Consider the following 54,330-nt stretch of genomic DNA (forward strand, 5'->3'; position numbering starts at 1 on the left):
CAATCATGTCATTTTGCGATTTTTCCGGAATTCCGATCAATTCTAAAAAAGAATCGTCTGGTTCCTTAATGGTTTTGATTACCTCATATGATTCCAGCTTTACCGAAATGGCCTCTTGCGTTTCTGGATCTCGATATTTTTTTATTTCGGATATAGAGTATGGATGGATTACTTTATCGTATTTTAACTTATCCAACCATCGAAAAAGGTGGCCAATACTATAATTGGAAACACGCTTGTTTTCTCTATGGATGATTATATTTGTGTCAAGCAAAGCTCTCATAATTTTGGGCCCCTTTCTATATAAGATAAGCAACTCGTAATATCAGTTTCATCAAAAAGCATATGATGAACATATAGATTACAATTTATGCTTGTAGCAATCTCATGTGCTTTTTCATGTTCTGCTTTTTGTAAAAGTAAAATTTGACTTTCAGAATACTCTTTTTTATCTCGCACCGATAAATTCTTTATAATTTGTGAAGACGAGGCTTCCAGCAAAAGTATGGTTTCTATTTCCAGATCATAGAACACACTACTCGGCAAAGTATCAACATTACCATTTATGTCAAATATGCAAAAATGTCCGGCAAGAATAATACTAGGGGTCGATTTCAGAAGTTGCTTGACTTGTGAGGCCAAAATATTCTGATTGGCATCTTTGTCTCTAACCACTTTATTTGCTCCATAAGTTTCACCGTTGACCGCACTAATGAGATCACCGGCAGAAAAATCAGGAATTTTTAATGCAGTTGACAATTCATTACATAATGTGCTTTTCCCTACACCATAAGTCCCGGCAACAAATATCGTCCCCATATGTATAACCCCCGTTTAACGATCCTTTATTGTATATATTTTACATCAAAATCAAGTTGGAGTCTATCGTGTTTTTGGCAAATATCTTGTGTTCGGGCCATGTTGGCCCGAAGTCGGGGCGGTCTGGACGGGCCGCCCTTTTTTCATAGAAGGGAGGGATGATTTCTGGCTACCACAACTTTGTTGCAGCGCCATGCGGGCGAAGGCGAAACGATTGCCGAGGCCATCCGGGATTGTCTGGACTATGGTAAAAACCCGGAAAAAACAGAAAGCGGAAAGTATATCTCCGCTTATGAGTGCGACCCTGCCACCGTGGCGGACGAGTTTCTTTTGGCGAAAGCCAGCTATGCCGCCATGACAGGCCGGGAACAGAAAAAGGCCAATGATGTGCTGTGCTATCAGATACGACAATCCTTCTATCCGGGGGAGATCACCCCGAAGGAGGCGAACCGTATCGGCTATGAGCTGGCTATGCGATGGACAAAGGGGCGGCACGCTTTTATCGTTACCACGCACACAGACCGCCAGCACATCCATTGTCACATCTATTACAACTCCACCACCCTTGACTGTACCCGGAAATTCCGAAACTTCTGGGGCTCCAGCTTCGCCCTCCGGCGGCTCTCCGACAGACTGTGCCTTGAAAACGGGCTGTCTATTGTAGAAAACCCGAAGACCCGGAGCAAGGGAAAATACCGGAACTATGGAGAGTGGCAGAAAGAACGGAAAGGCCCGCTTTCCTATCAGGACCGGCTGCGCCTTTCCATTGATACTGCGCTGGCAGAGCGCCCCGCCGATCTGGACGAATTTCTCGGCCTGATGAAACGGGCTGGATATGAAGTCAAGAAGGTTCGGGGCGGTGGTATCAGCTTCCGGCTGACCGGACAGGGGCAGGAACGCTTTACCCGTCTGCGGGCCTCTACGCTGGGGGACGGCTACGATCTGAAAAATGTTCTTGCTGCCATTGAGGGCAAAGAAAAACGCCCCGGACGCCCGGAGCGAAAAATCAGTCTGGCGGTGGATATTCAAGCAAAGCTGGCTGCCGGTAAGGGGCCGGGCTACGAGCGGTGGGCGAAGGTGTTCAACATCAAGCAAATGGCCGCCGCCCTCGCCTATATACAGGACAATGGCCTGACTGATTATGAGCAGTTGGCGCAGAAAGCCACCGAGGCAACCGACCATTTCCATGTACTTTTCGAGCAGATCAAGCATACGGAACAGGCCATGAAAACCAATGCCGGGCTAAAGGCCGCAACGGTTCAGTATGCCAAAACGCGCCCGGTCTTTGAGCAGTACAAGGCTGCAAAGTACAGCCGGAAATTCCTTGCGGAACATGAAGCGGATATTGAGCTGTACCGGGCGGCGCAAGCGGAAATGCGCCGTTTGCTGGGCGGGGCGAAGCTCCCGAAAATGGATGCGTTGAAGGAGGAAGGCCGTAAGCTCACGGCAAAGAAAAAGCGCCTTTATGGAGAGTATCAGAAAGCGCGCCGGGATATGCAGGAGATCGTCACCATCAAGGCAAATATTGATACTCTGCTGGGCTACACCGAGCCGGGCAGAAAGCAGGAAAAGGAGCGTTGAGGTTATGAAAACAAGGAGCAAAGCGACGCAAATACTTCGGGCCATGTTGGCCCGAAGATACGGGTTTGGGGCGAGCCCCAACAAGCAGCGTCCGGGCCTTTGTGGCCACGGAGGCATTGCTTGCCACTTAGCGGCAGCCCTCAAAATGGCATGAAAAAACGGAGGCTCTTACTCCTGAACCTCCGTTTCTCTGGCTTTCTTGAGCCCTTCGGCTGTGGCCTCCATAACAACAAGCTCTTTCTCATTCATCGAGCTTAAAAGCACATCAATATGCTTTCTGCAACTGTTCTCTCCACGCTGACCTTCTGTATAGAAAAACTGATCTACGGAAATGTCGAACAGAGTGACGAGTTTGAAAAACAGGTTGAAGCTGGGGTGCTGGCCTTTGTTCTCAATGTTCATAATGGTGCGGTCAGTCTTGCCGACCAGCTCCGCCACATAGGCTTGCGTCCAGCCCTTTTCCTCTCTGGCTTGTTTCAGAGCCAGCCCGAGCCCGTGAAAGTCAAACCTTCTTTCATCTTGGTTCATTCTCATATCACCCTATATCATTGTACATTTCGGGTCGGATTATGAGAATGTAATGAAATTTTATATAAAGGTCTATTTTATTTCGCTTTCTGCTTTCTAAGTTACTCCGGTAAGCTATTCTTGACTTTATTGTGTTTGTAGTGTATAGTGTGTATGTAGGAACATCACATTAAAACACGGGAGGAAAATACTTTGTGAAGATATTGATTTCTAATACTTCGGAAAATCCTCTATACCAGCAAATCAAAGACCAAATTAAAGATGCTATCTTAAAAGAGGAATTAGTCGAGGGTGATCCACTTCCATCTATTCGAGCCTTCGCAAACGATTTGTCTGTTAGCGTCTTAACCATACGGCGGGTTTATGAGGAACTGGAAAAAGAAGGTTTTGTCACAAGTCAAGTAGGAAAGGGTACTTTTGTATCAACCAGCAATATTGAACTATTGCGAGATTCTAAACGCCGCCTTGTGGAACAGAAAATGCAAGATATGATACAGACGGCGAAAACAATGGGAATTACCAAAGATGAATTAAATGCTATGATGGATATTCTGTACGAGGAGGATTGAAATGGACGATATTTTGAAAGTCACTGGCCTAAATAAATCGTATGACAATTTCAGTTTGAAGGATGTTTCCTTTACCCTGCCGGAAGGATGTATCACGGGATTTATTGGCGTTAACGGCGCAGGCAAAACAACTACTCTACGATCTATATTAGGGCTTACCAGTCGTATTTCTGGTCATATCAATTTTTTTGGTATGGACATTGAAAAAGATGCTCGTAAAATCAAAGATCGTATTGGCGTTGTCTTGGATGATGGCTGCTTTTATGACGAATTATCATTAGCTGAAATGAAAGATGTAATTGCCTCGGCATACTCTGCATGGAGTGAACGGGATTTCAAGGAATATTTGGAGCGGTTTGAACTCAGTCCAAAGCAGAAAATCAATACACTTTCTAAAGGCATGAAAATGAAATATGCTCTTGCACTGGCGCTTTCACATAATGCCGAATTGCTGATTATGGACGAGCCGACCAGTGGCCTTGATCCGCTTATCCGCGGACAACTTTTAACCATACTGACAGACTACATGAGCAATGGCGGCAAAGGTGTTTTTTTCTCAACGCATATTACATCCGATCTGGATAAGATTGCCGATATGCTTATTCTGATTGACAATGGACGCATTGTGTTTCAAGAGGAAAAAGATACCTTGCTGGATAGTTACCGTATCGTTAAAGGTGATATGCGTAAGATGGACGGAAATATCCGCAAGCTCTTCTTACGAATTTCTGAAACAGCTTATGGGTTTACTGGAATTACCCAAAGGGTGTCTGAGGTTCAGCAGTATATTCCAGACATTATTATTGAGCGTCCGACAATCGAGGATATTATGCTCGGCAATATTGAAGGAGGAAAAGAATAATGTTATTTCATTTGATAAAAAAAGATTTTTTGATTGTTAAGAAGTATGTTCTGATTGTGTTGGTAGCTTCTATTCTTATTCCGCCGGTCATGCGCTGGCGGACACCAGAGTTTGCTGGAACTTTTGGTTTTATCCTTTCCGTGATTTTTTCGGTTTTTATGCTGCTTCAATATGTATCTCTGAAAGAGTATCAATTTCCTAAAGCTACGACATTACTATGTGCCACGCCGTTCTCAAGGAGCATGATGGTATTATCAAAATACATTTTCTGTATTGCAATATATGTTGCGTGCTGCATCATTTTTGGAATTGAAACACTTCTTATCCCGGGGCTGGGTACATCTGGCATAGCATTGTTTATCCTTATGTTCTTTGTAACATCTGTTTTCATTGGGATTTACTTGCCAATTCAATATAAGCTGGGGTACGAGAAAACAAAATTTGCATTTGCCGTTATTATTGTTGCTTCACCGTTCATTCTCCCTATGCTTATGCGAATGGATACCGCCAACTTGGATTTTCTTGCTTCAATCCCCGCTTATTTTGTTTATAGCGGCGTTTTAGTGGGTGGCTTTATAATTTTGGTGCTGTCGTCTATGTTGTCTATAAAAATCTACAACGAAACTGATTTAGCATAAAGAAAGGTGGGACTATGAGAGATACTATTTTTCTCTATATCATTGCTATTTTGGCATTTGGCTTTGGTTTTATAAATTTCATTCAGTATTTGCTGAAAAGGAACCAAACAGCGCAGGTAGTTGGAACAATTATTTCAATTAAAACACTAAACCCTCAGAACTCAAAATTCCGCAATTCAAAATGGGCAACATTTTCATACAAAGTAAAAGGAAAAACCTATCAATCTCAAAACAGAATACAAGTACCTATGGCATCACAAGTTGGAACTACAATTTCTGTTCGTTATGACATCAATCATCCAGAAAAATTGTACAGCTTTTCTGTGTCAAGGATAGTTGTGTCATTTTTAATTGCTGTTGTCTGTGCTACATTGGCAATGTCTAATTTTATGTAAGGAGGAGGGAGTAACTATGCCACATTTTCCGGGCTGGTTTGTAGCAATATGTATTTTGCTTCCTGTCGCAAATGCAATATACAGAGCATGGAAGAACAATAAGAAAAAGTAGATAAGATGGTGATACATTGCATGAAATTCAATGGGTACTATGCCCTATGTGCCATAATAAAACACGGCTAAAGATCCGCGGGGATACGGTGCTAATAAATTTCCCCCTGTATTGCCCCAAATGTAAGCAAGAAACACTTATTACTGCACATCACATGAATATAACAGTTATCAAAGAGCCAGACGCACAGACGCAGAGCCGATAACAGACAAAGTAGCCTTGTCTGTTGTCGGCTTTCTTTATTTCATATATTGATATATCAAAAAGCCTGCCCCGCCCAACGGGGAAAGAAAAAAACGCTGCGGGGCAGGCTGATATTGTGCGCTCATTCTACATATCCCAGCGGCGACTTTGAACACTCAAGGCCGCCGCTCTTATTTTATCTAAAGGAGTGTGTAAGATTGGCGGCCCTGGGAGGGAGCCGCCATGTCTATTTTATTCTTTTGCGGGTCAGTTGACCTAATCCAGCTAAAAAAAGTATAGCTCCGTCTCCGGGTTATTCCGGCTATGTATGCGAAATTTGTTGGAACCTTAACTGTCATATCATTTCATGCGCCCGAGTGGCTTTGTGCCGCCCGGGCGCTTTTGCGTTCTTATGGGGCAGCTTCGGGCCAACATGGCCCGAAGTCATTCCCCGGTGCCGCTCACCGCCGCCTTCGTTTCGGTCACTTGTCAACCACCAACCGAAACGGAGGTCAATATGGCTATTATCAATCTGCGGGACTATTACCCGTTTTATACATCGGATTGCTTCATGGAAGTATCGGACGAGGTTGCTGAAATGTTCAAAGAATTTGACCGCAAGGAGGCTGCTTACCGGCTGCGTACATACCGCCATAAAGCCTACTATTCCCTTGATCGGGATGATGGGCTGGAGCATGAGGCTGTCTTTGTCGCACTTTCGCCCCATGAGCTGTACGAGCGGAAAGTCACTATGCAAGAGCTTCACGCTGCTATTGCCAGCCTGCCGGATAAACAGGCAAAACGGATTTACGCCCACTTCATTCTTGGCATGACGAAACAGGATATTGCCCGGGCAGAAGGAGTCCATGAGAAAGTAGTCCGTGTGGCAATCGAGCGCGGTCTGCGGCACTTGGAAAAAATTTTGAAAAAATCTCTGTGAGGTGTACCGATTTAGGCCCAAAAATGAAATGGCTTATGAGAGGCAAAACACTTCGGGTCAAGGTGGACCGAGGTTCGGACAAGCCCTCATGCAAATCGAAAACTGAATAAAAAGGCACCCGGATACGAAGGGAAATGCGCTGTGTGACAGGCCCGCCATGACCTCTGCTTTTGGAGAATACAGTCTCTATAAAACAGGGCGAGCGATCAGGCTCATGCCATAGGTGGGGCAAGGCTGGCTCCACCGGAACAGGTGCATAACCCGGATACTTGCGTTTAGTCACAGTCCGAGCGTTGAAGCGGCCTTGCAAGCCGTGAGCCGTCGCAGGCAATGAGAACGCCTTGCCATCAGAATGGGGAGAGTTGAAATACTATGGGGCAGAAAGTCTATGCCCGTCCGATGTGCCTGTGATGTAGTAAAAACCTGTGGGGAGCCCTCCGGCAATGCTGTCTGATGATAGGCCAACCAATCCGGCGAGGCTTCCCATCTTTTTCTCAAAGGAGTTTCTTATGGAAAATGCGTTTGGGATGTTTCCCGGTTTTGAGCCGGATGAATGGAGCAACGACGCCTGCCGCGGCTATGTCATCATGGCAATGGAGGACTGCGGCTTTTCAAAGAAGGATATTCGTCGTGTTGTGGGACAGCTTTATGAAGTCTTTGATCTCAACAGTGTGGAGGACGCTAAACAGAAATTTCACTCCAGTCCGTACTGACCTCGGGCCACATCGGCCCGAAGTGGAGAAAGCTCAAAGGGCGGCACCTGCGGGTGCCGTCTTTTGACATTTCCCCACAGGACAAGAGGGAAACGCTGGCAAGTACACCCATTCTGAAAAGGAGGTTTCCAATGACACAGGCTGTCACATATCAACGAGAAACAAAGTCTGTACCCTTTCAAGGGAAAACCATTGTGCTGGAAAGCCTCACGCCGGTACTTTCCCCGAAGGAGAAGGAACAGCGCAAAAAAGAAATTGAACGCCGTCTTTACGAGGTGTTCAGTAAGTACGGGGACAGGTTTCACTAACCATTCGCAACATTGTTGTCCGGGGCTGCTGATAGTATAATATAGTTGTAAGGTTGGTAGCTCCATTCCAACAAGGAAAGGAGCCCAATATGGAATTTATCAGAGAAGATTGCATTTATGCGAGACAGTCAGTAGACCGCAAGGACAGTATCAGCATTGAAAGTCAGATTGACTTCTGCAAGTATGAATTGAAAGGTGGGAGCTGCCGGGTATTTAAGGACAAAGGCTATTCCGGCAAGAATACCGACAGGCCGGAGTTTCAAAAGCTGCTGGGCGAGATCCGCAAGGGAAAGGTTCGGCGGGTCATCGTGTACAAGCTGGACCGAATAAGCCGCTCTATTCTGGACTTTGCAAATATGATGGAGCTGTTTCAAGAGTACGATGTAGAGTTTGTATCATCCACGGAAAAGTTTGATACCTCGACCCCGATGGGACGGGCTATGCTGAATATCTGCATTGTATTCGCCCAGCTTGAACGTGAGACAATCCAGAAGCGCGTCACGGACGCCTACTATTCCCGGTGCCTGAAAGGCTTCCACATGAGCGGGCAGGCTCCATACGGCTATCAGTTGGAGCCCACCGTGGTAGAGGGTATCCGTACAAAAAAGATGGTTGCCGACCCCGTAGCCGCCGACCATGTACGGCTGATGTTTGAGATGTACGCCGAGCCGGAAACCTCTTTCGGAGACATTACCCGCTACTTTGAAGAACAGGGTATCAAGATTTACGAAAAGTCAATGGTTCGGAGTTTCCTTTCCCAGCTTTTACGGAACCCTGTTTACGCACAGGCCGACTTGGAACTGTACGAGTTTTTCAAGAGCCAGGGCGCGGCGATTGTCAATGACGCTTCCGATTTTGCCGGAACAAACGGCTGCTATCTCTATCAGGGGCGGGATGTGAAGGAGGACAAGGACAGGTGCCTAAAAGACCAGATACTTGTTATCGCTCCCCATGAAGCATTGATCCCCTCGGACACATGGCTGAAATGCCGGAAAAAGCTCATGGCAAATACCACTTTCCAGCAGGGGCGGAAACCGAAAAACACTTGGCTGGCCGGAAAGATCAAATGCGGGCATTGTGGGTATGCGCTGAAAGCCACCCATGTACCAAACAGCACAGGCTATTTCCGCTGCACCAAACGGACGGAAAACAAAGGTTGTCCGGGCTGCGGGAAAATCCGCAAAGAAGAATTTGAGCAATTTATTTTCTCGGCCATGCAGGAGAAGTTCAAAGATTTTCAGATACTCCACGGCAAAGAGGAAAAGGTCAATCCGAAGCTGACAGCCTATCAAGTAGAGCTGGCACAGGTGGAGGCAGAAATTGAAAAACTGCTGGACACGCTGACCGGAGCCAATGCGACCTTGCTTGCCTACGCCAACAAGAAAATCGAAGAACTGGACACCCGCCGTCAGACCATTTCAAAAGCCATAGCCGATTTGAGCGTCGAAACCATATCGCCCCAGCAGATAAAGAAACTGTCCTATTATCTCGACAACTGGCAGAGCATAGATTTTGACGACAAAAGAAAAGCCGCCGATGGCTTGATTTCTACAATCAAGGCCACCAGCGACCGTGTTCAGATAGAGTGGAAAATCTGACATTTCCGCTCTATCGTCCCTCATTTCTATTTTATCTCGTTTGTACCCCTTGTACACCGACGCTTATAATCGTTGCTGGACTACACCTGAAGGCAAGAGAAGAAAGTTAATAACTGCTTAAATAAAACAAAGCGCCTGGGGCGGATTTGCGATCCGCCTCAGGCTTCTTTTGGTTCAGTGCAGTCTCTCAGTGTTGGTAGACATCTCTTCTGTGCCCCACAGAGAGGGCAAGAATAATTAATTTATCATCCTCAATTTCACAAATGAGTCGATAGTCTCCGATTCGGTATCGCCACTGACCACTTCTATTCGCGGTTAAGCCCTTCCCATGCAACCGAGGGTCTGCACAATCCACTAGGTTTTTTTCAATCCAGGCTTTCAGCATTCGCTGTGTATAACGGTCTAGTTTCTTGAATTCTCGGTCAAAACGAGAGGTTGTTCGGACGGAATATTTCACAAGTCCAGCTCCTCCCACAGAGCAGAGATGGGCCTGCTTTGCATCCCTCCCTCAACGTACTCACGGTGTGCAGTATCGGCAACTGCTGTGTCATATTCCTCTTGGATTTTTTCGAAAAGAGCGGTTTTGAACGCTTCCCCCAAGGACATGGAGTGAAGTTTGGCATAGCTTTCCGCCAAGGATTTTTCTTCCGCTGTCAGTCTGATGGAAAAACTCATAGGCTCAACTCCTTTCGTAATACATTGTACTACAATTATGCGGTTCCGTCAACTTAGGAGAAGCTACCGACATACGATGGACAAAAGAGAAGAAGAATAGAACTAAGCCGATGTCGGGCATGGTGTCCGACATCGGCTTAATTCTATTCTTGTAAGGACCTTAGCGTGCTTGGCCCCGATGGTGTTTGCGTTCAGCTCGCTGGATTTGCTTTTCCCAGGTCTTTGCCGTTTGTGCTCTAAGAAAGTCACACAAAGGGCCTAACTCTTGGTGAGTATCCCAGGCTTCCAGGGCTTGATAGTATGCCTTGCGATCCTCTTCGTGAATAACAATGGGAGGGTGACCGTGCAACACGAGAAAGTAGTTCATGGCCAGCCGACCCGTTCGCCCATTTCCATCTGCAAAGGGGTGAATGTTTTCAAATTTGGCATGAAAGTAGGCAGCGGCCGTCAGGGCGTTGGCATCAGAGATGTCCTGGAGCTCATCCAGTAGCTCCGACACTTCATCAGCAACATCTTCAGGAGCAGCTCCAACTTCTTCTTTCCCTGTCACATTGTCATGGTATTTGTATTCTCCGGGCCGTTCGCCGAGCTGATAACGCCTTGGGTCATAGGTACCCTTGGTTAGCAGCTGTTGTAGTGCCTTGATAAAACCTTCGTTCAACGGCGTCCGTTGATGGAAAGACTGAAGGAAAAACTCATTGGCGTCTTTGGAATTCTTGATTTCAAAGAGGGTGCGGAGATCGCCAGTATAGGAGGAGACACCATCTCGCTCAAAGATATCCCGGGTGTCGTGATAGGTGATGTTGTCGTTTTCAATTTTACCGGAATTGTAAGCAAAGGTAATGCTGTGGCCATTTAGGGCTTCTGCAAGTTCTGCATCTGTAGAGACATTTCGCAGTTGCCATAAGTGTACAGCTTTCTCGTAGTTGTTCATAGAGTACACCTTTTTCGCATGTATTTGTCGTCATTGTACCATGAGTTTATAGGATGGGCAAGAACGCTACCTCTCGGATTTGAGAGACAGCGTTCTTTTATGCCTGTTTTATCGTTCCAGGGACGTTTTTTTTCGCTCCGGGAGCTTAATGCGGAACATCCTGCAATAGTCCCTTTGAGCCTCTAATTCGCACTCGCAGATCAGATTGACAAAAGAAGCATCACTGGGGTTCTGACGCCTTTGAGCCTGCTGGAGCGATGTGATATAGCTGTGGCGCAGAATTGGGGGAATAGACACCAGACAGTATCCCTTGTTCACCAAAATGAGATTCATGAGCAGACGGGCAGTGCGTCCATTCCCGTCCTGGAAGGGATGAATGTCAACCAGTCGCCGGTGTGCGTAGGCAGCCAGCAGTACCGGGTGCATGGTGTCTTTTCGACTGTTGAGATCATCTACCAAGCTGGCCATCTGGGTGGGGACTTCTTCGGCAGATGGAGGAACGTACTCTGTTCCTGAGATGAAGACCTGGCCGCTACGGTATCTCCCGGCGTGGTCTGGATCAATGCTACCGTAGAACAGGCCATGCAAATGAAGAATATCTGTCTCATGAAATTGCAGAGGTCCACCTCTGGCAATCTCCAGCATGTAGTCGTAGGCCCGAGCATGTCCTGTGGCTTCATAGCAGTCCCGAATGGGCTTACCTCCCGCCGTGATGCCATCCTCCAGAAGCACCTTTGTTTCAGTCAATGTTAGAGAATTTCCTTCCAGCGCATTCGAGGTGTAGGTGGTGCTGATCCGTAAGTAGGCATCCAGTTCCTTCACTTCATCTGGGGACAAAGGCCGATGCTCCCTAATTGATTTTGCGTATAGGTCAATTTTATCCAAAAGGGCTTTGTTTGTCACGGAATCACCCGCCTTTACTTTCTTTTTCATAATTGTAACATACTTTTCACGCAAATACCACGCTTGTTCAGTGGATATTTCTTGTTCGACCTCTGTGGAGTTAATAGTAACCCACACCACGAACTGTACAGGGCTCGTTTTGTCACCGGGCGTAGTGATAACGCCAGCGGTCATATTCCGCTCTGGTAATCTCACCGCGCCTGAGTTGATCGGAAACTTGCTTCCATGCAAGCAGGATCTCATTCAGCTGTTTTGCCTCTCTGTTTTTGAGTGGATTAACCTGAAGGTAGGCAGCTCCGTTATGCTCATAGATCTCCAGCCCATATCTATCTTCTAGGGAAAACAGTGTGTGCATCAGTTCAACTGGAGAGTCGATGTCTGGAACTGACAACGCAGTAGGGGCAACATCCAGTGTCTGTGCGATTTTGTCTAACAGATCCTGCCTGGGAACACGATAGTCGGTTTCGTACTGTGCGATTCTATTATCTGCGCCCTTTTCAGGAAAGCCCAAAGCGATGCCAAGTTCCTTTTGTGGCATACCACGAAAGATGCGTATTTTCTTTATTTTCTCTCCTGTTGTCATGGAATTTCCCCTTATAAAGTCGTAAAGAAAATTACTTGCTTTTTTCTTTAATTTTGCATATACTGAACGTAGGAAGGGAGTGTTGTATATGGCGCACACGGTCAATGTTAATTTTAAGCTGGACGAAGATGTGAAAAAAAGAATGGAGCGAGCCTGTGCCGAGATGGGCCTTTCCATGAGTGCAGCCTTTACGATATTTGCAAAGAAGGTTGGCAGAGAGTGCCGTATCCCATTTGAGGTTTCAGCTGATCCATTTTATTCGGAAAGCAATCTCCGGCACTTGGAGAGTGTCATGCAGGACGTCAAGGCGGGCAAGGCCCACTTTGCTGAGCATGATTTGCATGAGGTGGATTGATGAGATTGCTGTGGGAGGATCGAGCGTGGAGCGACTATCTGTATTGGCAGACACAGGACAAAAAGACTCTGAAACGGATCAATGCACTGATAAAAGATATTCAGAGGAGCCCTTATGAGGGAATCGGAAAGCCGGAGCCGCTGCGGGGCAACCTAAGTGGCTTGTGGAGTCGCCGCATTGATGAAACCAATCGCATCGTTTACTTTGAGCAGGAAGAGGTCGTGTATATTATCTCCTGCCTGGGACATTATGACGATTAGTGAGTATCAAAAATGAATAGGGGAAAAGGAGAGCTGTCCATTGAGGGCCAGCTCTCCTTATTGATTTTGCGTATAGGTCAATTTTATCCAAAAGGGCTTTGTTTGTCACGGAATCACCCGCCTTCACTTTTATTTTTATAATTGTAACATACTCTCTAGATATGGACAACGGGGTACATTCCTTGTAATCATAACCAAGAGATGGTAAAATAAATCTGCAAGCTTAGGATAGAGCCTGGAATGATGCAGGAGAGAGGAGTGTTGCGCATGCATGTATTGCTGGATGTTCCCTATCAAGAGAAGGACCTTGCGAAAAAAAGAGGGGCTAGATGGAATCCACAGCTCAAATCATGGTATGTAGATGATCTGACCAAAGTTGGAGCAGTTTCAGAATGGATTGGGAACGATAATATCGTATGCGAAAATCTGTACATTCTTACAAAAGAACATACATGCTGGAAATGTGGGAGAAATCTTGATGTTGTGTTGCTGGCAACTGACAACAGCTGTTCGGTGGATGACGGTTATCAACGCAATCAAAATCTGCAAATATTGACTTATGTAAAAAGGATGCCCCAAGGACTGGAAGAATACATGAAACAGCTGTTATACTATCCAGAATACTCCGTGCGAGCAAAAACAAGGTATTTTTTAAACCATTGTAGTGCGTGTAAAAGTAGCCAGGGCGATAATTTTTTACATGAGGTCCCAAAACAATCCTTTTACAGTAGGCTGTGTTATAGGTCTGAGCCTCCGATTAGGTATGCAAGAATCCAGAACACAAGATGTGTACGGCTACAAGCTAATTTGCCCTACTACGATGAATTTTGCTCTTCTATGGAACTTTTGATGCACCATATGCGGACAGGGAGTGAAAATAGGGCTAGCATGCGGGTGAGTCAGAAGTTGATAAACAAACTGTTTCAATGCAGTACAAAAGAGGAGGACATATACATTCCGGGATTGTAGAGCTGTTTCGTGAATGTTCCCATAAAAAGCGTAGAAGGAGTGCCGCCTACCGGGGGGGCACTCCTTTTTTGCGCTTTGACTATCCCTCAGACGTCATTGCGCTGCTGGAGTCGTCGCTGGTGATATTGGAAGCAGATGAGTCCTTGTTGGGTGCAAGTCCGGAGAGGATTTTTTTATATTCTGCCTCTAACTCATCAAGGAACTTCTCAGATGTTGGATTATCTCTGGCAGCTAAAATTGCGTAGGCAAAGTCCATTACAAGCATACGTTGTTCTGCGGATAACTTTCACGATATGAGCTACAAGCCTCAAATTGTGCTCAATGAGTTTGTCCCGGGCGTCGCTGTCTCCCTGGGCCATGCGTTTTAAGCAGTTCTGTTCCTCCTCCCGGGTCAGGGCCCGGGGGAAGGACCCGGTGTTGTTGGCCAGCCGCAGGGTGAAAAAGAGTCCGTTGAGCATTAACAAGAGCCATGCCGTCCGCATGGTCACCACCTCCATGGGGAAGTGTATGCATGGGCGGCGTGTCCCTATGGCTGGGGATGGGGAAAACTAGAAAATGTGGAGATTGGAGGCTTTGAAATGAATTGATGAATGTGGGAAGATGTGGTAGGATGGGAAATGAAATTTGCTATGCATCACTCAAAGCATCGCTCATGGAAGTAGATAAATAATGGATGAAATGAGTGATGAATCTCTTTAAGTCAAGATGAATTTTGATAGACTGTTATATCATTCTTCTTAGTGAAATTCTGGAGGTAAATTGTGATTACAAAAATATTGAATCATTTAGATGATATCGTTAAAATCATTGAGGCATTGTTTTATGTTTCGACGGGTACAGTTGCCGTATTGACGTTTTTAAGTGCGCGAAAAACAATTCTTCAACCAATGAAAACGGAGGTTTTCAAAAATCAAGTTGAAGTTTTCACATCTATCATGAAACTTTTTAATGGTAAAACAGAATCTGAAATTCGCCATGCATTTGACTTTGATGAAATGCTTAGAGCCAATATTTTTAAGCTGTTGGATGACTATTTAGAAACCTTTTATAATGTCACTTTCGACTACAATGAGCGTCCATACAATAAAAAAGCTTGCCCATGTTCTATACTTACCTCTGAGTTTGCCGAACGATATTTAGTGGCCCCTGATTTGTCTTCTGAAAATGAAAGTGTAGAAAAGGATCCACCTTCTATGTCGAAGATGGAAGTTTGGAATAATTATATTTATGGAGAAATTTGTCAAACTGTCTCTAATACAAAAATGCTTGCACAAATAGATGAGATTATGAAATCCCTGTTTCTTACAAGCGAAAGTATCCGACTTCTTTCGGAAATTAAAAAAATAGTCTTGGATAATATATTAACAATAGGAACCGTTCTTACTGATGTGGCAAGAGAGTTGCCGACGAAATGTCCAAATATCAATGATTTGAAAAAAAGAGATACTATGGTTTCAATTGCAAATGAATATAATAAAAAGTTTATTTGCATTGAACCTTATTGTGATAAACTAACTAAATATTTGAGGAGTTATTTCAAAGTTGAGTCAATAATGACGTGAACCATTCAAATTTATGCCATGAATAGTTGTTGTTGCTATTATACTCCTGTAGGAGTATAATAGCTTTAAGAAGGAGGTGACCCCCATGGTCCGAACACTCTACCACGGTTCTCCCAACATCATTGAGAAGCCCATCTATGGACATGGAAAAACCTATAATGACTACGGCTTAGGCTTTTACTGCACCGACAGCCTGGATATGGCCAAGGAGTGGGGAGCAGGGAAGGACCGGGACGGATATGCCAACAGTTATCAGCTGGACTGTGACGACTTGCGCATCCTCCATCTCAACGACCCGCAGTTCTGCATTCTGCACTGGTTGGCGGTATTGCTTCAAAACCGGGAGTTTGACGTGCCGTCCGGGCTGGCACTGGAGGCCAAAGAGTACATACTCCAACATTTTTTGGTGGAGTATCAGTCCTATGATGCCATCATTGGCTATCGGGCGGATGATAGCTACTTTTCCTTTGCCCAGGACTTCATCAACGGCACTATCTCCTACCGCCAATTGACCAATGCCATGCATCTGGGCAAGCTGGGGGAGCAGTTTGTACTGAAAAGTCCCCGTGCCTTTGAACGCTTGGAGTTTATGGGGGCGGAATTGGCCCAGAGTCAGGAGTGGTATACCAAGAAGATGTTGCGGGATAAGTCCGCCCGCCGGGAGTATTTCAGCGTGGAGCGAAACCGCCGCCAAAAAGGTGATTTGTACATCACGCAGATTATGGACGAGGAGATGATGCCAGGTGATGCACGCCTACGATAAGGTCTATCTGGACAAGGCCCGCACCGCCTTAGGGCGTATGCTGGATTTTGCGGTGTACGATCTGGGCTATGAGATCACCCGGTTTTTTGACCTGTTTCTCGGCTCTGGAGTGGCAGCTCGGTTTGAAGAGGGGGATTTCACCCTTTTGGTGGGGATGTCTGGGGTGGAACTGGCCTACCACGTGTTGGAGCAGGCAGGGCTTCCCATTCAGCGCATCCAGCCCCGATACACCATGGACCGCAGCGAGGAATATTGGACGGGCTGGGCCTTGGCCTACTATCAGTGGGAGACCTCCATGAGTTTTGCCGAAATCACCCGGTATGTACCCATTCGGGATATTCAGGCCCTGTATTCCCCCTATCATGAGATGGATATCCGGCAGTTCTGCGACAAAATGAATGAACTGTATCAGGCGGCCAAACCGGAGACCAATCTCAAATTATTCCGGCAGCGAGCGGGCCTGAGCCAGCGGGAATTGGCGGAACAGTCCGGTGTACCTCTGCGTACCATCCAGCAGTATGAGCAGCGACAGAAGAACATCAACAAGGCCCAAGCGGAATATCTGGTACTGTTGTCCCGGGTGCTGTGCTGCGGGATGGAGGATTTAATGGAGAAAATCGTGTGAAAATAGACCCTAATTGTACTCATACGGACATAGAGAAAGAGGAGACAGCCGATTGGCTGTCTCCTCTTAAACTTTGTGTGTTATTTCTCACTCGGGTGACCCTTCGTCACCTGAATGACTTCCATGCCAATATACCGCAGCTGTTCCACTACGGCGGCGGGGGCCAGTTCATCGGTGATGACGGTACCCATTTTCTCCAAGTGCAAGCTGGCATAAGTGCCAATGACGCCCACCTTGGTGTGGTCGGCCAGGATGAAGTAGCGGTCGGAGTGGCTGAGCATGGTCTCATTGATGCCCAACTCCGTGGGGATGCCGCACAGCAGCTCTCCGTTGGGGGAGATGCCCGTGCAGCCGATGAACGCCTTCCGGGCATGTACCATGAGCAGGTTGCGCATGGTGCAGTCCCCGGTGAGAATGGCGTTCTGGCCCCGCACTTCTCCGCCGGACAGGGTGATGCGCAGGTTGGAGGGGTACTTCCGAGCGCACACCAGGCCGTTGTTGGTGAACACCTGGACATTCTTGCCCCCAGGAAGTCCAGCAGCCCCAGGGCGGTGCGGCTGCCGTTGATGAAGATCTGATCGTTTTCTGCCACCAGATTGGCGGCGTACTGGCGGATGAGATCCCGGTACAGCTTCACCTGGTCGGCATCTCCGGCGGGGGAGACGGGCTGCTCCGCCACAGCGCCGCCGTAGAAACGGCTGATCAGGCCCTGGTCCTCCAGGTGCTGTAAATCCCGGCGAATGGTCATGGGGGAGACATCGAAGATTTGGGACAGCTCCTCCACCTTAATTTCTCTGCGCTCCCGCAGCAGGGAGAGAATCCGGGTGTGGCGGTCATTGACCGACTGACGATCGCGTTTCATGATACATCCTCTTTCTCGTGGTTGGCCCCCGGCAACGACAACAGGTATTCCGCCAGGTGATCCAACCTGCGTACCTCCAGCACGCCGTCCACCAGGAGGGGGGTATCTGGTCCGCTGTGGGGGCGGTACCACACCGGGCGCATCCCGGCTTGTTTGGCGCCCTCTACGTCCTTGCTGTGGTTGTCTCCCACAAAGACACAGGCGGAGGCCGGACAGCCTGCCTTCTCCCGGCAGAGCTGGAAGAAGCGGGCGCCGGGCTTTTCCTGGGTGACCTCTTCGCTGGTGACCACAAAGTCCAGCAGGGGCAACAGGTTCAGCCGCTCCAGCTTGGCGTATTGCCAGTCGGCGGTCATGTCCGTGCCCACCCCCAGGCGGAGACCCGCCTGGCGCAACTGCTCCAGACAGTCCCGTGCGCCGGGGCTGGGCACAGCGGCGTCGATGAGGGTGTTCCAGTACAGACGCTCCATGACAGGGGCGTGGAGGATGGGCTTGCCCAGCTCCTCCAACAAGATCTGATACCGGAGCAGACGGTTGTGGATGGCGGCGCAGTCGCCGCCGGTGCGGGCCTGGAGCAGCTGATTGGCCCGCTGATGCAGGGCTTCAAACGTCTCCGGGTCCACCCCCAGCGTGTGCTGGGCGTACTCCGTCAGGGCCTGAAAGGCCACGGCGTGGGCGGCGTCATAGTCGTATAGCGTGTTGTCAATGTCAAAAATGACGGCTTGAATCATAGTATCACCAGGCTATCCGAGAGGCATGCGGCTTACAGGGCATAGAATTGGAACTTCTTTTTGCACCGCTGCGCCGACGGCTGGACACCGCCACCAGAATCATCAGGGAACAGACGATGAGATAGCCAGCCGTGGCAATTTGGAACCCGTGGCGGTACAGCTGAAAGCCAAAGTAGATGGCACCCGCCACACCCAACACCCCGCAGATGATTCGTGCCACCGGGGAGAGGGAACCTTTGAGATGGTATAGCTTCTCGAAATCCGAGAGAATCTCATCGGTATAGACAAAGCAGGCTTGAAACATGGAACTCTGGCTTTGCATAGCGTGCCTCCAATGTGTGAGAGATGGTGAGAGGATGGGGCCGGATGGCCCCATCCTCTCACCCGTTAGCCTTTCAACTGCCGAACGGCGGCGGAGGCGTCCTTGGCGCCGAATACGGCGCTGCCTGCCACCAAGGCGGTGGCACCGGCCTCCGTGCACTGGGGGGCGGTGGTGCCGGGCTTGACGCCGCCGTCCACCGAGAGAATGGGGGAGACCCCTCGACGGGCGCACTCGGCCCGTAGGGCCCGGAGCTTATCCAGGGCTCTGGGGTCAAAGGGCTGTCCGCCGTGACCGGGCACGACTCCCATCACCAGCACTAACTCCAACTGGTCCAGGTAGGGGAACACCGCCTCCACGGGAGTGTCAGGGTTGAGGGCCATGCCCCGTTTGCAGCCACAGCCGTGGATGGCGGCCAGGGTGGCGGACAGGTTGTCGGTGGTCTCCACGTGGACGGTGATGTAGTCCGCCCCCGCCTCTGCAAAGCGGTGGACAAAGCGCAGAGGATGGGAGATCATCAGGTGCACATCCATTACGGCCTGGGGCAGGGCGTGGTGCAGGGTCTCCAAAACGGGCAGGCCGAAGCTGAGGTTGTCCACAAAGTGGCCGTCCATGACGTCAAAGTGGATCATATCTGCCCCGGCGTTCAGCACCCGGGCGCAGTCCTCTCCCAGGCAGGTGAAGTCTGCGGAGAGCACCGAGGGACAAACAAGTACCATGGGCCGCCTCCTTGAAATTAGCCCTGGGAAACCAGGGACTTGGTCACCTCGACAATATGGTCGGCGCACAGACCGAACTGCTGCAGCAGAGCGGCGGCGGGGCCGGAGTGGCCGAACTCGTCGTTGACGCCGATGCGGCGCACGGGGGTGGGGCACTGCTCGGCCAGCAGGCCGCACACGGCCTCGCCCAGACCGCCGATGATGGAGTGCTCCTCCACGGTGACGATCTTGCCGCAGTCCTTTGCGGCCTTCAGCACCAGCTCCTCGTCCAGGGGCTTGATGGTGGCCATGTTGATGACCCGGGCGGAAATGCCGGCCTCACTCAGAGCCTTGCCAGCCTCGATGGCCTCGGGCACCATGATGCCGGTGGCGATGATGGCCACGTCGGTGCCGTCCTGAATCACCTCGCCCTTGCCGATCTGGAAGTCATAGTCCTCGTCGTGGAACACGGGGGTGGCAGCACGGCCAAAGCGCATGTACACGGGGCCCTCCATCTCGTAGGCAGCCTTCACCATCTTGCGGGCCTCCACGTCGTCGGAGGGGCACATGACGGTCATGCCGGGGATGGTGCGCATGAGGGCGAAGTCCTCACAGCACTGGTGGGAAGCGCCGTCCTCGCCCACGGAGATACCGCCGTGGGTGGCGCCGATCTTCACGTTCAGGTGGGGATAGCCCACGGTGTTGCGCACCTGCTCGTAGGCCCGCCCGGCGGCGAACATGGCGAAGGTGGCGGCAAAGGGCACAAAGCCCATGGTGGACAGACCGGCGGCCACGTTGACCATGTTGGCCTCGGCGATGCCGCAGTCAAAGTGGCGCTCGGGGAACGCCTTCTTGAAGATAGCGGTCTTGGTGGCTCCGGCCAGGTCGGCGTCCAGCACCACCAGGTTGGCGTGGGTCTCGCCCAGCTCCTTCAGAGCGTTGCCGTAGCTGTCACGGGTTGCAACTTTCTTTACGTCTGCCATGATTACACCTCCAGGGCAGCCCGAGCGGCTGCCAGTTCTGCCATACCCTGTGCGTACTCCTCGTCGTTGGGAGCCTTGCCGTGCCAGCCGGCCTGATCCTCCATGTAGGACACACCCTTACCCTTGGTGGTCTTCATGAGGATGGCGGTGGGCTTTCCGGTGCCGTGGTTGGCGTGGAACTTGGCAAAGGCGTCCTCCAGCTCCTGGAAGTCGTGGCCGTTCACCTTCACCACGTCGCAGCCAAAGGCGGCGAACTTGGCGTCCACGGGCTCGGTGTTCATCACGTCGCAGGTGCGGCCGTCAATCTGCAGGCCGTTGATGTCCACGATGATGCACAGGTTGTCCAGCTTGTAGTGGGCGGCGAACATGGTGGCCTCCCAGATCTGGCCCTCGGCCAGCTCGCCGTCGCCCAGCAGGGAGTAGACGTTGATGTCCTTGCCCAGGAACTTGGCGCCCTTGGCCATGCCGGCGGCGGCGGACAGGCCCTGGCCCAGGGACCCGGTGGACATGTCCACGCCGGGAGTCAGGTTCATATTGGGGTGGCCCTGGAGGTGGCTGCCAATCTGGCGCAGGGTGAGCAGGTCCGACACGGGGAAGTAGCCCCGGTTGGCCAGCGCGGCGTAGAGGCCGGGGGCGGTGTGGCCCTTGGAGAGGACAAAGCGGTCCCGATCCTCCCAACGGGGGTTGGCGGGGTCGATGCGCATCTCTTTAAAATAGAGATAGGTGAACAGGTCGGCGGCGGACAGGGAGCCGCCGGGATGTCCAGCCTTGGCGGCGTGGGTGCCGGTGAGCACGCCCTCCCGCACGGAGACGGCGGTGAGCTTTAGGGATTTTTCTTCCGCAGAAGTCATGCAAACTTCCTCCTTCTTGGTGTTGGCTGGTGGTCAGCCTTAGTGTTTGCCCTGGCCGTAGTAGGCGTTGGGGCCGTGTTTGCGCATGTAGTGCTTGTCCTGAATGCGCTGGGGAGCCGGGGCAGCGCTGGGGTCCACCTGACGGGTGAACATGGCCATCTTGGCCACCTCTTCCAGCACCACGGCGTGATAGACGGCCTGAGCGGCGTCCTTGCCCCAAGTGAAGGGGCCGTGGCTGTGGCAGATCACGGCGGGGACGGCCACCGGGTCAATGCCCCGGGCCTGGAACTCCTCCACAATGAGCTTGCCAGTGTTCATCTCGTAGTCCTCGTCCAGCTCCTCCTGGGTCAGGTGACGGGCACAGGGGATGGGGCCGTAGAAGTAGTCGGCGTGGGTGGTGCCGTAGCAGGGGATGTCCCGGCCGGCCTGGGCCCAGCCTACGGCGTAGGGGCTGTGGGTGTGGACGATGCCGCCCAGCTGGGGGAAGGCGTTGTACAGCACCAGGTGGGTCTTGGTGTCGGAAGAGGGGTTCATATCACCCTCCACCTTGTTGCCTTGCAGGTCCATGACCACCAGGTCCTCCGGCTTGAGCTCGTCGTACTCCACACCGGAGGGTTTGATGACAAACAGACCCTTTTCCCGGTCGATGCCGCTGACGTTGCCCCAGGTGTAGGTCACAAGACCCCGACGAGGCAGTTCCATATTGGCCTCATATACCTTTTGCTTGAGTTCTTCCAGCATAGATAAACCCTCCATTTATGATTAAATATTCACTTTTTTCGCCTGTTCACCGCCAAAATGGGACATTTTGCACACCAAATCACCTGACAAGAGGTGGGTGGGCATCCCACGGCCTGTGAGACAGCGGATGTAGCACCACTAATTCTACCACAAATCTCACCGATGAACCAGATATTTCTCAATAATTTCAGCAATCCCGTCATGATTGTTGTCCCGGCAGGTGACGGCGTCGGCGGCCGCTTTGGCCTCGTCGGTGCCGTTGCACATGGCCACCCCGATTCCAGCGGCCCGGAGCATGGACAGGTCGTTGGCGGCGTCCCCCGCCGCCACGGTGTTTTCGATAGGAATGCCCAGCCGCTGGGCCAGCTGCACCAGGGCGTTTCCCTTGCTTAAACCCCGGGGGATGATCTCCAAATAAGCCTGGCAGGAGAAGAACGCGTCCAGCTGCTGGGGGTATTCCTCCAGCACCCACTGGCGGAACGTCTCCAGCGGGGCTATTGTTATGGCTAACCTGGATAATAAGAAACTGCTGGCTTGCTGCGCCAACGGCGCTGGCTCCTCTCTGATGATGGAGAAGGCCATCGACAAGGTCATGAAGAAGTTCAACGTCAAGCCCGCCGAGCTGCGCCACTGTCCCGTGTCCGAGGGCAAGTCCGCCGCCCGCAACTACGATGTGCTGTTCTGCGCCCGCACTTTCGAGAAGAACTTTGAGGACGCCAAGAAGGCTGGCACCGTGGTCATCCCTCTGCGCAACGTCATGTCTGCCCCCGAGATCGAGCAGGCCCTGAAGGACGCCGGTCTGCTGTAAGAGGCCGGACGGAGATCGAAAAAGGAGGAAACACGGTTATGATTCAGTTTAGCTATACCATTCGTGACGAGCTGGGCATCCACGCCCGCCCCGCCGGACAGCTGGCCAAGGTGGCCAAGAGCTTTGAGCCCACCGTCATCTCCATCACCAAGGAGGGCAAGACGGTGAAGGCCTCTCAGCTGATGAAGCTGATGGGCCTGGCCATCAAGAAGGGCCACGAGATCACCATCACGGTGGAAGGGGAGCGGGAGGAAGAGGCTGCCGCTGCCATGAAGAAGTTCCTGGAAGAGAACCTGTAACTACAAGAAAAAGCACCTGTTTGGATGGCATCCAGACAGGTGCTTTTTTGTTACTTTTCCATGGAGAACTGGTAGGCCTCCTCCACCCACCCCATCACCGTCTCGTCCAGGTCGTCCAGGCGGGTGAGGAGTACGTGGTGGGTCCAGCGGTTGGGGTAGGGCTCCACCGCCAGGGCAATGCGGGGGTGCTCCTTGTGGTAGGACAGGCCAAAGGAGAGCAGCAGATACTCCTCCGGCCACCCCTTGACCTTGCGCCAGGGCAGGGACACGGTGGCAAACACGTAACGGTTGCGCAGAGAAATCTGAGTTTTTCCCACCTTGGCGGTGACGTTGGGGTGGAGCTGGTCCAGCTGGTCCCGCAGCGCCGTGTAGAGGGGGAGCATCTGGGGCATGGAAGTGAAAAACAGCAGTTCGTCGTTGGACATCTCGAACACCTCCGGATATGGCCTCTGGGGGTTGGGGCCTGTATTTGTGATAAAATATAGTATAGCGGAGCGGAGATAAATTTTCCACCGGTTGCAGGGACATTTTTCGGCAGTTTGCAGACAATTTTCAGGGACACCGTGGGAAAGAAATATCTTTGTTGTGTGAAACCGACAAAGCAGCCAGGGGAGAATCTAGAAAAGCAGGAGGAAATCACGAATTCCTGTGAAAAGGTCATTGCCAACTGGGCAGAACAATGATAAAATAATTTTTACCGAAATAGAAAGGGGGCGGAGCCCATGGCAACGCTGAAAGAAATTGCACAGCGCACCGGCTACTCGCCCGCCACCATCTCCCGGATTTTGTCCGGTGATCCACAGCTTTCCGTCACCCCCGAGGCACGCCGGAAGGTATTGGAGGAGGCGGGGCGGCTGAACTACACCCAGACCAAGAGCAGACGGGGACGCACCCCCAAGGGCGTGCTGCGGGTTGGCATCGCAGAGATGCTCTCCCCGGTGCAGCAGTTGGACGACCCTTATTACCTGTATTTGAGCGGATTTGTGCGCCAGCGCTGCCTGGACAAGCGATATACGGCAGTGGCCCTGGAAAACCGGGGCAGTGAGTTTGTGGTACCCACAGGAGGGGAGAAGCTGGACGGCATCGTGGCCATCGGCCTGTTTGAGCCCGACCAGATCCGGTCCCTGGCGGGGCTGTGCCCCAACCTGGTATTTGTGGACTCCTCTCCCCGGGAGAGCCAGCACGACTCGGTGGTTCTCAACTACTCCCTGGGCATTTCCCTGGCCTTGGAGCACCTGGAGAAGCTGGGACACCGGAAAATTGGCTTCATCGGCCCCGAGTGGAAGTACGACGACCTGCGCCAGCGGGCCCTGGAGACCCGGCGCAAGCTGTTTGTGGAACAGATGGAGCACCGGGGTGCTCTGCGCACCGAGTGGCTGCTGGACTGTCCCATGCAGACCGACGAGGCCGCCATGGCGGTGGAACAGTTCCTGGCCCGGGGTGGAGATCGCCCCACTGCCTTCATCGCCGCCAACGAAGAGGTGGCCATCGGTGCCGTGCGGGCCATGCGGGAGCTGAATATCTCGGTGCCGGAACAGATTTCGGTGGTGTCCTTTAACAACACCCCCCGGTCTGCCCTGTTGGACCCGCCCCTGACGTCCATCTCCGCCCATGTGGAGCAGATGGCCGCCACCGCGTTGGACCTGCTGCGCACCCGGGTACCCCTGCCCGGCCGGGAGGCGGAGCGCACCCTGCCCTTGAAAGTGGTGGTGCCCCCCACGATGATTGAGCGAAAGAGCACAACGACTCCCCGGGATTTTGTGCAAGACTCCAAAGAATAATTTGATCAGAAGAAATGGTTGAATTTTTAGTAAAATAAAAGTATACTTTTATTAACAACAAGAAATGGAGAGGTGAGAGGACATGCACGATTGCAACAAGCTCCTGGAGGAGCTGAAGGCGGGCCAGCTGGACGAGTCTCTGGCCCGTGTGTACGACCTGCACGACGGCGGCAAGGCCTTGGAGCAGGGACGTGAGCGCAGCATTCATGTCACAGAAGAATTCATCAAGCTGTTTGGAAACCAGGCAGACGCAGGGCTGTACACCGGCCCCGGCCGCACCGAGATCTGCGGCAACCACACCGACCACCAGCGGGGCCGGGTTCTGGCCGCTGCTGTGGACCTGGACTTTTTGGTGTGCGCTGCCCCCAACGGCACCAATACCATCCGGTTTATGTCTGAGGGCTGGCACATGGTGGAGGTGAACCTGGACAACCTGGAGCCTGTGGAAGAGGAGAAGGAGGGCACTGCCGCTCTGGTGCGTGGCGTGGCCGCTGGCATTGCTCAGCGGGGTTACACTCCTGTGGGCTTCGACGCCTACGCCACCAGCAAGGTGCTGCCCGGCTCCGGCCTGTCCTCCTCCGCCGCCTGTGAGGTGACCATCGGGGTCATCCTCAACCACCTGGTGTGCGGGGATGCTCTGGACGCCGTCACCATCGCCCAGATCGGCCAGTATGCCGAGAACGTGTTCTTCGGCAAGCCCTGCGGCCTGATGGACCAGACCGCCTCCTCGGTGGGCGGCGCTGTGGCCATCGACTTTGCCGACACCGCCAACCCCGTGGTGCGTCCCATCCAGGTGGATCTGGCGGGCTACGGCCACGCCCTGTGCATCATCGACTCCGGTGCTGACCACGCCGACCTCACCGCGGAGTACGCCGCCATTCCCCAGGAGATGAAGGCGGTGGCCGCCTACTTTGGCTGCGAGGTGCTGCGGGAGGTGGACGAGAGCCGCATCTGGGCGGATATGCCCGGCCTGCGTAAGGCTGTGGGCGACCGGGCGGTGCTCCGTGCCCTGCACTTCTTCGCCGACGACCAGCGGGTGGCCCTGGAGGCCGATGCTCTGGAGCGCGGCGACTTTGACGCCTTCCTGAAGGTGGTGCAGCAGTCCGGGGAGTCCTCCTGGATGTACCTGCAAAACATTGCCCCCACCGGCGCTGTGGCCGAGCAGGCCATGGCAGTGGCTCTGGCCACGGCTGGCCACGCCCTCAAGGGCCGGGGCGCTTACCGGGTCCACGGCGGCGGCTTTGCCGGCACCATCCAGGCTTTCGTGCCTCTGGATATGCTGGACGAGTTCAAGACCACCGTGGAGTCCGTGCTGGGAACTGGCAGCTGCCATGTGCTCACCGTCCGTGCTGTGGGCGGCGCCGTGGTGTGCTGATGAAAATCAACTGAATCGAAAGGGAGCGAACTGTAATGGCTATTTTGGTTTTGGGTGGAGCCGGATACATCGGTTCTCACACCGTTTATGAGCTCATCGACGCAGGACGTGACGTGGTGGTGGCAGACAACCTGCTCACCGGCTTCAAGGAGGCCGTGCACCCCAAGGCCCGGTTCTATCAGCTGGACATCCGGGACCGGGGTGCTCTGGACACCCTGTTCCAGGCCGAGAACATCGAGGGCGTCATCCACTTTGCCGCCTCCTCCCAGGTGGGCGAGTCCATGTCCAACCCCCTGAAGTACTATGACAACAACCTCTACGGCACCATGGTGCTCCTCCAGTCCATGGTGGCCCACGGGGTGGATAAGATCGTGTTCTCCTCCACCGCCGCCACCTACGGCGAGCCCGAGTCTGTGCCCATTCTGGAGACCGACCGCACCCAGCCCACCAATTGCTACGGCGAGACCAAGCTGTCCATGGAGCACATGATGAGCTGGGTGTCCAAGGCCCACGGCCTGCGCTATGTGGCTCTGCGCTACTTCAACGCCTGCGGCGCCCACGCCTCCGGCAAGATCGGCGAGGCCCACAACCCCGAGACCCACCTCATCCCCCTGATTCTCCAGGTGCCCAACGGCCAGCGGGAGAAGATCTCTATCTTCGGCGACGACTATCCCACCCCCGATGGCACCTGCATCCGGGACTACATCCACGTCACCGACCTGGCCCAGGCCCACATCCTGGCTCTGGACTACCTGATGCGCGGCGGAGACAACAACGTCTTCAACCTGGGCAACGGCGTGGGCTTCTCCGTCAATGAGGTCATCGAGGTGGCCCGGGCCGTCACCGGACACCCCATCCCCGCCCAGGTCTCTCCCCGCCGGGCTGGCGACCCCGCCCAGCTCATCGCCTCCTCCGAGAAGGCCAAGAGCGTGCTGGGCTGGAAGCCCCAGTATGACGACCTGAACACCATCGTCTCCTCCGCCTGGAACTGGCACAAGGCCCATCCCCACGGCTACGAGAAGTAAGGAGGATGAGTGAGATGAACGAGGCCATTTCCAAGCTGATTACTTACGCGGTCCGCACCGGGCTCATTGAGCCCTGCGAGACCACCTGGGCCACCAATGCGGTGCTGGAGGTGCTGAAGCTGGACAGCTACACCGACCCCGGACAGGAGTGGGGCGACATCGACCTGGCCGCCGTGCTGGATGAGCTGCTGGACGATGCCTACGCCCGTGGCGTCCTCACCGAGAACTCCGTGGTATACCGGGACCTCTTTGACACCGCCATCATGGGTGCTCTCACTCCCCGGCCAAGCCAGGTGCGGGCCAAGTTCCAGGCCCTGTACAACGAGGACCCGGAGAAGGCCACCGACTGGTACTACACCTTCTCCCAGGACACCAACTACATCCGCCGGGACCGCATTGCCAAGGACGTGCGGTGGAAGGCGGACACCGAGTACGGGGAGATGGACATCACCATCAACCTCTCCAAGCCGGAGAAGGACCCCAAGGCCATTGCTGCCGCCCGCAATCTCCCCGCCTCCAACTATCCCCGCTGCCAGCTGTGCGCGGAGAATGAGGGCTATGCCGGACGGGTGAACCACCCCGCCCGGCAGAACCACCGCATTGTGCCCATCACCATCAACAACTCCCCCTGGTTTTTGCAGTACTCCCCCTATGTGTACTACAACGAGCACTGCATCTGCTTCAACCAGGAGCACACCCCCATGAAGATCGACCGGGCCTGCTTCGGTAAGCTGCTGGACTTTGTGCGCCAGTACCCCCACTACTTCGTGGGCTCCAACGCCGACCTGCCCATCGTGGGCGGCTCCATCCTGGCCCACGACCACTTCCAGGGCGGCCGCTACACCTTCGCCATGGCCACCGCTCCTGTGGAGACTCCTGTCACCTTTGCTGGGTACGAGGACGTCACCGCTGGCATCGTCAAGTGGCCCATGTCCGTCATCCGTATTTCCAGTGAGAACCCGGAGCGGCTGGTGGACCTGGCCGACAAGATTCTGCTCAGCTGGAGAGGGTACACCGACGAAGACGCTTTCATCTATGCCGAGACCGATGGGGAGCCCCACAACACCATCACCCCCATCGCCCGCATGCGGGACGGCAAGTATGAGCTGGACCTGGTGCTGCGCAACAACATCACCACCGAGGAGTACCCCCTGGGTGTGTATCACCCCCACCAGGAGCTCCACCACATCAAGAAGGAGAACATCGGCCTCATCGAGGTCATGGGTTTGGCCGTGCTGCCTGCCCGCCTGAAGGAGGAGTTGGCCCAGGTGGCCGACTGCCTGGCCAACGGCGGCGACCTGCGTGCTCAGGAGACCACCGCCAAGCACGCCGACTGGGCGGAAGGCTTTAAGACCAAGTACGAGTCCATCACCAAGGACAACGCCTGGGACATCGTCCAGTACGAGACCGGCCTGGTGTTTGCCAAGGTGCTGGAGCACGCCGGTGTGTATAAGCGCACCGCTGAGGGCAAGGAGCAGTTCCTCAAGTTCATCGCACAGGTGTAAGACAACAAAACATGATCCCGAAGCTGCGGTTGTGGCTTCGGGATCTTTTGCTGTCTGGGGAGCCTGACTTTCCACCACGTCTCTTGTGCACACTTGCCAGCCTGGCAAGTACGCTCCGCTGGGCCCGATTTTTGAGCGGACAAAAATCGGGGAAAAACCCACTTAGGGCGTTCCCCCCTAAGAACCTCCCTTGGGTCAGAAGACCTATGGCTCTGGATAAACGCCAACCGGCCCAGGGATAAGCTGATACTCCTGTGCCGCTGCATCCGCTGCCGCTCGACTTCCCAGGTTGGATAACACCTGCCTCAGAAGCACAGGGCCGGTGTTGGGTGTAAGATGACAGTTCCTGCCATGCACCGACGCTTTCGCCAAAGAAAAACTGCACTGCTACTTCGTAGGCATCAGCGGCAGCGGCGCAAGGAGCACAGGCTGTCCCAATACCTCAGCGGCGGTATGGGTTGCTCCGGCACCTGTCCCAAGTCCCCCAGGGGGTTCCCAGGGGGAAAGCCTGGGCGATTCTTTCCCCGATTTCTCATCGCTGAGAAATCGGGCCCAGCGGAGCGTATACCACCAGGTTGGCAAGCCTAGGATATGGAAATGGTAGAAGAACAAACTCCCATCCCGGGTTTGCCCTCACCTCAACAGAAGGGCAAACCCATACCCCAGCCCCATGCAGGCGGGAAAGGTGAGTACCCACACCAGCAGTAGCTGGGCCACCACCCCCGCCTTGGGATGGGGGGAGGCCCCACAGATGGCGGCCACCTTGGCGTGGCTGGTGGACACAGGCAGGCCCAATGCCGAGCACACCCCCAGCACCACCCCGGTGCCCAGATCGGCGGCCAGCCCCTGGGTGGGGGTGAGGTGGGCCAGCTCGTGGCCGATTTTTTCCACAATCCGCCGTCCCCCCAGCCCGGTGCCCAGGGCCATGGTGGCGGCGGTGAGCAGCAGCAGGGTGAGGGGTGGCCGGGCGGCGCTCACTCCCTGGGCCATGAGGAGCAGAGCCAGAAACTTCTGCCCATCCTGGGCTCCGTGGAGAAAGGCGGTGAGGGCGGCAGCCCACCGCTGTCCTTGAATCGGGTTGTGGGGGATGCGGCCCAGCCCGCGGCACACCGCCCGGCCTGCCACCACCCCGGCGGGGAGGGAGAGCACCAGTCCCATCCCCACCGCCACCCAAGCGGAGGGCTGAATGTCCGCCCCCAGGGCCAGAGCCGCCCCGGACAGCCCTGCCAGCAGCGCATGGCTCTCGCTGGTGGGCAGGCCGAACCGCCACGCGGCCACACCCCACAAAATCACCGCCAACAACGCCCCACACAGCCCCGCCTGGGTGGCCTGGGGGGAGGAAAAGCGCACCAGATGTTCCATGGTGGCGGCCACGGCAGGAAAACACAGACAGGCCAGGGCCACCCCGGCAAAGTTGCATACCGCCGCCAGAGCCACGGCGGGCCGGAAGGATAGGGCCCCGGAGCCCACGGCGGTGGCAATGGCGTTGGGGGCATCGGTCCAGCCGTTGACCAGAATGACGCACAGCACCAGAACGGGTAACAAAGCGGCGTGGATGGGCATGAGACATTCCTCCTTGCCATACCCTATGGAGGGGACAAGAGGGGTATGAAAAAAGTTTTCAAAAAATTTTGATAAAAAGAAGGATTCCCGCCAGATATGGAGTATATAGTGATAGGAAATATCGGATAGGAGGGGTGCAAATGGAAATTCGTACCTATGCCGAGGAGTTGGAGCGGCAGATTCTCTCGCCCCGGGCCTGCTTGGCTGCCCAGTCCAAAGGGCGGGCGGTGGACATCCCTCCCTGTCCCATGCGCACCTGTTTTCAGCGGGATGTGGACCGGGTGGTGCATTCCAAGGCCTTTCGGCGGCTGATGCACAAGACCCAGGTATTCCTCCAGCCGGAGGGGGACCACTACCGCACCCGCATGACCCACACCCTGGAGGTGTCGGGAATTGCCCGGAGCATGGCCCGGGCGTTGGGTCTGAACCAGGACCTCACCGAGGCCGCCGCCCTGGCCCACGATTTGGGCCACACCCCCTTCGGCCACGCCGGAGAGCGGGCGCTGAGCCGGATGGTGGAGGGGGGCTTCCGCCACTATGAGCAGTCCCTGCGGGTGGTGGACCGCCTGGAGCGGGACGGCGCCGGGCTGAACCTGTGCTATGAGGTGCGGGACGGCATCCTCCGCCACACCACCGGACCCATGGCGGAGACCCTGGAGGGGCAGCTGGTGCGCTACGCCGACAAGATCGCCTACATCAACCACGACATTGACGACGCCATGCGGGGCGGCATCATCTACCCCACCGACATCCCCGTGCACATCTCCCAGGTGCTGGGCTTCACCCACGGGGAGCGCATTGAGCGGCTGGTGCTGGACATTGTGGCCAATAGCCAGGAGGGAATGGAGATTCACCAGTCCCCAGAGGTGGCCCAGGCCATGGCAGAGCTGAAAAACTTCATGTTTGAGGCGGTGTACTTCAACCCCAAGGCAAAAGGGGAGGAGTCCAAGGCGGAGGACATGATCTGCCACATGTTTGAATACTACTGCAAGCACAACGATAAGCTCCCCTGTGAGTACCAGGACATTCTGGTGCGGGAGGGCGTGGAGCGGGCGGTCACCGACTACATCGCTGGCATGAGCGACGCCTACGCCGTGGAGAAATTCGAAGAGCTTTTTATCCCCATGCGTTGGATGATTAAATAACAGGGCAACACCGAACAATATCGTCTGCGCGCCTTTGCGGAAATTTTGCACCCATATTTCGTTGTGATTTTTTGCAATACACCAAGTATTGCTGCAAAACCACGCCTCATCTGGATGTAAAATTTACTCGCAAATCCGTCTTGCCGAATTGTGCGGTGTTACCCAGGTGAATTATGGCTACAATTGGGGGTGAAACCATGGCCATACCGGATCAATTTTTGGACGAGCTGAGCAGTCGGCTCAACATTGTGGACGTGGTGTCCGCCTACGTCCCCCTCACCCGGAAGGGTGGCAACTACTGGGGCCTGTGTCCCTTCCACCGGGAAAAGACCCCCTCCTTCTCCGTCAACGAGAGCAAGCAGATTTTCCACTGCTTCGGCTGCGGCAAGGGGGGCGGTGCGGTGCGCTTTGTCATGGAGATGGAGAATCTCCCCTTCCCCGAGGCAGTGCGCAAGCTGGCCGCCCAGGCTGGCATGGAGGTGCCCGAGGACAACAGCAATGGGGCGTGGCGGGAAAAACGCCAGCGCATCCTGGAGCTGAATAAAGAGGCCGCCCGGTTCTACCGCTCTATGCTCTCCCAGCCCGAAGGGGCCCAGGTGGCGGAGTATATCGCCAAAAAGCGGCGCATCAGCCCCAAATTTTCCGCTCGGTTCGGCCTGGGGGCCGCCCCCAATGCCTGGGACCGTCTCATTTTGGCCATGCGGGAGAAGGGATACGACAAGGCCGACCTCATCGAGGCGGGCCTGGCGGTGGCGGGGAAAAACGGCGGCATCTATGACAAGTACCGAAACCGCCTCATGCTCCCGGTCATCGACGTGCGGGGCAATGTCATTGGCTTTACCAGCCGGGTGATGGACGACTCCACCCCCAAGTATTTGAACACCCCGGAGACCGCCATCTTCAAAAAGCGGTCCATTCTATATGGCCTCAACTACGCCAAAAACACCAAACGGCCCAACATGATTCTGGTGGAGGGCAACATCGACGTGATTACACTACACCAGGCGGGCTTTGACAACACCATCGCCACCATGGGCACGGCTTTGACGGAAGAGCACATCCGCATTCTGGAAAAGTACACCCAGGAGCTGGTGCTGTGCTACGACAACGACAACGCGGGTGTGGATGCCACCCAGCGGGCCATCGCCCTGCTGAAAGGCTCCCAACTGCAAGTGAAGGTGCTCCAGCTGCCCCGTCGGCGGGACGACAGCGGCCAGCTGGTAAAGCAGGACGCCGACGACTTCATCAAGCATCAGGGGCCCGAAGTGTTTGAAGGGCTGCTCCAGGGCTGCGCCAATTCGGTGGAGTACCGCCTGGAGGAGGTGCGCCAGGGCTTCGATTTGAGCCAGGACGACCAGAAGGCCCAGTACTTACAGGCGGCGGCAGGTCTGGTGGCGGGCCTCAACAGCCCGGTGGAGCGGGAGATCTACGGAAACCGAGCCGCAGACGCCGCAGGTATCAGCCGGGAGGCCATGGCCCAGGAGGTGGAACAGCAGCGCCGCCAAAAAGGGCGACAGGCCCGGCGTCAGGAGGAGCGGCGCAGCCTCACCCCTACCCAGACCATCCAGCCCAAGCAGCGGGAACTGCGGTACACCAATGTGACCTCCGCTCTGGCCGAGGAGGGCGTGCTGCGGGTGGTGCTGCTGGACCCCAGTTATTTCCGGCAGCTGGAGGACTTACCTGCGTCCGATTTCTCGGCCCCTCTGCTGGGGCGGGCCTATGGCCAGTTGCGGCAGCGGTGGCAGGCGGGCAAGCCGGTGAGCTTGGCGGCCCTGGACGGGGTGTTTACCCCGGAGGAGATGGACCACCTGTCCGCCGTGGTGCAGCAGCCCCAGCCCATGCACACGGCTCAGGCGGCCTTAGACGATTATAAGCAGACCATCCTTGCGCAACACCGCAGGGCAGACATACACAGCGGCCAGGACTTGGCCCAACTCAGAGACCTACTCAAACAGAAAAAAAGCTACGGAGGATGAAAACCATGAGTGAAAAGAAGAAAAACGGCAAGAAGCCCGAGGTGGCTTCCGGCATTAGCATGGTCAGCAAGGAGAAGTTCGAGAGCGCCAAGGCGGAACTGGTGAAGCTGGTGGACGGCATCCAGGGCGGTGAGCGTCTGGTGGAGCTGGTGGACGCTGGCTACAAGAAGGGCAAGCTGTCCTCCGGTGAGATGATGGAAGTGCTGGAGTCCATGAACCTGGAGAGCGAGCAGATGGACAAGATGTACGACATCATGGAGAACCTGGGGGTGGACGCCGCCGGGGAAGAGGACCTGATGCCCATCCTCAGTGAGGAGGACCTGCTGCCTCCCGCCGAGGAGATGGAGGACTTCAACGAGGAGGAGCTGGTGGACCCCAACACCCTGGTGGACTCCTTCGCCATCGACGACCCCGTGCGCATGTACCTCAAGGAGATCGGTAAGGTGGACCTGCTCTCTCCCGACCAGGAGATCGAGCTGGCCCAGGCTATGGCCGCTGGCAACCTGGCCAAGGAGCAGAAGGCCGAGCTGGAGAAGACCGGGGAGGAGCTGCCCGCCGAGGTGCTCCAGGAGCTGAACAAGAGCATCAAGGCCGGGGAGCGGGCCAAGCAGAAGCTGGCCGAGGCCAACCTGCGTCTGGTGGTGTCCATCGCCAAGCGGTATGTGGGCCGTGGTATGCTGTTCCTGGATCTGATTCAGGAGGGCAACCTGGGCCTGATCAAGGCCGTGGAGAAGTTCGACTACACCAAGGGCTACAAGTTCTCCACCTACGCCACCTGGTGGATTCGTCAGGCCATCACCCGTGCCATCGCCGACCAGGCCCGTACCATCCGCATCCCCGTGCACATGGTGGAGACCATCAACAAGGTCATCCGGGTCAACCGTCAGCTGCTCCAGGAGCTGGGCCACGACCCCACCCCCGAGGAGACCGCCGCTGAGATGAACATGCCCGTGGAGAAGGTGCGGGAGATCTTGAAGATCGCCCAGGAGCCCGTCTCCCTGGAGACCCCCATCGGCGAGGAGGAGGACAGCCATCTGGGCGACTTCATCCCCGACGAGGACGCCTCCGAGCCCTCCGAGGCCGCCTCTTTCACCCTGCTGAAGGAGCAGCTGGTGGACGTGCTATCCACCCTCACCCCCCGAGAGGAGAAGGTGCTGAAGCTGCGCTTCGGCATTGAGGACGGCCGCACCCGCACCCTGGAGGAAGTGGGCAAGGAGTTCAACGTCACCCGGGAACGTATCCGTCAGATTGAGGCCAAGGCCCTGCGCAAGCTGCGCCACCCCAGCCGCTCCAAGAAGCTGAAGGACTTTTTGAGCTAATAGAAGCACAACCCCCCGCTGTGTCTGTCTCTAATTTGGGCAGATGCAGCGGGGTTTTCACTTCTTTGGAAAGGAAGACATAGGCTTGCCAGCCTGGCGGGGACGCTCCCCGCTGGGGGTTCCTTTTGCCCGGTCAAAAGGAACCAAAACCCGCTTAGGGCGTTCCCCCCTAAGGACCTCCCTGGGGTACGAGGTTGGAACTGCGTCAAGTCTCAATTCGGCCCGTGACCCTTGCTGTGGCTCCTGTCACTGCCACCACACCAGGCCAACTTGGGCAACTGGCCCTATGGCTGGGAGGTTTCCATGCCCGGGCCTACCTTGGAGAAGCGGCGTTGCCGCCGCCGGGAGCCAGGCATCCGAGCGCTGGGAACAGCGGCGCACCAGGGTAAGGCCCTGGGGGTAGAAGAACATGCTAACATAGAAGTAAGTGCCGCCCATAGGACTGGTAAGCCATCTATGTGACCCCACCGGGCCAAGGGCCGAAAAGAGAAGGTTGCACCCTCCACCCAGTGCCGCGGGGTGGATTCCACAAGGCGGGGGAAGGCCCGCCTTTGGCGGTCTTTGGTGACTTTCTGGCGGCAGAAAGTTACCCCAGCGGAGCGTCCCTGCCAGGGGCGCAGGTTTGCGCCTAGGACATGGGAGAACATCAATGTTTACTTGTAAAAAGCCAAAATAGGCAAAAAGGCAGGCGGTGAACATCACCGCCTGTCTTTCTATCTTATTCGTCGTAATCCCAGTCCTCGTTTTCCTCCTCCAACTCGGGGTGGAAGGAGCGGAACTTGGAAAGCATGTACTCCACCGCTTCATCGTCTATGAGGTTGTAGAAGAAGCGGACGGGAGGCTCGCCCGGCAGCTGATAATAAAAGTACAGGGCGTTGGTTCCATCGCCATAGGCAGTCCAGGTTTTTTCCAGCTCACTGTAGCGGTAATAACGCCCGTTTCCCGGTTTGGTCTGATGATAAAAGCCGTTTTCACCCACCAGGAACTTCACAATGAATCGGCGATACAGCCCCATCAACGTCATCACCAGCATGAACAGAGCAAACAGGCCGATCAAGAATACCGCCGGATTGTTGGCCAAAGCCAGCGCAATGGCGATACCGCCAGATATGACCAAGCCAATCAGGGGGAATACCACAGCCAAGCTGTCTTTCCCAATTTGATAGACCCACTTATCCTCTTGCATTTCCTTCACTCCTTGAAAAAACGAATCTTATCGGGCGGTTCGGTTGGAATCCCGACGCACCTTCACCGGAGCGGTGGCGGGCTTTTTTAAGCTCCAGGCCACCACACCCACACACCCCAGGCCCAAGGCCGTGGAGAGGGCCCCCAGCAGCGTTTTGCTCATGGGGACGGTTTCTCCGGTGCCCCCGCCTATGGAGTCCCGGGAGAACTGGGGAGAAGCCGGGTTATAGTACACCGAGATGGTGTCGCCCAGCCGCATAGAGGTGTCCGAAGTGGTGGAGTTCTGATAGGACGCACCGTTGACGGTGTAGGAGTAGACGATATTGTAGGAATCGTCCTGGGTGGAGACGTTTACCACCGTGGCGGTGGTCTGGGTCCAGCTGTTGTTCTGAGGGTTCAGACGCAGCATGGCCACGATGTGGGGGGAGAGCAGGTACAACCCGATGCCCAGCAGCACAATCCCCAACAGCAGCAGCGGCAGAGGGGGAACCTTGCTGGAAGCGGCAGTCCGGGTCCGAGGGGACGCCGTGGGGCGAGTCGGCTCCTGGGCGTCCTGGTGCTGGGCCGCCGCAATGCGGGCCTTTAGCACCTGAATCTCGTGACTGAATCGCTCCTTCTGAAAGAAGAATTGCCGGGTGACCCCGGACCCATCGGTGAAGAAGAAGAGAAAGGCATAGGAACGGGTGGCTCTGCTGCCCTGGGCCCCACGGGGACGGTATACCCGCCGAACCTCTCGGCACTCCTTGATATCAGTGTAGCGGTAATATTGGCCGTTGAAGGGAGTGGTGCGAAGGTAGAACCCCTGGGCGTCCATCTTCACCTGAAAGCACCGATAGCGCGCCGCCAAATAGACCAGAATACCCACCATGGCCACAGCGCCGACGCCGGAGAGAAGGGCCAGGGAATTCTTGTGGGTGGTCACGCTGTGCAGGAGGATGGGCAGTAGGACCAAAACCAGCAGCGCCAAAATCACCCCTGCCAACACCAGATAGCTCTTGCCGTTGGGCCTTCCGGTGATTTCACACCGCTCAGGCTCAGGTTCTGTGGCGGTGGATTCCAGGCTTTGGTCCCGGGTCCGGGCCTGCCTGGATGTGTCTTTGTATCTGTTCATGGCGTTTGCCCATCTCAGCGGAACACTCGGTTGAAGTCCCGGGGCATCTTGGCCTTGAAGGTGGTGGGCTGTCCGGTGGCGGGGTGGGTGAAGGACAGCTCGTTAGCGTGGAGGCACAGCCGCCCGATGGGGTTGGTGCGGGCGTCATACTGCTTGTCCCCGGCAATGGGACAGCCTCGCTCCATCATGTGGACACGAATCTGGTTTTTCCGGCCAGTGTCAATGGAGATATCCAGCAGGGAATAGCCGGAGCCGGACTTGATGACCTCGTAGTTGGTGATGGCCTCCTTGGCCCCGGGGCCGGGGTCACCGGAGAAAATCATGTGGGTCTTGGTCTCCACCAGGTAGGAGTGGATGGTGTCTCGCTCGGGGCGAGGAGTGCCCTCCACCACCGCCAGATAGCCCCGGCGGGTGACGATGTCGTTCCAACGGGACTGGAACAGCTCCTTGGTGGCCTCGTCCTTGGCGAACATCAGCACCCCGGAGGTGTCCCGGTCCAGACGGTGGATGACAAAGATGCGGTTGTCGATGTGCTGGCTCTTCACGTAGTCGGTGACCATGTGGTAGGCCGTGCGCACCTTCTCCTTCTCGTTGCCCACGCTCAAAAGCTTGGCGGGCTTGTTGACCACAATGAGGTGCTCGTCCTCAAAGAGAATGGGGAAGGGGAGGGTGTCCTGCTTGGGAGCGGACACGGACAGGATGGTCACCACCTGGCCGGGGGCCAGGGGCGTGTCGAACTGGGAGGTGGGCTTGCCGTCCACCGTCACCAGCTTGCGGGAGAGCAGGGACTTGACGTTGTTGCGGCTCTTCCCCTTGAGGGTACCGAGCAGAAAGGGAAGGAGCGTGGTGGGCTCGGCTACCGTGTAGCTGGGCTCCCGGCTCTTATCCCGGTATTTGGAGTTGTTTGGTTGCATGGATGTTGTACCGCCTTTTCTTCACATTTCTCTTTACTCTATCACAACCTGGGGCAAATGTCCACGTAAAATCCCATTGGGACAGGCAAGTGGAGGGCTGATGGTTCATAGAGTTTCCAGAGGTGATGGACATGGAGAAAAAGCAGAGCCTGTTGGAGCGGGCCTCCCGGCTGTTGGATGTGCCGGGGGATGTGTTGGCGGGGCTGCCCCGGCTGGAGCTCATCGGAGACGGGGAGCTGCGCATGGAGCCACACCGGGGCATTTTGGCCTATGGACCGGAGGAAATCCACATCTCTGCGGGCAAACTGCTGGTGATGGTGAAGGGGGAGGGGCTGGAGCTGCGGGCCATGAACCCCACCCAGCTACTCATCACCGGGCGCATCACAGCGGTGGAGTTGACGAGGTGAGGGTATGAAAAAATGGTTCAACCTGCTGTTGGGTTACGCCGTCATCCAGGTGACCGGGGCCTATCCCGAGCGGTTTCTCAATCTGTGCGCCCAGAACCGCCGGGGCTTTTGGCGGCTTAAGTGGCCCGACGCCCACACCGTCCAGGTGCGGGTGCACCTGTCCGACCTGGAGGAGCTCAAGGAGCTGGCAGGGCGGTGCGGGTGCATTCTGGAGGTGCTCTCACGCCGGGGCGGCGTGGCCCAGGCCCAGCGGCTGTCCAAGCGGTGGGGGTTTGTGCTGGGGCTGGGTCTGTGCCTGGCGGCGGTGAGCATCCTCAGCCAGTTCGTGCTGGTGGTGGAGGTAGTGGGCAATGAGACGGTGCCCTCCGCGGTGATTCTCACCCAGTTGGAGCGGCTGGGGGTGCGTCCGGGGGTGTACGCTCCCTCCATTGCCCAGCGGGAGGTGGTCAACGAGGCCCTCATCTCCTTGCCCGAGCTGTCCTTCATGGCCATCAACATCTACGGCACCCGGGTGGTGGTACAGGTGGAGGAGGCCGACCCCCAGCCGGAGCTTCTGGACCAGTCCACCCCGGCGGACATTGTGGCCGCCGCCGACGGCATCATTGAAGATATCCAGACTTCCGCAGGCCAGGCGCAATTTGTGGATGGTGACATTGTGGCCAAGGGGGAAGTGCTCATCAGCGGCACCATTCCCCTCTACCAGCAAAACCCGGAAAAGCCCTACGCCGGGGACCTGGTGGTCCACGCCACCGGCACCGTCACCGCCCGCACCTGGCGCACCCTGGAGGAGCGTCTGCCCCTGACCGTGCCCACCAAAGTGTATGAGGAGGACACCCACACCGGGTACCGCCTGGGAATTTTGGGGCTGGAACTGGATTTTTTCGAAAAGAGTAGCATTTTCCCCGAAGGATATGATAAAATAACCAACACAGAGTTCCTGGAACTGGGCGGCTACACCTGGCCGGTGTGGTGGCAGACCACCACCTACCGGGGGTACACCGTTCAGGAGCAGCAGGTGGACCCACAGCAGGGGGAAGCACTGTTGAAGGAATTGTTGCAGCAGCGGCTGGAGCAGCTGCTGGAGGTGGGAGACGGGGAGATTCTCCACCAGGACTTTGTCACCCGGGTAGAGGGGGACACCCTGGTGGTGTCCCTGGTGGCCGAGTGCCGGGAACAGATCGGCCGCACCGTGGAGCGCCCAGGTACCACCGGACACATAGAACCGGAAACCCAGAGTGGGGAGGAATCTTAACAAATGACAGAGCAGTGCATCAGCATTGAGCGTATGGAGGAGGCCATCAACCTCTTTGGCCTCTTTGATGAAAATATCCGCATCATCGAGCAGGAGCTGGGGGTGACGGTGGTAAACCGGGAGTCCAACCTGAAAATCTCCGGCGACGGGGAGGCGGTGATGTGGGCGGTGAAGGCGGTGCAGGGCCTTCTCTCCCTGTCCGCCAAGGGGGAGCCCATCAACCAGCAGAATGTGCGCTACATCATTGAACTGGTGCGGGCGGGCAACGAGGGCAAGATCGCCCAGCTGGCGGGGGATGTGGTGTGCGTCACCGCCAAGGGCAAGCCCATCAAGGCCAAGACCGTGGGCCAGAAGAAGTATATTGACTCCATTAAAAACAACACCGTCACCCTGGGTGTGGGCCCTGCCGGTACCGGTAAGACCTACCTGGCGGTGGCCGCAGCCGTGGCCGCCTTCCGGGAAAAGCAGATCAACCGCATCATCCTCACCCGTCCGGCGGTGGAGGCGGGGGAGCGGCTGGGCTTCCTGCCCGGCGACTTGCAGTCCAAGGTGGACCCCTACCTGCGCCCCCTGTACGACGCCCTCTTTGACATGCTGGGGGCGGAGACCTATCAGAAGTACCTGGAGCGGGGCAACATCGAGGTGGCCCCTCTGGCCTACATGCGTGGCCGCACCCTGGACGACAGCTTTATCATCCTGGACGAGGCCCAGAACACCAGCCGGGAGCAGATGAAAATGTTCCTCACCCGTATGGGCTTCGGCTCCAAGGTGGTCATCACCGGCGACGTGACCCAGATCGACTTGCCCGCCGACAAGACCAGCGGCCTGAAGGAGGCCATGCGGGTGCTGCGTGGGGTGGAGGACATCGCCATCTGCCAGCTCACCGACCAGGACGTGGTGCGCCACGTCATTGTCCAGCGCATCATCAAGGCCTATGACGACTACTATCACGCCAACCAGCCCACCAAGGACAAGGATAAGGGGAGTGACAAGCAGGGGAGGAGGAAGACCCATGGCTGACAAGCACCAGATCTCCATCTCCACCGAGGTGGAGGGGGCGGACACCGAGGAAACCTGTGCCCTCATCCGCTCCACCATTGCCACCGCTCTGGCTGCCCAGGGGGTGGAAGTGCCCTGTGAAATTGACGTGCTGCTCAGCGACGACGCGGGCATCCACGCCATCAATCTGGACATGCGGGGGGTGGACCGCCCCACCGACGTCCTGTCCTTCCCCATGTTCGACCTCACCCCCGGGGAGAAACCCCAGGCGGAGTGGGCCGACCCAGACAGCGGCTGTGTCCCCCTGGGGGATATGGTGCTGTCTCTGGAGCGGGTGGAGGCCCAGGCCCAGGAGTACGGTCACAGCCGGGAGCGGGAGCTTAGCTACCTGGTGGTGCACTCGGTGCTCCACCTGCTGGGCTATGACCACCTGGACGAGGGACCCCAGAAGGCCCAGATGCGGGCCCGAGAGGACGCCATCATGGAGGAAATTGGACTGACCCGATAACCAACGTGTGAAAAGGAGGATGTACCATGAAGAGGTTGCTGATGTTATCCGCTGCCACCCTGTGCGCCGGGCTGCTTCTCACCGGGTGCACAGCCTTTATCAACAAAACCGAAGTGACCACGGAGGAGAAGGTCACCACCCTAAAGCCCGTTCAGACCCCAGAACCCGTGGGACAAACAGAGGTGTTTGACGCCCTGGCGGGAGAGAGCATTCTGGGTGTGGTGATTCTAAATCCCACCCAGGCGGAGCTGGACCTGGCGGGCAATGTGGACCAGGTGTACCCCGACCAGGAGTACGGCGAGTATATGCTCATTGTGCCCAAACTTCCGGGGAGCACCATCACCTTACAGGAGATCTCCTACGATACGAACACCGGAGAGATCACCGACATCCAGGACGTGCACACCACCAGCGGCCCCGAACCCGTGTCCATGCTGGTGCAGCAGGATATCCCCGAGGGCTTTCCCACCCTGCGGGTGGTCATTGAGGCCGACGGCCGCACCGGAACCTATGAGTTGAGCTATTACGGCAAAGGGGACGGACGGCGGGACTTCTATGTTATGTGGAACCGGGAGCCGTAAGTTCCCTTCCCAATATACAAACGGCCATTGTTCAATGCCGATACCAAAGAAAGTTGAGGATCATCTACTATGTCTCAGATCAAGAAAAGCGGAATTATCACCATCGTGGGCCGCCCCAACGTGGGCAAGTCCACCCTGACCAACACCCTGGTGGGGGAGAAGATCGCCATTGTCTCCTCCAAGCCCCAGACCACCCGTAACCGCATCTGTGCGGTGCTCAACCGGGGAGACACCCAGTTCGTCTTTGTGGACACCCCCGGTCTGCACAAGGCCCGCACTCGTCTGGGCGACTACATGGTGAAGGTGGTGCGCCAGTCCGTGGCGGACGTGGATGGCGTGATGCTGCTGGTGGAGCCGGTGGACCGCATCGGCCCCGCCGAAGAGGAGCTCATCGGCCGCATCAAGGCCCTGGGCGCTCCCGCTGTGCTGGTCATCAATAAAATCGACACCATCGAGAAGGAAAAGCTGCTGTCTGTAATGGCCGTGTACGGCGCTGCCCACAACTGGGACGCCGTCATGCCCATTTCCGCCAAAACCGGGGAGGGTGTGGAAGAACTGCTGGACCTGCTGGCCAAGTGGATTCCCGAGGGGCCCCAGCTGTTCCCCGACGACGTGGTCACCGACCAGCCCGAGCGGCAGATCATGGCGGAGATCGTCCGGGAGAAGCTGCTGCGCAACCTGGACCAGGAGATTCCCCACGGCACCGCCGTGGAGGTGACCCGGTTCACCCAGCGGGACGATGACATCATCGACTGTCACGTCACCATCTACTGTGAGAAGGACTCCCACAAGGGCATCATCATCGGCAAGAAGGGCTCCATGCTCAAGAAGATCTCCACCCAGGCCCGGGAGGACATGGAGGCCTTTATGGGGGCCAAGGTGTACCTGGAAACTTGGGTGAAGGTGAAAGAAAACTGGCGTGACAATGTGAATTTGATTCACAATTTCGGATATACCGAGGACTAAAGCCTCGCAGAGTTCGCACCCGCAGGTGCGAAAAAATTGAAAACCATTTTCTTCGGCGACATGTGCGGCTAAGAAAATACTTCTCAGCCCGCAAGTGTGGAATTTGTCCTCCCACGCTGGACAAATTATGCGCGCGGCGGGCTGCAACCCACTCAAAAAGATGCTTGCATCTTTTTGAAGGATTTTCCACACATAACCCCACACATCCCCTCTCACCCTAAGGGTAGAAAGGGGATGTGAAGCGTGAAGCCATTGGGGAACTGGGAGTTGTTTTGGAAGACCGGGCTGCCCGAGGCGTGGCTCATGACCCGCTGGGAGCGCCCGGAGACGGAGAAAGAAGGAAAGACCAATGCTCAAACGTGTCACCCAGGTGGAGCCGGAGACGGTGCGCCGTCTGGTGGACCTCTACCGGGAGTCCATGGACCAACTGGCACGCCATTTTGAATCGCCCCAGGCCATGGAACAGGCCTATGAAGAATTTTTAACCGAATTTGTCACCCACCACCGCCAGATGGTGCTGGTGGAGGAAGTGGACGGCGAGTGGGTCAGCGCCCTGCGCTGCGTAGAGAGTGCCCCGGGGGTGTGGTTCCTGGAGGCCCTGGAGACCGCGCCCCAGGCCCGAGGCAAGGGCTGGGCCAAACAGCTGATCTGCCACACCCAGGAGCTGCTCACCGGGCAGGGAGCGGGTGAGCTATTCAGCCTGGTCTCCCCCCGCAACACCCCCTCCATCGCCACCCATGTGGCCTGCGGCTTTGTTGCCACGGATCGCCAGCCCATCAACGGCTGGGGAGAGGAGGAGCCAGGCATGATTGTGTATGCCTGGCAATCGGAGGGCACCCCATGTACCTGACCACCACAGCTCTGGTCCTGCGGGAAGTGGAGTACAAGGACTCGGATAAGCTGCTCACCGTGCTCACCCCGGAGCAGGGCAAGCTCACCCTGTCTGCCCGGGGCGTGCGCAAGAAAAAGGATGCCACCGCCGCGGCCTGCCAAGTGCTGACCTGGGCCGAGTTCACCCTCTCCCAGCGCCAGGGCCGCTGGCAGGTGAAGGAGGCGGTGACCCAGCGGGCCTTTCGTGGAGTGCGGGAGGACTTGGACAAGCTGGCCCTGGGCAGCTATTTTGCCCAGGTCACCGAGACTCTGTGCGAGGAGGAGCAGCCCGAGCCGGAGCTGCTGGCCCTCACCCTCAACGCCCTCCACGCCCTGGACCAGATGCCGGTCTCTCTCACCCAGGTGAAGACCGCCTTTGAGTGGAAGGCCATGGCCCTGGCGGGCTATGAGCCCATGGTGGGGGAGTGCGGGGTGTGCGGCTGTGAGACCCCGGAGGCCCCCTGCCTCCACCTGCGGGAAGGGGTGCTCCACTGCAAGGGGTGCCGGGAGAAGCTGGGGGAGGGAGTGTCCATGCCCCTGACCGGGGCGGCTCTGGCGGCCCTGCGATACATCATGTGGGGCAACCCCAAGCGGCTGTTCTCCTTTACCCTGGATGAACCGTCCCTGAGGAAGCTGGCGGACGCCTCCGAGGCCTATCTCATGACCCAGTTGGAACGAGGATTTCATACCCTGGACTTCTATAAGTCCTTGCATACGGAGACTATGACATATGACAGAACTACTTGAAAAATCCATACAGACCCTGGAACTGCCAAGGGTGCTGGCCATGCTGGCCGACGAGGCGGTGACCGAGGAGGGCAAGGAGACCTGCCGCAAGGTGCGACCTCAGACGGTGGTGTCCGACGTGTCCCGGCTGCAAAAGCAGACCTCGGCCGCCTTTCAAATGCTGGTCAAGCACGGCACCCCCTCCTTTTCCGGGGTGCGCCCGGTGGCCGCTGCCTTGCAGCGGGCGGACCGGGGCGGCGCATTGAACACCCGGGAGCTTTTGGACATCGCCCAGGTGCTGCGCTGCGCCCGCAATGTGCGGGAGTACGGAGTGGGGGAGAGCACGGAAAAGACCGTGCTGGACGGCTATTTCCACAGCCTGTCCCCCAACCGCTTTTTGGAGGAGAAGATCAGCGGCTCCATTCTCAGCGAGGATGAGATTGCCGACTCTGCTTCCCCCGAGCTGGCGGACATCCGCCGCCACATCCGGGCGGCGGCGGGGAAGGTGCGGGACGTGCTCAACCGCCTCATCTCCTCCAACCAGTCCAAATATTTGCAGGAGTCCATCATCACCATGCGGGGCGGCCGCTACGTGGTGCCGGTGAAGAGCGAGCACAAAAACGAGATTCCCGGCCTGGTCCACGACGTGTCCGGCTCCGGCGGCACCTTCTTCATCGAGCCCATGGGGGTGGTCAACGCCAACAATGAGCTGCGGGAGCTGCAAATGAAGGAGCAGAAGGAGATCGAGCGTATTCTGGCGGAGCTGTCTGCCGATTGCGCCGGGTTCCGGGAGGGCATCGAGGACAACTACCGTACCCTCATCGCCCTGGACGTGATCTTCGCCCGGGCCAAGCTGTCCACCCACATGGGGGGCATGGAGCCGGTGCTGGGGGACTACATCGAGCTCCACAAGGCCCGCCATCCCTTGCTGGACCCCAAGACCGCTGTGCGCAACGACCTGTACTTGGGCAAAGATTTTGACACCCTGGTCATCACCGGCCCCAACACCGGCGGTAAGACGGTGACCTTGAAGACCCTGGGCCTCTTGACCCTCATGGCCCAGTGCGGCCTCCACATTCCCGCCATGGACGGGTCCACCATTCGGGTGTGCTCGGCGGTGCTGGCGGACATCGGAGACGAGCAGTCCATTGACCAGTCCCTGTCCACCTTCTCCTCCCACATGGTGAACATTGTGGCCATGCTGGAGCAGTTGGATGAGGACACCCTGGTGCTCTTTGACGAGTTGGGAGCGGGCACCGACCCGGTGGAGGGCGCGGCCCTGGCCGCCGCCATCATCGAGTCCGCCCGTCAGCTGGGGGCCCGTGTGGCGGCCACCACCCACTACGCCGAGTTGAAGGTGTATGCCATGACCACCCAGGGGGTGGAGAACGCCTCCTGTGAGTTCAACGTGGACACCCTGGCCCCCACCTACCGGGTGCTCATCGGCATCCCCGGCAAGTCCAACGCCTTTGCCATCTCCCGCCGCCTGGGGCTGCCCGACTACATCATCCAGCGGGCTGCCGACCGGATTGATGCCGAGAACGTCCGCTTTGAGGACGTCATCAGCCAGCTGGAGAGCCAGCGCCAGGCCATGGAGCGGGAGAAGGAGAAGGCCCAGGAGCTGCGCCGGGAGATGGAGCGCACCAAGGCCGAGGCGGACCACTACCGGGAGCGCATCGAGGAGGAGCGGCGGAAGGCCACCGAGAAAGCCCAGGCCGAGGCCCGTGCCATCATCCAGGAGGCCCGGGACACCGCCGATGCGGTGTTTAAGGAGCTCAACGCCATGCGCCGCCGCCAGGAGAAGGCCCGCGAGTGGGTGGACGACAACCAGCAGCGCTCCGACCTGCGCCGCACCCTCAACGAGGCGGAGAACGCCCTGGGCGCCAAGGGCGAGGAGCTGGAGGCTCCCGCACCCACCCGCCCGGCGGTGGTGGGAGACATGGTGGAGGTGCTGAAAACCCACACCCAGGCCCAGGTGGTGGGGGTGAACAAGGACGGCACCCTCCAGCTCCAGGCGGGCATTTTGAAGCTCAAGGCCAAGCAGGAGGAGGTGCGGGTGCTGGAAGAGGCCACCGCCCGCCACAAGCAGAGCCAGAAGGACAAGGCCCGCAAAGCCACCGTCACCCGCCCCTTCCGGGCCGCTGCCGCCAAGGCGGAGCTGGACCTGCGGGGTATGATGGTGGACGAGGCCCTGGCCGCTGTGGACATGTTCCTGGACAACGCCCTCATGGGCAAGCTGGAGACGGTAACCATCATCCACGGCAAGGGCACCGGCGCTTTGCGCAAGGCAGTGCGGGAGCACCTCAAGCACAGCCGATATGTGAAATCTGCCCGCCCTGGTGCATATGGTGAAGGAGAGGACGGCGTCACCGTGGTGACCATGAAATAACCAAGGAACGGGTGAATCGTACTTTTCACCAAACGGACCGCTGCGATTTGTACAAAATGCTGTTGACGTTACTTGCCAAATTTGGTATGCTAGGAATGCAAAATATTTTCGGGGAAAGCGCGGGATAGTACTCCCCCAATCCAAGCAAGAATATGGAGGGAATCTCTTATGGTAACGAAAGAGACTGTTGTGAACAACCAGGTTGGCCTGCACGCTCGTCCGGCCACCTTCTTTATCCAGAAAGCCAATGAATTCAAGAGCTCCGTGTGGGTGGAAAAGGAAGAGCGCCGTGTCAACGCCAAGAGCCTGCTGGGCGTGCTCTCTCTGGGCATCGTGAAGGGCACCGCCATCACCCTCATCGCCGACGGCCCCGACGAGGAGGAGGCTGTCAACGCTCTGGTGGAGCTGATCAACTCCGATTTTTCTGAGTAAGCCAGACAAATAGATGAAAGCGCCGCAATTTGCGGCGCTTTTTTCGTGGGGAGGGTATCTATGACCTTTGAAGAGCTGCGGGACAAGGCCCACGCACTGCCGTTAAAGCCTGGGGTGTATATCATGCAAAACGCCGCCAGCGAAGTGATCTACGTGGGCAAGGCCAAGGCGCTGAAAAACCGGGTGAGCCAGTATTTCCAGGACCAGAGCCGCCACAATGAAAAGACCCGGGCCATGGTCTCCCAGATCCACCACTTTGACGTCATTGTGGTGGCCACGGAGTTCGAGGCCCTGGTGCTGGAGTGCGCCCTCATCAAGCGCCACCAGCCCCGGTATAACATTCTGCTCAAGGACAGCAAGGGCTACCCCTATATCCGCCTCAGCGTCCAGGAGGAGTACCCCCAGTTCTCCCTCACCAGCAAGGTGGCCCGGGACGGGGCCCGGTACTTCGGTCCCTACGGCACCCGGGGAGCCAGTCAGGGCATCATCGACGCCCTGCTCTCCGCTTTGCGCCTGCCCACCTGCAAGCGGAAGTTCCCCCGGGACATCGGCAAGGAGCGCCCCTGCCTCAACTTCCACATGGGCACCTGTGACGGCTATTGTCGTGCCGATATGGACCAGAGCCAGTACCGGGCTAACATGGACAAGGCGGTACAGCTGCTGGAGGGCAAGCTGGACCAGGTGGTGGCGGAGTGGACCGGAGAGATGGAACAGGCGGCTGAGGACCTGCGCTTTGAAAAGGCCGCCCAGTACCGGGACCGGATTCGGGCGGTGCAGCTGCTGGCCAAGCGACAGAAGGCGGTGGTGGGTTCTCTGGCGGACACCGACGTGGTGGGCTACCACCGGGGAGAGGCCAAGAGCTGTTTTGTGGTGCTCCACTATGTGGACGGGGAGCTGGCGGCCAAGGACTGGCAGCTGCTGCCTCTGCCCATGGAGGAGGACGAGGGGGAGAGCGTGGCCACGTTGACCGCCCAGTATTACCAGGGCCGTCAGGCCCTGCCCCGGCAGATCCTCCTCCCCCTGGACTTTGACGGCCAGGTGGAGCTGGCCCGGATGCTCACCCAGGCGGTGGGCCGGAAGGTGGAGCTGCTCACCCCCCAGCGAGGGGCCAAAACCGAGCTGGTGGCCATGGCCAACCAAAACGCCGCCGAGGAGGTGCAGCGGGCCACCTCCGCCCAGGAGCGCACCTCCAAACTCATGGAGGCCCTGGGGCGGCTGTTGGGCCTGCCCAAGCCCCCCCACCGCATGGAGGCCTTTGACATCTCCAACAGCGGAAATGCGGACATTGTGGCCTCCATGACGGTGCACGTGGACGGCAGGCCCCTGAAACGGGACTACCGCCACTTCACCCTCAAGGGGCTGGAGCACGCCGACGACTACGCCTCCATGGAGCAGGTCATTTCCCGCCGCTTCCGGCGGTATCTGGACGGGGACGAGAAGTTCGGGGAGATGCCCGATGTGCTGCTCATGGACGGCGGCGTGGGACAGGTGCGGGCGGCAGCTTCGGCCCTGAAGGAGCTGGGCCTCAGCGTCCCCATCTTCGGCATGGTCAAGGACGACCGACACCGCACCCGGACCCTGGTGGACGGGGAGGGGCAGGAGATCGGCTTGCAGCAAAATCAGGCCCTCTTTGCCCTCGTTGGCCGCATCCAGGAGGAGACCCACCGCTTTGCCATTGAATTTATGCGCTCTAGGCAGGGCAAGCGGATGAAGGGTTCGGTGCTGGACGAGATTGCCGGGGTGGGGCCCACCCGCAAGACCGCCCTGCTCCGCCATTTTAAGAGCATTAAGGCCATTCGAGGAGCCTCTGTGGAGCAGCTGCGAGAAGTGGTGCCTCAAAACGCCGCCCAGGCGGTATATGACTATTTTCATAAGGAGTGAGACGTTACCATGCGTGTCATCACGGGAACGGCCCGGGGAAAGCGGCTCAAGGAGCTGCCCGGCATGGACACCCGCCCCACCACCGACCGGGTGAAAGAGGGGCTTTTCAACATCATTCAGTTTGACATTCCTGGCAGACGGGTGCTGGACCTGTTTGCCGGCACCGGACAGCTGGGCATTGAGTGCCTGTCCCGGGGGGCGGCCTGGTGCGACTTTGTGGACCACTCGCCTGCGGCCATGAAGATCGTGCGGGAGAATGTGAAGGCCTGCAACCTCACCGACCGGGCGGCTTTCCACCAAACCGAGTTCGACGCCTTCCTGGCCAGCGCCAAGGGGCCCTATGATCTGGTGTTTCTCGACCCGCCCTATGCCTCTGACTGCATAAAACAGGCCCTGGAACGCATGACGGCAATTGACATTGTGTCGAGAAATGGTATAATAGTATGCGAGTCTCCAGTGGAAGCCCAGCTTCCGGAGCTTGCGGCCCCCTATGAGAAGGGGCGTGACTACCGGTACGGGAAGATCAAGCTGACCTTGTACCGCAGGAGTGTGTGACCCAATGAAACGAGCCATCTACCCCGGCAGCTTTGACCCGGTGACGCTGGGGCATTTGAACATCATCAAGCGGGCGGCCGCCATTTTTGACGAGCTCATCGTGTGTGTGATGGTCAATTCCAGCAAAAACGGCCTGTTCACCCCGGAAGAGCGGGTGGAACTCATTGAGAAGGTGACGGAAGGACTACCAAATGTGAAGGTGGACTGTTCCCGCCAGCTGCTGGCCGACTACGCCAGACAGCACGGGGCCAAGGTGCTGGTGAAGGGTTTGCGGGCCGTGTCCGACTATGAGTCTGAGATTCAAATGGCCATGATCAATGCCAAGCTGTATGAGGAGCTGGACACCGTGTTTTTGTACACCAGTCCCAAGTACGCCTATCTCAGCTCCACCGTCGTGAAAGAAATGGCGAGATACGGGGCAGACCTATCGGAATTTGTCCCGAGACAGATTATTACCCAGGTACAGAATCGGGTCAATGGGGCCCAGGAACAATAAGGAGGAATTACCTATGGCAACTTCTGTGGAAGAATTGCTGAATATGCTGTTTGATATGGTGGACGAGGCCCGCAATGCGCCTTTGAGCTCGGAAAAGTGCGTCATCGAGCGGGACAAGGCCCTGGACCTCATCGAGGACGCCAAGGCCCAGCTGCCCGTGGAGCTGGCCGAGGCCCGCAAGGTGCTCAACAACCGCAACGAGCTGCTCTCCAGCGCCAAGCGTGAGGCCGAGGAGCTGCAGAAGCGGGCGGAGAACGAGGCCCGCCGCCTGGTCAGCGAGACCGAGGTGATGGCGGTGGCCCGCCAGAAGGCCAGCGAGATGATGGCCCAGGCCGACCAGAAGTCCAAGGAAATGCGCACCGTTGCCAACCAGTACTGTGAGGACGTGATGCGCCGGGCGGAGGAGGCTCTGGGCGAGGCCCACGCCGAGATGCGCCGGGTGCAGAGCAAGTTCCACGAGGCCCTGGGAATTCCCAGCAGCACAACCTCTGCCAACCGCGCCTACGACGCCGAGGCAGATCAATAAGAGAGATTTGAATGGAGGACCGCAGGATGGCGCACATTCTGCGGTCCTTTCCAATTTTAAACCCTTCGTTGGGAGGCACACGCTTTGTGGTCCTCCATTTTACTCCACCACCCGGGGCGCCCGGGAGGTATGGAACGAATAAGTGACCCAATTCCCGGCGTTTGGCAGAATAAACAGTGGAATCCGTGATTTTATTCAAGAAAACTTCATATTTTTCCAGGAAAAAAGTCCTTGCAATTTCCACCAGGGGGATGTATACTAGGGATAACTTGGAGTGAAATGGAGTGAAATGGAGGGGACGCGGGATGACTGGCACCTACGAGCATAGTCTTGACAGCGCCGGGCGTCTCATTGTGCCGTCCAAACTCCGGGAGGAATTGGGCTCCCAGTTTTACCTGGCTGTGGGGGTCAAGGAGAACTTGACCCTGTACCCCATGGCGGCGTGGAACAAGCTCCAAGAGCGGGTGGCCAACCTGACCACCGCGCAGGCAGCCTCCATGGATGTCTTCTTTGCCTCAGCTCAGCTGTGTGAGCCGGACAAGCAGTGGCGCTTTCAGGTGCCCTCTTATTTGAAGGACTACGCCAAGATTGATCGGGATGTGGTGATCACCGGCAACAACGACCGGGCCCAGATCTGGAGTGCGGAGAACTGGAAGGCCAAGACCGCACAGCAGCTCAACCCCGAGCACATTGCGGCACTGTTGGAAGGACTGGGGATTTAATCCATGGAATATACACACAAGTCTGTGCTGCTCCAGGAGTGTCTGGACGGCTTGAACATCAAGCCCGACGGCATCTATGTGGACGGCACGTTGGGCCGGGCGGGGCACTCGCGAGAGATTGCCAAGCGCCTGACCACTGGCCGACTCATCGGCATTGACCGGGACGCCGCCGCTCTGGAAGCTGTGCCGGCCCGATTGGAAGGGCTCATGGACCGGGTGACCCTGGTGCGTGGGAACTTCAGCCAGGTGGGGGAGATTCTCCGCAAGTTGGATATCCCCGCCGTGGATGGTATGTTGTTTGACCTGGGTGTGTCCTCGCCCCAGCTGGACGAGGCGGCCCGAGGTTTTTCCTATTTACAGGATGCCCCTCTGGACATGCGGATGGACCAGTCCGCCGCCCTCACCGCCTATGAGGTGGTCAACGAGTGGTCTCAGGAGGAGCTGAAACGAATCTTGTGGCAGTACGGGGAGGAGCGTTACGCCGGCCCCATCGCCGCAGCCATTGTACGCCACCGGGCCCAGGCTCCGGTGCGCACCACCCTGGAGTTGGCGGATTTGATCCGCAGCGCCATGCCCGCCAAGGCGTGCCGGGAGAAACAGCACCCGGCCAAGCGGTCCTTCCAGGCCATTCGCATCGCCGTCAACGACGAGTTGGGGGAAGTGGAGCGGATGCTGGATACCGCCCTGGACCTCTTGAATCCCGGCGGACGGCTGGCCATCATTTCCTTCCACTCCCTGGAGGACCGCCTGGTGAAGACGGCCTATGCAGGGTGGGCCAAGGGTTGTACCTGCCCCCCGGACTTCCCCGTGTGCGTGTGCGGGAAGACCCCCAAGGTGCGCCTGGTGGGGAAAAAGCCCATTGTTTCCACCCCCCAGGAACTTGAAGAGAATCCAAGGGCTCGCAGTGCCAAGTTGCGTGTGGCAGAGAAGCTGTGAGTGAGATAATAAAAGGAGACATCACTATGGCAACCCAGCGCAAAGTTAGACAGTACGCCACCTATGGCAACGTAGCTTATAAAGTAGACAACACCGCCCCCGCCCGGGAGCGGAGAAGAGAGGTGGAGCAGCCCCGGCGGCCCAGAGTCAGACCCCGGGAGCGGGTGGCCACCCGGCCTCAGGTACAGGTCCGGGCCCAGAGCGCTGTGGCGCCCTTCACCATCGTAGGATTTGTGGCAGCCATCGCCTGTGCCCTGTTGCTGGTGGTGTGCAGCGCCCAGCTGGCCATGGTCAACGCGGAGACGGTAGAACTGCGTTCTACCCTGTCCGAGTTGCAGGACGAGAAAAAAACACTGATGGCCCAGTATGAAAAGACCTTTGACCTGACGGCGTTGGAGCAGCAGCTCACCGCTGACGGTTCCATGGTGGAGGCGGGCGCAGGCCAGACCGTCTACCTGGACTTGTCCCAGGACGACAGTGTGGTGTACTACCAGGAGGCTCGGGAGGGGGTCTCCGGCCTGATTCGCCAAATTGAGGAATTTCTGAGCGGCATGCTGTCATAATGGCCGCCCCAGAACACATACAATGAAATGCGGACATAAGAGAGAATGAGGGGCGTAAGAAAACTTTGACCGGTTTCTTACGCCCTTCTTGTCCCGATATGCCGCCACGCCAAACCGGAATATATATAGGAGCGAAGACATATGCAAAAACCCAAATCCAACCCACGCCGCTCCCCTGGGCGGGGAAACCGAAGCCTCTTCCACCGCACGGTGTTTTTGCTGGCGGTGGTGGGAGTGCTGGCCTTTGTGCCCCTGGTGGTCCAGCTGGTGAAGCTGCAAATCTTCCAGCACGACCAGTGGGAGCAGCGGGCGGCCAACCAACAGACCCTGGACGTGGCGGTCAACGCCGGACGGGGTGCCATCTACGACGCCCAGGGCCGCACCCTGGCCCGGTCCGGCACCGTCTATCAGCTGATCCTCTCCCCCCGGGACGTGGTGGTCTCGGTGAACAAGAGCAGCTATGAGGATGAGGACGGCAACCTGAAGCAGGGGGAGTACGAGCAGGCCATCGAGGACAAGCGGGACCTGATCGTGGACGGCCTGGTGGACCTGCTGGGCCTCAACGAGGACCGGCTGCGCCAGCGCATCGAGAACACCGACTCCGCCTATGAGCCTCTGGCCTACGAGCTGGAGGAGGAGGAGACCACCGCGGTGCGGGAGTTTATTAAGGAGAACAAACTCTCCTCCATGCTCTACTTCGAGCCCTCCAGCAAGCGCTATTACCCCTACTCCTCGGTGGGCGCCCATATCCTGGGCTTCATGGCCTATACCGAGAACAGCGGCAGCGTGAAGGTGGGGGCCCAGGGTGTGGAGGCCCTGTACCAGGATGTGCTGTCCGGGGCCACCGGACGAGTGGTCACCTCCAAGACGGGAGCCGGCACTGAGATGCTCTCCACCTATGAGGAGTACATCGACGCCGAGAACGGCGGCAACCTCCACCTGACCATTGACGCCACCATCCAGTCCATGCTGGAGCAGACCCTGGAGGAGGGCATCAAGACCTACAACGTGAAAAAGGGTGGCTTCGCCATCGCCCTGGACCCCTCCACGGGAGCGGTGCTGGGTATGGCCAGCAGCCCCAACTTTGACCCCAACAGCTATGCCAGCGTCTTCGACCAGGAGCTGCTGGATGAGCTGAAATCCCTGGCCGAGGAGTACGGTGAGGACAGCGACGAGTACAACCAGGCCGTCAGCGACGCCCTCAACCTCCAGTGGAGAAACAAGGCCCTGTCTGACACCTACGAGCCCGGTTCTACCTTTAAACCTCTGGTGGTGGCCGCGGCCTTGGAGGAGGGGGTCATCTCTCCCAACGACCACTTTTACTGTGACGGCGGCCAGCAGGTGGCCGACTGGTTCATTACCTGTCATAAGCGGGCAGGACATGGAGATCAAACATTGACCCAGGTGCTGGAGAACTCCTGCAACGACGGTATGATGCAGATTGTCCAGAAGTTGGGA

At 56.7% G+C, this 54,330-nt stretch carries 63 protein-coding genes and 2 pseudogenes (1 of these 65 only partly in view); 43 read left to right on the top strand and 22 right to left on the bottom strand.

Annotated elements, in window-relative coordinates; genetic code table 11:
• Positions 1-283: pseudogene (locus B5F12_RS11995) on the bottom strand (hypothetical protein); the annotation flags it as partial.
• Positions 280-819, bottom strand: coding sequence for an ATP-binding protein (locus B5F12_RS04740; RefSeq protein WP_087231090.1), 540 nt, complete (start codon positions 817-819; stop codon positions 280-282). The gene B5F12_RS04740 and the pseudogene B5F12_RS11995, both read right to left, overlap by 4 nt.
• A 165-nt stretch (positions 820-984) precedes the next feature.
• Between B5F12_RS04740 and B5F12_RS04745 the strand changes: the two genes are divergently transcribed.
• A complete protein-coding gene (locus B5F12_RS04745) occupies positions 985-2,400 on the top strand; it encodes a relaxase/mobilization nuclease domain-containing protein (RefSeq protein WP_087231093.1) in 1,416 nt (471 codons plus the stop codon).
• Between the two features lie 168 nt (positions 2,401-2,568).
• On the opposite strand, the gene B5F12_RS04750 is transcribed toward B5F12_RS04745, so the two are convergent.
• Complete coding sequence (locus B5F12_RS04750; RefSeq protein WP_180963101.1) at positions 2,569-2,934, bottom strand: helix-turn-helix domain-containing protein; 366 nt, start codon at positions 2,932-2,934, stop codon at positions 2,569-2,571.
• A 188-nt stretch (positions 2,935-3,122) separates the two neighbouring features.
• Between B5F12_RS04750 and B5F12_RS04755 the strand changes: the two genes are divergently transcribed.
• The 9 genes from B5F12_RS04755 (at position 3,123) to B5F12_RS04790 (ending at position 9,246) form a co-directional block, all read left to right on the top strand.
• Positions 3,123-3,497, top strand: coding sequence for a GntR family transcriptional regulator (locus B5F12_RS04755; protein ID WP_087231096.1), 375 nt, complete (start codon positions 3,123-3,125; stop codon positions 3,495-3,497).
• Position 3,498: 1 nt separating this feature from the next.
• The gene (locus B5F12_RS04760; protein ID WP_087231099.1) at positions 3,499-4,359 is read left to right on the top strand and encodes an ABC transporter ATP-binding protein; all 861 of its coding nucleotides are present in this window, start codon (positions 3,499-3,501) and stop codon (positions 4,357-4,359) included.
• Positions 4,359-4,997, top strand: a complete 639-nt coding sequence (locus B5F12_RS04765) for an ABC-2 transporter permease (RefSeq protein ID WP_242954896.1) — start codon at positions 4,359-4,361, stop codon at positions 4,995-4,997. The genes B5F12_RS04760 and B5F12_RS04765 overlap by 1 nt, the downstream gene beginning before the upstream one ends.
• A gap of 14 nt (positions 4,998-5,011) precedes the next feature.
• Positions 5,012-5,392, top strand: coding sequence for a DUF3592 domain-containing protein (locus B5F12_RS04770; protein WP_087231105.1), 381 nt, complete (start codon positions 5,012-5,014; stop codon positions 5,390-5,392).
• 128 nt (positions 5,393-5,520) lie between these two features.
• A complete protein-coding gene (locus B5F12_RS04775; protein ID WP_087231108.1) occupies positions 5,521-5,709 on the top strand; it encodes a cysteine-rich KTR domain-containing protein in 189 nt (62 codons plus the stop codon).
• Between the two features lie 495 nt (positions 5,710-6,204).
• Complete coding sequence (locus B5F12_RS04780) at positions 6,205-6,627, top strand: sigma factor-like helix-turn-helix DNA-binding protein (RefSeq protein ID WP_154465486.1); 423 nt, start codon at positions 6,205-6,207, stop codon at positions 6,625-6,627.
• A 509-nt stretch (positions 6,628-7,136) separates the two neighbouring features.
• Positions 7,137-7,340, top strand: a complete 204-nt coding sequence (locus tag B5F12_RS04785; RefSeq protein WP_021419835.1) for a hypothetical protein — start codon at positions 7,137-7,139, stop codon at positions 7,338-7,340.
• A 131-nt stretch (positions 7,341-7,471) separates the two neighbouring features.
• A complete protein-coding gene (locus B5F12_RS12000; RefSeq protein ID WP_021419834.1) occupies positions 7,472-7,648 on the top strand; it encodes a hypothetical protein in 177 nt (58 codons plus the stop codon).
• Positions 7,649-7,737: 89 nt separating this feature from the next.
• Entirely contained in the window at positions 7,738-9,246 is a 1,509-nt protein-coding gene (locus B5F12_RS04790; protein WP_087231114.1) for a recombinase family protein, read from the top strand.
• A 187-nt stretch (positions 9,247-9,433) separates the two neighbouring features.
• Here B5F12_RS04790 and B5F12_RS04795 read toward each other — a convergent pair whose 3' ends face one another.
• The 5 genes from B5F12_RS04795 to B5F12_RS04815 all read right to left on the bottom strand — a co-directional run bounded on the left by B5F12_RS04795 (position 9,434) and on the right by B5F12_RS04815 (position 12,341).
• Entirely contained in the window at positions 9,434-9,703 is a 270-nt protein-coding gene (locus B5F12_RS04795; RefSeq protein WP_087231117.1) for a type II toxin-antitoxin system RelE/ParE family toxin, read from the bottom strand.
• Positions 9,700-9,921, bottom strand: coding sequence for a DUF6290 family protein (locus B5F12_RS04800; RefSeq protein ID WP_087231120.1), 222 nt, complete (start codon positions 9,919-9,921; stop codon positions 9,700-9,702). Before B5F12_RS04800 ends, B5F12_RS04795 begins: the two co-directional genes overlap by 4 nt.
• A 160-nt stretch (positions 9,922-10,081) precedes the next feature.
• Positions 10,082-10,855, bottom strand: a complete 774-nt coding sequence (locus B5F12_RS04805; RefSeq protein ID WP_087231123.1) for a Fic family protein — start codon at positions 10,853-10,855, stop codon at positions 10,082-10,084.
• A 108-nt stretch (positions 10,856-10,963) separates the two neighbouring features.
• Positions 10,964-11,788: a Fic family protein gene (locus B5F12_RS04810; protein ID WP_242954897.1), complete on the bottom strand. Its 825-nt coding sequence runs from the start codon at positions 11,786-11,788 to the stop codon at positions 10,964-10,966.
• 112 nt (positions 11,789-11,900) lie between these two features.
• Complete coding sequence (locus B5F12_RS04815; protein WP_087231126.1) at positions 11,901-12,341, bottom strand: helix-turn-helix transcriptional regulator; 441 nt, start codon at positions 12,339-12,341, stop codon at positions 11,901-11,903.
• An 88-nt stretch (positions 12,342-12,429) separates the two neighbouring features.
• On the opposite strand from B5F12_RS04815, the gene B5F12_RS04820 reads away from it, so the two are divergent.
• From B5F12_RS04820 to B5F12_RS04830, 3 genes are all read left to right on the top strand, one after another.
• Entirely contained in the window at positions 12,430-12,696 is a 267-nt protein-coding gene (locus B5F12_RS04820) for a type II toxin-antitoxin system RelB/DinJ family antitoxin (RefSeq protein WP_087231130.1), read from the top strand.
• Positions 12,696-12,956, top strand: coding sequence for a Txe/YoeB family addiction module toxin (locus tag B5F12_RS04825; RefSeq protein WP_087231133.1), 261 nt, complete (start codon positions 12,696-12,698; stop codon positions 12,954-12,956). Before B5F12_RS04820 ends, B5F12_RS04825 begins: the two co-directional genes overlap by 1 nt.
• Positions 12,957-13,223: 267 nt before the next feature.
• The gene (locus B5F12_RS04830; RefSeq protein ID WP_087231136.1) at positions 13,224-13,925 is read left to right on the top strand and encodes a DUF5710 domain-containing protein; all 702 of its coding nucleotides are present in this window, start codon (positions 13,224-13,226) and stop codon (positions 13,923-13,925) included.
• A gap of 218 nt (positions 13,926-14,143) precedes the next feature.
• Here the strand turns inward: B5F12_RS04830 and B5F12_RS04835 are convergent, their stop codons facing one another.
• Positions 14,144-14,407, bottom strand: coding sequence for a sporulation sigma factor SigK (locus B5F12_RS04835; RefSeq protein WP_204210589.1), 264 nt, complete (start codon positions 14,405-14,407; stop codon positions 14,144-14,146).
• A 279-nt stretch (positions 14,408-14,686) separates the two neighbouring features.
• Here B5F12_RS04835 and B5F12_RS04840 point away from each other — a divergent pair, with 279 nt between their 5' ends.
• The 3 genes from B5F12_RS04840 (at position 14,687) to B5F12_RS04850 (ending at position 16,875) form a co-directional block, all read left to right on the top strand.
• On the top strand, positions 14,687-15,487 hold the full coding sequence (locus tag B5F12_RS04840) for a hypothetical protein (protein ID WP_087231139.1): 801 nt from the start codon (positions 14,687-14,689) through the stop codon (positions 15,485-15,487).
• 85 nt (positions 15,488-15,572) lie between these two features.
• A complete protein-coding gene (locus B5F12_RS04845; protein ID WP_087231142.1) occupies positions 15,573-16,250 on the top strand; it encodes a DUF3990 domain-containing protein in 678 nt (225 codons plus the stop codon).
• Positions 16,234-16,875 (top strand): helix-turn-helix transcriptional regulator, encoded by a 642-nt coding sequence (locus tag B5F12_RS04850; RefSeq protein WP_242954901.1) that lies wholly within the window; start codon positions 16,234-16,236, stop codon positions 16,873-16,875. The genes B5F12_RS04845 and B5F12_RS04850 overlap by 17 nt, the downstream gene beginning before the upstream one ends.
• Positions 16,876-16,955: 80 nt before the next feature.
• On the opposite strand, the pseudogene B5F12_RS11850 reads toward B5F12_RS04850, so the two are convergent.
• The 8 genes and pseudogenes from B5F12_RS11850 to B5F12_RS04895 all read right to left on the bottom strand — a co-directional run.
• Positions 16,956-17,399, bottom strand: a pseudogene (locus B5F12_RS11850) (hypothetical protein); the annotation flags it as partial.
• A gap of 334 nt (positions 17,400-17,733) precedes the next feature.
• Positions 17,734-18,465 (bottom strand): HAD-IA family hydrolase, encoded by a 732-nt coding sequence (locus tag B5F12_RS04865; protein WP_087231151.1) that lies wholly within the window; start codon positions 18,463-18,465, stop codon positions 17,734-17,736.
• 4 nt (positions 18,466-18,469) lie between these two features.
• Entirely contained in the window at positions 18,470-18,787 is a 318-nt protein-coding gene (locus B5F12_RS04870) for a hypothetical protein (protein ID WP_087231155.1), read from the bottom strand.
• A gap of 65 nt (positions 18,788-18,852) precedes the next feature.
• The gene (gene rpe, locus B5F12_RS04875) at positions 18,853-19,503 is read right to left on the bottom strand and encodes a ribulose-phosphate 3-epimerase (protein WP_087231158.1); all 651 of its coding nucleotides are present in this window, start codon (positions 19,501-19,503) and stop codon (positions 18,853-18,855) included.
• Between the two features lie 17 nt (positions 19,504-19,520).
• A complete protein-coding gene (locus B5F12_RS04880; RefSeq protein WP_087231161.1) occupies positions 19,521-20,465 on the bottom strand; it encodes a transketolase family protein in 945 nt (314 codons plus the stop codon).
• Between the two features lie 2 nt (positions 20,466-20,467).
• Complete coding sequence (locus tag B5F12_RS04885) at positions 20,468-21,316, bottom strand: transketolase (RefSeq protein ID WP_087231164.1); 849 nt, start codon at positions 21,314-21,316, stop codon at positions 20,468-20,470.
• 39 nt (positions 21,317-21,355) lie between these two features.
• A complete protein-coding gene (locus B5F12_RS04890) occupies positions 21,356-22,057 on the bottom strand; it encodes an L-ribulose-5-phosphate 4-epimerase (protein ID WP_087231167.1) in 702 nt (233 codons plus the stop codon).
• Between the two features lie 156 nt (positions 22,058-22,213).
• Entirely contained in the window at positions 22,214-22,651 is a 438-nt protein-coding gene (locus tag B5F12_RS04895; protein WP_087231170.1) for an HAD-IIB family hydrolase, read from the bottom strand.
• Between B5F12_RS04895 and B5F12_RS04900 the strand changes: the two genes are divergently transcribed.
• Positions 22,560-22,865, top strand: a complete 306-nt coding sequence (locus tag B5F12_RS04900; RefSeq protein ID WP_087231173.1) for a PTS sugar transporter subunit IIB — start codon at positions 22,560-22,562, stop codon at positions 22,863-22,865. The genes B5F12_RS04895 and B5F12_RS04900 overlap by 92 nt on opposite strands.
• Before the next feature lie 38 nt (positions 22,866-22,903).
• Positions 22,904-23,164 (top strand): HPr family phosphocarrier protein, encoded by a 261-nt coding sequence (locus B5F12_RS04905; protein ID WP_087231177.1) that lies wholly within the window; start codon positions 22,904-22,906, stop codon positions 23,162-23,164.
• A gap of 50 nt (positions 23,165-23,214) precedes the next feature.
• On the opposite strand, the gene B5F12_RS04910 is transcribed toward B5F12_RS04905, so the two are convergent.
• A complete protein-coding gene (locus B5F12_RS04910; RefSeq protein WP_087231180.1) occupies positions 23,215-23,589 on the bottom strand; it encodes a DUF5655 domain-containing protein in 375 nt (124 codons plus the stop codon).
• 297 nt (positions 23,590-23,886) lie between these two features.
• Here B5F12_RS04910 and B5F12_RS04915 point away from each other — a divergent pair, with 297 nt between their 5' ends.
• The 4 genes from B5F12_RS04915 to galT all read left to right on the top strand — a co-directional run bounded on the left by B5F12_RS04915 (position 23,887) and on the right by galT (position 28,850).
• A complete protein-coding gene (locus B5F12_RS04915) occupies positions 23,887-24,945 on the top strand; it encodes a LacI family DNA-binding transcriptional regulator (protein ID WP_087231184.1) in 1,059 nt (352 codons plus the stop codon).
• Between the two features lie 82 nt (positions 24,946-25,027).
• Positions 25,028-26,320: a galactokinase family protein gene (locus tag B5F12_RS04920; RefSeq protein WP_087231187.1), complete on the top strand. Its 1,293-nt coding sequence runs from the start codon at positions 25,028-25,030 to the stop codon at positions 26,318-26,320.
• A gap of 35 nt (positions 26,321-26,355) precedes the next feature.
• On the top strand, positions 26,356-27,345 hold the full coding sequence (gene galE / locus B5F12_RS04925) for a UDP-glucose 4-epimerase GalE (protein WP_087231190.1): 990 nt from the start codon (positions 26,356-26,358) through the stop codon (positions 27,343-27,345).
• A gap of 5 nt (positions 27,346-27,350) precedes the next feature.
• A complete protein-coding gene (galT, locus tag B5F12_RS04930; RefSeq protein WP_343286312.1) occupies positions 27,351-28,850 on the top strand; it encodes a UDP-glucose--hexose-1-phosphate uridylyltransferase in 1,500 nt (499 codons plus the stop codon).
• Positions 28,851-29,483: 633 nt separating this feature from the next.
• On the opposite strand, the gene B5F12_RS04935 is transcribed toward galT, so the two are convergent.
• Complete coding sequence (locus B5F12_RS04935; RefSeq protein ID WP_087231196.1) at positions 29,484-30,413, bottom strand: inorganic phosphate transporter; 930 nt, start codon at positions 30,411-30,413, stop codon at positions 29,484-29,486.
• Positions 30,414-30,553: 140 nt separating this feature from the next.
• On the opposite strand from B5F12_RS04935, the gene B5F12_RS04940 reads away from it, so the two are divergent.
• The 3 genes from B5F12_RS04940 (at position 30,554) to rpoD (ending at position 34,853) form a co-directional block, all read left to right on the top strand.
• Positions 30,554-31,558 carry a deoxyguanosinetriphosphate triphosphohydrolase gene (locus B5F12_RS04940; protein WP_087231199.1) on the top strand — a complete coding sequence of 335 codons (1,005 nt, stop codon included), beginning with the start codon at positions 30,554-30,556 and terminating at the stop codon, positions 31,556-31,558.
• Between the two features lie 197 nt (positions 31,559-31,755).
• Entirely contained in the window at positions 31,756-33,534 is a 1,779-nt protein-coding gene (gene dnaG, locus B5F12_RS04945; protein WP_158096752.1) for a DNA primase, read from the top strand.
• Between the two features lie 5 nt (positions 33,535-33,539).
• Complete coding sequence (rpoD, locus tag B5F12_RS04950) at positions 33,540-34,853, top strand: RNA polymerase sigma factor RpoD (protein ID WP_087231205.1); 1,314 nt, start codon at positions 33,540-33,542, stop codon at positions 34,851-34,853.
• A gap of 718 nt (positions 34,854-35,571) precedes the next feature.
• On the opposite strand, the gene B5F12_RS04955 is transcribed toward rpoD, so the two are convergent.
• The 3 genes from B5F12_RS04955 to B5F12_RS04965 are packed head-to-tail and all read right to left on the bottom strand — an operon-like array spanning position 35,572 to position 38,063.
• Positions 35,572-36,039, bottom strand: a complete 468-nt coding sequence (locus B5F12_RS04955; protein WP_087231208.1) for a SoxR reducing system RseC family protein — start codon at positions 36,037-36,039, stop codon at positions 35,572-35,574.
• A gap of 27 nt (positions 36,040-36,066) precedes the next feature.
• Positions 36,067-37,149, bottom strand: a complete 1,083-nt coding sequence (locus tag B5F12_RS04960; RefSeq protein WP_087231211.1) for a DUF3592 domain-containing protein — start codon at positions 37,147-37,149, stop codon at positions 36,067-36,069.
• A 14-nt stretch (positions 37,150-37,163) separates the two neighbouring features.
• Complete coding sequence (locus tag B5F12_RS04965; protein WP_087231214.1) at positions 37,164-38,063, bottom strand: RluA family pseudouridine synthase; 900 nt, start codon at positions 38,061-38,063, stop codon at positions 37,164-37,166.
• A gap of 131 nt (positions 38,064-38,194) precedes the next feature.
• Here B5F12_RS04965 and B5F12_RS04970 point away from each other — a divergent pair, with 131 nt between their 5' ends.
• From B5F12_RS04970 to B5F12_RS05055, 18 genes are all read left to right on the top strand, one after another.
• Positions 38,195-38,470: a YabP/YqfC family sporulation protein gene (locus B5F12_RS04970; protein ID WP_087231399.1), complete on the top strand. Its 276-nt coding sequence runs from the start codon at positions 38,195-38,197 to the stop codon at positions 38,468-38,470.
• 4 nt (positions 38,471-38,474) lie between these two features.
• The gene (locus tag B5F12_RS04975; protein ID WP_087231217.1) at positions 38,475-39,722 is read left to right on the top strand and encodes a sporulation protein YqfD; all 1,248 of its coding nucleotides are present in this window, start codon (positions 38,475-38,477) and stop codon (positions 39,720-39,722) included.
• Between the two features lie 3 nt (positions 39,723-39,725).
• Complete coding sequence (locus tag B5F12_RS04980) at positions 39,726-40,742, top strand: PhoH family protein (protein WP_087231221.1); 1,017 nt, start codon at positions 39,726-39,728, stop codon at positions 40,740-40,742.
• A complete protein-coding gene (gene ybeY, locus B5F12_RS04985; protein WP_087231224.1) occupies positions 40,735-41,229 on the top strand; it encodes an rRNA maturation RNase YbeY in 495 nt (164 codons plus the stop codon). The genes B5F12_RS04980 and ybeY overlap by 8 nt, the downstream gene beginning before the upstream one ends.
• Positions 41,230-41,255: 26 nt before the next feature.
• Positions 41,256-41,810 carry a hypothetical protein gene (locus B5F12_RS04990; protein WP_087231227.1) on the top strand — a complete coding sequence of 185 codons (555 nt, stop codon included), beginning with the start codon at positions 41,256-41,258 and terminating at the stop codon, positions 41,808-41,810.
• Between the two features lie 69 nt (positions 41,811-41,879).
• Positions 41,880-42,776: a GTPase Era gene (era, locus tag B5F12_RS04995; protein ID WP_087231230.1), complete on the top strand. Its 897-nt coding sequence runs from the start codon at positions 41,880-41,882 to the stop codon at positions 42,774-42,776.
• Between the two features lie 349 nt (positions 42,777-43,125).
• Positions 43,126-43,626: a GNAT family N-acetyltransferase gene (locus B5F12_RS05000; protein ID WP_087231233.1), complete on the top strand. Its 501-nt coding sequence runs from the start codon at positions 43,126-43,128 to the stop codon at positions 43,624-43,626.
• Positions 43,617-44,393, top strand: a complete 777-nt coding sequence (recO, locus tag B5F12_RS05005) for a DNA repair protein RecO (RefSeq protein ID WP_087231236.1) — start codon at positions 43,617-43,619, stop codon at positions 44,391-44,393. The genes B5F12_RS05000 and recO overlap by 10 nt, the downstream gene beginning before the upstream one ends.
• A complete protein-coding gene (locus B5F12_RS05010; protein WP_087231239.1) occupies positions 44,377-46,761 on the top strand; it encodes an endonuclease MutS2 in 2,385 nt (794 codons plus the stop codon). Before recO ends, B5F12_RS05010 begins: the two co-directional genes overlap by 17 nt.
• Positions 46,762-46,929: 168 nt before the next feature.
• Complete coding sequence (locus B5F12_RS05015; protein WP_087231242.1) at positions 46,930-47,193, top strand: HPr family phosphocarrier protein; 264 nt, start codon at positions 46,930-46,932, stop codon at positions 47,191-47,193.
• Between the two features lie 60 nt (positions 47,194-47,253).
• Complete coding sequence (gene uvrC, locus B5F12_RS05020; protein WP_087231244.1) at positions 47,254-49,074, top strand: excinuclease ABC subunit UvrC; 1,821 nt, start codon at positions 47,254-47,256, stop codon at positions 49,072-49,074.
• Between the two features lie 9 nt (positions 49,075-49,083).
• Positions 49,084-49,629 carry a 16S rRNA (guanine(966)-N(2))-methyltransferase RsmD gene (gene rsmD / locus B5F12_RS05025; protein ID WP_087231247.1) on the top strand — a complete coding sequence of 182 codons (546 nt, stop codon included), beginning with the start codon at positions 49,084-49,086 and terminating at the stop codon, positions 49,627-49,629.
• 4 nt (positions 49,630-49,633) lie between these two features.
• Positions 49,634-50,125, top strand: a complete 492-nt coding sequence (coaD, locus tag B5F12_RS05030) for a pantetheine-phosphate adenylyltransferase (protein WP_087231249.1) — start codon at positions 49,634-49,636, stop codon at positions 50,123-50,125.
• 13 nt (positions 50,126-50,138) lie between these two features.
• Positions 50,139-50,651 (top strand): hypothetical protein, encoded by a 513-nt coding sequence (locus tag B5F12_RS05035; RefSeq protein WP_087231252.1) that lies wholly within the window; start codon positions 50,139-50,141, stop codon positions 50,649-50,651.
• A gap of 305 nt (positions 50,652-50,956) precedes the next feature.
• Positions 50,957-51,373 carry a division/cell wall cluster transcriptional repressor MraZ gene (locus B5F12_RS05040; RefSeq protein ID WP_087231255.1) on the top strand — a complete coding sequence of 139 codons (417 nt, stop codon included), beginning with the start codon at positions 50,957-50,959 and terminating at the stop codon, positions 51,371-51,373.
• A gap of 3 nt (positions 51,374-51,376) precedes the next feature.
• Positions 51,377-52,309, top strand: coding sequence for a 16S rRNA (cytosine(1402)-N(4))-methyltransferase RsmH (gene rsmH, locus B5F12_RS05045; protein WP_087231258.1), 933 nt, complete (start codon positions 51,377-51,379; stop codon positions 52,307-52,309).
• A gap of 26 nt (positions 52,310-52,335) precedes the next feature.
• Positions 52,336-52,872 carry a hypothetical protein gene (locus B5F12_RS05050; RefSeq protein ID WP_087231261.1) on the top strand — a complete coding sequence of 179 codons (537 nt, stop codon included), beginning with the start codon at positions 52,336-52,338 and terminating at the stop codon, positions 52,870-52,872.
• Positions 52,873-53,013: 141 nt separating this feature from the next.
• Positions 53,014-54,330 carry the 5' portion of a penicillin-binding transpeptidase domain-containing protein gene (locus tag B5F12_RS05055; RefSeq protein ID WP_087231264.1) on the top strand. It continues 1,104 nt past the right edge of the window, so 1,317 of the gene's 2,421 nt are visible here — the first part of the coding sequence; its start codon is at positions 53,014-53,016; its stop codon lies off the right edge, out of view.

The organism is Pseudoflavonifractor sp. An176, from assembly GCF_002160435.1.
Classification (GTDB): domain Bacteria; phylum Bacillota; class Clostridia; order Oscillospirales; family Oscillospiraceae; genus Enterenecus; species Enterenecus faecium.

Excerpts from the sequence above, each read along its gene's own strand:
- B5F12_RS04740 (WP_087231090.1), bottom strand. The coding sequence starts at position 819 with ATGGGGACGATATTTGTTGCCGGGACTTATGGTGTAGGGAAAAGCACA.
- B5F12_RS04750 (WP_180963101.1), bottom strand. The coding sequence starts at position 2,934 with ATGAGAATGAACCAAGATGAAAGAAGGTTTGACTTTCACGGGCTCGGG.
- B5F12_RS04760 (WP_087231099.1), top strand. The coding sequence starts at position 3,499 with ATGGACGATATTTTGAAAGTCACTGGCCTAAATAAATCGTATGACAAT.
- B5F12_RS04765 (WP_242954896.1), top strand. The coding sequence starts at position 4,359 with ATGTTATTTCATTTGATAAAAAAAGATTTTTTGATTGTTAAGAAGTAT.
- B5F12_RS04770 (WP_087231105.1), top strand. The coding sequence starts at position 5,012 with ATGAGAGATACTATTTTTCTCTATATCATTGCTATTTTGGCATTTGGC.
- B5F12_RS04780 (WP_154465486.1), top strand. The coding sequence starts at position 6,205 with ATGGCTATTATCAATCTGCGGGACTATTACCCGTTTTATACATCGGAT.
- B5F12_RS04785 (WP_021419835.1), top strand. The coding sequence starts at position 7,137 with ATGGAAAATGCGTTTGGGATGTTTCCCGGTTTTGAGCCGGATGAATGG.
- B5F12_RS12000 (WP_021419834.1), top strand. The coding sequence starts at position 7,472 with ATGACACAGGCTGTCACATATCAACGAGAAACAAAGTCTGTACCCTTT.
- B5F12_RS04790 (WP_087231114.1), top strand. The coding sequence starts at position 7,738 with ATGGAATTTATCAGAGAAGATTGCATTTATGCGAGACAGTCAGTAGAC.
- B5F12_RS04800 (WP_087231120.1), bottom strand. The coding sequence starts at position 9,921 with ATGAGTTTTTCCATCAGACTGACAGCGGAAGAAAAATCCTTGGCGGAA.
- B5F12_RS04805 (WP_087231123.1), bottom strand. The coding sequence starts at position 10,855 with ATGAACAACTACGAGAAAGCTGTACACTTATGGCAACTGCGAAATGTC.
- B5F12_RS04810 (WP_242954897.1), bottom strand. The coding sequence starts at position 11,788 with ATGAAAAAGAAAGTAAAGGCGGGTGATTCCGTGACAAACAAAGCCCTT.
- B5F12_RS04815 (WP_087231126.1), bottom strand. The coding sequence starts at position 12,341 with ATGACAACAGGAGAGAAAATAAAGAAAATACGCATCTTTCGTGGTATG.
- B5F12_RS04820 (WP_087231130.1), top strand. The coding sequence starts at position 12,430 with ATGGCGCACACGGTCAATGTTAATTTTAAGCTGGACGAAGATGTGAAA.
- B5F12_RS04825 (WP_087231133.1), top strand. The coding sequence starts at position 12,696 with ATGAGATTGCTGTGGGAGGATCGAGCGTGGAGCGACTATCTGTATTGG.
- B5F12_RS04830 (WP_087231136.1), top strand. The coding sequence starts at position 13,224 with ATGCATGTATTGCTGGATGTTCCCTATCAAGAGAAGGACCTTGCGAAA.
- B5F12_RS04835 (WP_204210589.1), bottom strand. The coding sequence starts at position 14,407 with ATGCGGACGGCATGGCTCTTGTTAATGCTCAACGGACTCTTTTTCACC.
- B5F12_RS04845 (WP_087231142.1), top strand. The coding sequence starts at position 15,573 with ATGGTCCGAACACTCTACCACGGTTCTCCCAACATCATTGAGAAGCCC.
- B5F12_RS04850 (WP_242954901.1), top strand. The coding sequence starts at position 16,234 with ATGCACGCCTACGATAAGGTCTATCTGGACAAGGCCCGCACCGCCTTA.
- B5F12_RS04865 (WP_087231151.1), bottom strand. The coding sequence starts at position 18,465 with ATGATTCAAGCCGTCATTTTTGACATTGACAACACGCTATACGACTAT.
- B5F12_RS04870 (WP_087231155.1), bottom strand. The coding sequence starts at position 18,787 with ATGCAAAGCCAGAGTTCCATGTTTCAAGCCTGCTTTGTCTATACCGAT.
- rpe (WP_087231158.1), bottom strand. The coding sequence starts at position 19,503 with ATGGTACTTGTTTGTCCCTCGGTGCTCTCCGCAGACTTCACCTGCCTG.
- B5F12_RS04880 (WP_087231161.1), bottom strand. The coding sequence starts at position 20,465 with ATGGCAGACGTAAAGAAAGTTGCAACCCGTGACAGCTACGGCAACGCT.
- B5F12_RS04885 (WP_087231164.1), bottom strand. The coding sequence starts at position 21,316 with ATGACTTCTGCGGAAGAAAAATCCCTAAAGCTCACCGCCGTCTCCGTG.
- B5F12_RS04890 (WP_087231167.1), bottom strand. The coding sequence starts at position 22,057 with ATGCTGGAAGAACTCAAGCAAAAGGTATATGAGGCCAATATGGAACTG.
- B5F12_RS04900 (WP_087231173.1), top strand. The coding sequence starts at position 22,560 with ATGGCTAACCTGGATAATAAGAAACTGCTGGCTTGCTGCGCCAACGGC.
- B5F12_RS04895 (WP_087231170.1), bottom strand. The coding sequence starts at position 22,651 with ATGACCTTGTCGATGGCCTTCTCCATCATCAGAGAGGAGCCAGCGCCG.
- B5F12_RS04905 (WP_087231177.1), top strand. The coding sequence starts at position 22,904 with ATGATTCAGTTTAGCTATACCATTCGTGACGAGCTGGGCATCCACGCC.
- B5F12_RS04910 (WP_087231180.1), bottom strand. The coding sequence starts at position 23,589 with ATGTCCAACGACGAACTGCTGTTTTTCACTTCCATGCCCCAGATGCTC.
- B5F12_RS04915 (WP_087231184.1), top strand. The coding sequence starts at position 23,887 with ATGGCAACGCTGAAAGAAATTGCACAGCGCACCGGCTACTCGCCCGCC.
- B5F12_RS04920 (WP_087231187.1), top strand. The coding sequence starts at position 25,028 with ATGCACGATTGCAACAAGCTCCTGGAGGAGCTGAAGGCGGGCCAGCTG.
- galE (WP_087231190.1), top strand. The coding sequence starts at position 26,356 with ATGGCTATTTTGGTTTTGGGTGGAGCCGGATACATCGGTTCTCACACC.
- galT (WP_343286312.1), top strand. The coding sequence starts at position 27,351 with ATGAGTGAGATGAACGAGGCCATTTCCAAGCTGATTACTTACGCGGTC.
- B5F12_RS04935 (WP_087231196.1), bottom strand. The coding sequence starts at position 30,413 with ATGCCCATCCACGCCGCTTTGTTACCCGTTCTGGTGCTGTGCGTCATT.
- B5F12_RS04940 (WP_087231199.1), top strand. The coding sequence starts at position 30,554 with ATGGAAATTCGTACCTATGCCGAGGAGTTGGAGCGGCAGATTCTCTCG.
- dnaG (WP_158096752.1), top strand. The coding sequence starts at position 31,756 with ATGGCCATACCGGATCAATTTTTGGACGAGCTGAGCAGTCGGCTCAAC.
- rpoD (WP_087231205.1), top strand. The coding sequence starts at position 33,540 with ATGAGTGAAAAGAAGAAAAACGGCAAGAAGCCCGAGGTGGCTTCCGGC.
- B5F12_RS04955 (WP_087231208.1), bottom strand. The coding sequence starts at position 36,039 with ATGCAAGAGGATAAGTGGGTCTATCAAATTGGGAAAGACAGCTTGGCT.
- B5F12_RS04960 (WP_087231211.1), bottom strand. The coding sequence starts at position 37,149 with ATGAACAGATACAAAGACACATCCAGGCAGGCCCGGACCCGGGACCAA.
- B5F12_RS04965 (WP_087231214.1), bottom strand. The coding sequence starts at position 38,063 with ATGCAACCAAACAACTCCAAATACCGGGATAAGAGCCGGGAGCCCAGC.
- B5F12_RS04970 (WP_087231399.1), top strand. The coding sequence starts at position 38,195 with ATGGAGAAAAAGCAGAGCCTGTTGGAGCGGGCCTCCCGGCTGTTGGAT.
- B5F12_RS04975 (WP_087231217.1), top strand. The coding sequence starts at position 38,475 with ATGAAAAAATGGTTCAACCTGCTGTTGGGTTACGCCGTCATCCAGGTG.
- B5F12_RS04980 (WP_087231221.1), top strand. The coding sequence starts at position 39,726 with ATGACAGAGCAGTGCATCAGCATTGAGCGTATGGAGGAGGCCATCAAC.
- ybeY (WP_087231224.1), top strand. The coding sequence starts at position 40,735 with ATGGCTGACAAGCACCAGATCTCCATCTCCACCGAGGTGGAGGGGGCG.
- B5F12_RS04990 (WP_087231227.1), top strand. The coding sequence starts at position 41,256 with ATGAAGAGGTTGCTGATGTTATCCGCTGCCACCCTGTGCGCCGGGCTG.
- era (WP_087231230.1), top strand. The coding sequence starts at position 41,880 with ATGTCTCAGATCAAGAAAAGCGGAATTATCACCATCGTGGGCCGCCCC.
- B5F12_RS05000 (WP_087231233.1), top strand. The coding sequence starts at position 43,126 with ATGCTCAAACGTGTCACCCAGGTGGAGCCGGAGACGGTGCGCCGTCTG.
- recO (WP_087231236.1), top strand. The coding sequence starts at position 43,617 with ATGTACCTGACCACCACAGCTCTGGTCCTGCGGGAAGTGGAGTACAAG.
- B5F12_RS05010 (WP_087231239.1), top strand. The coding sequence starts at position 44,377 with ATGACAGAACTACTTGAAAAATCCATACAGACCCTGGAACTGCCAAGG.
- B5F12_RS05015 (WP_087231242.1), top strand. The coding sequence starts at position 46,930 with ATGGTAACGAAAGAGACTGTTGTGAACAACCAGGTTGGCCTGCACGCT.
- uvrC (WP_087231244.1), top strand. The coding sequence starts at position 47,254 with ATGACCTTTGAAGAGCTGCGGGACAAGGCCCACGCACTGCCGTTAAAG.
- rsmD (WP_087231247.1), top strand. The coding sequence starts at position 49,084 with ATGCGTGTCATCACGGGAACGGCCCGGGGAAAGCGGCTCAAGGAGCTG.
- coaD (WP_087231249.1), top strand. The coding sequence starts at position 49,634 with ATGAAACGAGCCATCTACCCCGGCAGCTTTGACCCGGTGACGCTGGGG.
- B5F12_RS05035 (WP_087231252.1), top strand. The coding sequence starts at position 50,139 with ATGGCAACTTCTGTGGAAGAATTGCTGAATATGCTGTTTGATATGGTG.
- B5F12_RS05040 (WP_087231255.1), top strand. The coding sequence starts at position 50,957 with ATGACTGGCACCTACGAGCATAGTCTTGACAGCGCCGGGCGTCTCATT.
- rsmH (WP_087231258.1), top strand. The coding sequence starts at position 51,377 with ATGGAATATACACACAAGTCTGTGCTGCTCCAGGAGTGTCTGGACGGC.
- B5F12_RS05050 (WP_087231261.1), top strand. The coding sequence starts at position 52,336 with ATGGCAACCCAGCGCAAAGTTAGACAGTACGCCACCTATGGCAACGTA.